General features: G+C 51.2%; 36 protein-coding genes. 28 read left to right on the forward strand and 8 right to left on the reverse strand.

What is annotated here, in order from left to right; translation table 11 throughout:
• The 6 genes from KQI75_RS13065 to KQI75_RS13090 all read left to right on the forward strand — a co-directional run.
• The coding region (locus KQI75_RS13065; RefSeq protein ID WP_216471278.1) for an ATP-binding cassette domain-containing protein at nucleotides 1–672 on the forward strand (672 nt) is incomplete at its 5' end.
• Nucleotides 665–1,657: an ABC transporter permease gene (locus KQI75_RS13070; RefSeq protein ID WP_216470569.1), complete on the forward strand. Its 993-nt coding sequence runs from the start codon at nucleotides 665–667 to the stop codon at nucleotides 1,655–1,657. The genes KQI75_RS13065 and KQI75_RS13070, both read left to right, overlap by 8 nt.
• Nucleotides 1,658–1,806: 149 nt before the next feature.
• The gene (locus KQI75_RS13075; RefSeq protein WP_216471279.1) at nucleotides 1,807–3,486 is read left to right on the forward strand and encodes a sensor histidine kinase; all 1,680 of its coding nucleotides are present in this window, start codon (nucleotides 1,807–1,809) and stop codon (nucleotides 3,484–3,486) included.
• A gap of 11 nt (nucleotides 3,487–3,497) precedes the next feature.
• A complete protein-coding gene (locus KQI75_RS13080; RefSeq protein ID WP_216471280.1) occupies nucleotides 3,498–4,469 on the forward strand; it encodes a sugar ABC transporter substrate-binding protein in 972 nt (323 codons plus the stop codon).
• A complete protein-coding gene (locus KQI75_RS13085; RefSeq protein WP_216471281.1) occupies nucleotides 4,466–5,947 on the forward strand; it encodes a response regulator transcription factor in 1,482 nt (493 codons plus the stop codon). Before KQI75_RS13080 ends, KQI75_RS13085 begins: the two co-directional genes overlap by 4 nt.
• Before the next feature lie 221 nt (nucleotides 5,948–6,168).
• Nucleotides 6,169–8,226 (forward strand): glycosyltransferase family protein, encoded by a 2,058-nt coding sequence (locus KQI75_RS13090; protein WP_216471282.1) that lies wholly within the window; start codon nucleotides 6,169–6,171, stop codon nucleotides 8,224–8,226.
• A 44-nt stretch (nucleotides 8,227–8,270) separates the two neighbouring features.
• On the opposite strand, the gene KQI75_RS13095 is transcribed toward KQI75_RS13090, so the two are convergent.
• Complete coding sequence (locus KQI75_RS13095; protein WP_216471283.1) at nucleotides 8,271–8,855, reverse strand: sugar O-acetyltransferase; 585 nt, start codon at nucleotides 8,853–8,855, stop codon at nucleotides 8,271–8,273.
• 137 nt (nucleotides 8,856–8,992) lie between these two features.
• On the opposite strand from KQI75_RS13095, the gene KQI75_RS13100 reads away from it, so the two are divergent.
• The 6 genes from KQI75_RS13100 (at nucleotide 8,993) to KQI75_RS13125 (ending at nucleotide 16,734) form a co-directional block, all read left to right on the forward strand.
• The gene (locus tag KQI75_RS13100; RefSeq protein ID WP_246566686.1) at nucleotides 8,993–9,925 is read left to right on the forward strand and encodes a helix-turn-helix domain-containing protein; all 933 of its coding nucleotides are present in this window, start codon (nucleotides 8,993–8,995) and stop codon (nucleotides 9,923–9,925) included.
• Nucleotides 9,926–10,269: 344 nt separating this feature from the next.
• Nucleotides 10,270–12,222 (forward strand): 3D-(3,5/4)-trihydroxycyclohexane-1,2-dione acylhydrolase (decyclizing), encoded by a 1,953-nt coding sequence (iolD, locus tag KQI75_RS13105; protein WP_216471284.1) that lies wholly within the window; start codon nucleotides 10,270–10,272, stop codon nucleotides 12,220–12,222.
• A gap of 224 nt (nucleotides 12,223–12,446) precedes the next feature.
• Nucleotides 12,447–13,238, forward strand: a complete 792-nt coding sequence (locus KQI75_RS13110) for a 5-deoxy-glucuronate isomerase (RefSeq protein WP_216471285.1) — start codon at nucleotides 12,447–12,449, stop codon at nucleotides 13,236–13,238.
• A 16-nt stretch (nucleotides 13,239–13,254) separates the two neighbouring features.
• Nucleotides 13,255–14,376: a 4-hydroxybutyrate dehydrogenase gene (locus tag KQI75_RS13115; RefSeq protein ID WP_216471286.1), complete on the forward strand. Its 1,122-nt coding sequence runs from the start codon at nucleotides 13,255–13,257 to the stop codon at nucleotides 14,374–14,376.
• A 395-nt stretch (nucleotides 14,377–14,771) separates the two neighbouring features.
• Nucleotides 14,772–15,671: a myo-inosose-2 dehydratase gene (iolE, locus tag KQI75_RS13120; protein ID WP_216471287.1), complete on the forward strand. Its 900-nt coding sequence runs from the start codon at nucleotides 14,772–14,774 to the stop codon at nucleotides 15,669–15,671.
• Nucleotides 15,672–15,714: 43 nt separating this feature from the next.
• Nucleotides 15,715–16,734: a Gfo/Idh/MocA family oxidoreductase gene (locus KQI75_RS13125; RefSeq protein WP_216471288.1), complete on the forward strand. Its 1,020-nt coding sequence runs from the start codon at nucleotides 15,715–15,717 to the stop codon at nucleotides 16,732–16,734.
• 152 nt (nucleotides 16,735–16,886) lie between these two features.
• Here KQI75_RS13125 and KQI75_RS13130 read toward each other — a convergent pair whose 3' ends face one another.
• Nucleotides 16,887–17,567 carry an HAD family hydrolase gene (locus tag KQI75_RS13130; RefSeq protein WP_216471289.1) on the reverse strand — a complete coding sequence of 227 codons (681 nt, stop codon included), beginning with the start codon at nucleotides 17,565–17,567 and terminating at the stop codon, nucleotides 16,887–16,889.
• A 239-nt stretch (nucleotides 17,568–17,806) separates the two neighbouring features.
• On the opposite strand from KQI75_RS13130, the gene KQI75_RS13135 reads away from it, so the two are divergent.
• From KQI75_RS13135 to KQI75_RS13145, 3 genes are all read left to right on the forward strand, one after another.
• Nucleotides 17,807–20,464, forward strand: a complete 2,658-nt coding sequence (locus tag KQI75_RS13135) for a heavy metal translocating P-type ATPase (RefSeq protein WP_216471290.1) — start codon at nucleotides 17,807–17,809, stop codon at nucleotides 20,462–20,464.
• 136 nt (nucleotides 20,465–20,600) lie between these two features.
• Nucleotides 20,601–21,308: an AzlC family ABC transporter permease gene (locus KQI75_RS13140; RefSeq protein ID WP_216471291.1), complete on the forward strand. Its 708-nt coding sequence runs from the start codon at nucleotides 20,601–20,603 to the stop codon at nucleotides 21,306–21,308.
• Nucleotides 21,305–21,637, forward strand: coding sequence for a branched-chain amino acid transporter permease (locus tag KQI75_RS13145; RefSeq protein WP_216471292.1), 333 nt, complete (start codon nucleotides 21,305–21,307; stop codon nucleotides 21,635–21,637). The genes KQI75_RS13140 and KQI75_RS13145 overlap by 4 nt, the downstream gene beginning before the upstream one ends.
• A gap of 55 nt (nucleotides 21,638–21,692) precedes the next feature.
• On the opposite strand, the gene KQI75_RS13150 is transcribed toward KQI75_RS13145, so the two are convergent.
• Genes KQI75_RS13150 through KQI75_RS13160 form a run of 3 tightly spaced genes read right to left on the reverse strand, consistent with a single transcriptional unit; the run spans nucleotide 21,693 to nucleotide 23,902 of the window.
• Entirely contained in the window at nucleotides 21,693–21,866 is a 174-nt protein-coding gene (locus KQI75_RS13150) for a DUF6472 family protein (RefSeq protein WP_216471293.1), read from the reverse strand.
• Between the two features lie 14 nt (nucleotides 21,867–21,880).
• The gene (locus tag KQI75_RS13155; protein ID WP_216471294.1) at nucleotides 21,881–22,918 is read right to left on the reverse strand and encodes a bifunctional glycosyltransferase family 2/GtrA family protein; all 1,038 of its coding nucleotides are present in this window, start codon (nucleotides 22,916–22,918) and stop codon (nucleotides 21,881–21,883) included.
• A 21-nt stretch (nucleotides 22,919–22,939) separates the two neighbouring features.
• The gene (locus KQI75_RS13160) at nucleotides 22,940–23,902 is read right to left on the reverse strand and encodes an RluA family pseudouridine synthase (protein ID WP_216471295.1); all 963 of its coding nucleotides are present in this window, start codon (nucleotides 23,900–23,902) and stop codon (nucleotides 22,940–22,942) included.
• A 316-nt stretch (nucleotides 23,903–24,218) separates the two neighbouring features.
• On the opposite strand from KQI75_RS13160, the gene KQI75_RS13165 reads away from it, so the two are divergent.
• From KQI75_RS13165 to KQI75_RS13185, 5 genes are all read left to right on the forward strand, one after another.
• On the forward strand, nucleotides 24,219–24,722 hold the full coding sequence (locus KQI75_RS13165; RefSeq protein ID WP_216471296.1) for a YceD family protein: 504 nt from the start codon (nucleotides 24,219–24,221) through the stop codon (nucleotides 24,720–24,722).
• Nucleotides 24,723–24,781: 59 nt separating this feature from the next.
• The gene (gene rpmF, locus KQI75_RS13170; protein ID WP_216471297.1) at nucleotides 24,782–24,964 is read left to right on the forward strand and encodes a 50S ribosomal protein L32; all 183 of its coding nucleotides are present in this window, start codon (nucleotides 24,782–24,784) and stop codon (nucleotides 24,962–24,964) included.
• Between the two features lie 210 nt (nucleotides 24,965–25,174).
• Nucleotides 25,175–26,503: a ribosome biogenesis GTPase Der gene (der, locus tag KQI75_RS13175; RefSeq protein ID WP_216471298.1), complete on the forward strand. Its 1,329-nt coding sequence runs from the start codon at nucleotides 25,175–25,177 to the stop codon at nucleotides 26,501–26,503.
• 4 nt (nucleotides 26,504–26,507) lie between these two features.
• Complete coding sequence (gene plsY, locus KQI75_RS13180) at nucleotides 26,508–27,131, forward strand: glycerol-3-phosphate 1-O-acyltransferase PlsY (protein ID WP_216471299.1); 624 nt, start codon at nucleotides 26,508–26,510, stop codon at nucleotides 27,129–27,131.
• 36 nt (nucleotides 27,132–27,167) lie between these two features.
• Complete coding sequence (locus KQI75_RS13185; RefSeq protein ID WP_216471300.1) at nucleotides 27,168–28,175, forward strand: NAD(P)H-dependent glycerol-3-phosphate dehydrogenase; 1,008 nt, start codon at nucleotides 27,168–27,170, stop codon at nucleotides 28,173–28,175.
• Nucleotides 28,176–28,296: 121 nt separating this feature from the next.
• Here KQI75_RS13185 and rpmB read toward each other — a convergent pair whose 3' ends face one another.
• The gene (rpmB, locus tag KQI75_RS13190; protein WP_216471301.1) at nucleotides 28,297–28,485 is read right to left on the reverse strand and encodes a 50S ribosomal protein L28; all 189 of its coding nucleotides are present in this window, start codon (nucleotides 28,483–28,485) and stop codon (nucleotides 28,297–28,299) included.
• Between the two features lie 208 nt (nucleotides 28,486–28,693).
• Between rpmB and hprK the strand changes: the two genes are divergently transcribed.
• The gene (gene hprK / locus KQI75_RS13195; protein ID WP_216471302.1) at nucleotides 28,694–29,638 is read left to right on the forward strand and encodes an HPr(Ser) kinase/phosphatase; all 945 of its coding nucleotides are present in this window, start codon (nucleotides 28,694–28,696) and stop codon (nucleotides 29,636–29,638) included.
• Between the two features lie 90 nt (nucleotides 29,639–29,728).
• Here hprK and KQI75_RS13200 read toward each other — a convergent pair whose 3' ends face one another.
• Nucleotides 29,729–30,436, reverse strand: a complete 708-nt coding sequence (locus tag KQI75_RS13200) for a metallophosphoesterase (protein WP_216471303.1) — start codon at nucleotides 30,434–30,436, stop codon at nucleotides 29,729–29,731.
• Between the two features lie 205 nt (nucleotides 30,437–30,641).
• On the opposite strand from KQI75_RS13200, the gene murB reads away from it, so the two are divergent.
• From murB to ymfI, 7 genes are all read left to right on the forward strand, one after another.
• Nucleotides 30,642–31,550: a UDP-N-acetylmuramate dehydrogenase gene (gene murB / locus KQI75_RS13205; protein ID WP_216471304.1), complete on the forward strand. Its 909-nt coding sequence runs from the start codon at nucleotides 30,642–30,644 to the stop codon at nucleotides 31,548–31,550.
• A gap of 35 nt (nucleotides 31,551–31,585) precedes the next feature.
• The gene (gene rapZ, locus KQI75_RS13210; protein WP_216471305.1) at nucleotides 31,586–32,449 is read left to right on the forward strand and encodes an RNase adapter RapZ; all 864 of its coding nucleotides are present in this window, start codon (nucleotides 31,586–31,588) and stop codon (nucleotides 32,447–32,449) included.
• Between the two features lie 3 nt (nucleotides 32,450–32,452).
• Nucleotides 32,453–33,586: a gluconeogenesis factor YvcK family protein gene (locus KQI75_RS13215; protein WP_216471306.1), complete on the forward strand. Its 1,134-nt coding sequence runs from the start codon at nucleotides 32,453–32,455 to the stop codon at nucleotides 33,584–33,586.
• Between the two features lie 12 nt (nucleotides 33,587–33,598).
• Nucleotides 33,599–34,513, forward strand: a complete 915-nt coding sequence (gene whiA / locus KQI75_RS13220) for a DNA-binding protein WhiA (RefSeq protein ID WP_216471307.1) — start codon at nucleotides 33,599–33,601, stop codon at nucleotides 34,511–34,513.
• Nucleotides 34,510–38,055 (forward strand): DNA polymerase III subunit alpha, encoded by a 3,546-nt coding sequence (locus KQI75_RS13225; RefSeq protein WP_216471308.1) that lies wholly within the window; start codon nucleotides 34,510–34,512, stop codon nucleotides 38,053–38,055. The genes whiA and KQI75_RS13225 overlap by 4 nt, the downstream gene beginning before the upstream one ends.
• 147 nt (nucleotides 38,056–38,202) lie before the next feature.
• The gene (gene pfkA / locus KQI75_RS13230; protein WP_216471309.1) at nucleotides 38,203–39,177 is read left to right on the forward strand and encodes a 6-phosphofructokinase; all 975 of its coding nucleotides are present in this window, start codon (nucleotides 38,203–38,205) and stop codon (nucleotides 39,175–39,177) included.
• Between the two features lie 75 nt (nucleotides 39,178–39,252).
• A complete protein-coding gene (ymfI, locus tag KQI75_RS13235) occupies nucleotides 39,253–39,987 on the forward strand; it encodes an elongation factor P 5-aminopentanone reductase (protein ID WP_216471310.1) in 735 nt (244 codons plus the stop codon).
• Between the two features lie 56 nt (nucleotides 39,988–40,043).
• On the opposite strand, the gene metA is transcribed toward ymfI, so the two are convergent.
• Nucleotides 40,044–40,967 (reverse strand): homoserine O-acetyltransferase MetA, encoded by a 924-nt coding sequence (gene metA / locus KQI75_RS13240; RefSeq protein WP_216471311.1) that lies wholly within the window; start codon nucleotides 40,965–40,967, stop codon nucleotides 40,044–40,046.
• Nucleotides 40,968–41,429: the final 462 nt, after the last annotated feature.

Here is a 41,429-nt window from a genome sequence, read left to right on the forward strand (position 1 = left end):
AACGGTCAGGTGCTCGGCTTCGCCGGATTGGTCGGCGCGGGACGTACCGAAACCATGCGCGCCATCTTTGGCGCAGATCCGCTGGACAGCGGCAAGATTTTCATTCACGGCAAAGAAGTGAAAATTAAAACGCCGCGTCATGCAATTCAGAACGGCATTGCGTTCCTGACGGAGGATCGAAAGGGTCAGGGTCTGGTGCTGCAGGAGAGCATTCGGAACAATGTCATTCTTGCCAACATGAAGGGCTTTACAAGCGGATTGTTCCTCAACGATAAGAAAATCAGCGAGGCAACCGAAGCCAACATTCGAGATTTGCGCATCAAGACACCGTCTGCGGACGAAATCGTCGGACAGCTTTCCGGCGGCAACCAGCAGAAGGTGGTTATTGGCAAATGGGTCAATACCGATGCAGACATCTTTATCTTTGACGAGCCGACGAGAGGCATTGACGTTGGCGCAAAGATTGAAGTGTATAACGTTATGAACCGTCTCGTCAAAGAAGGAAAATGCGTTATTATGATTTCGTCGGAAATGCCGGAAATCTTGGGTATGTCAGACCGCGTAATTGTCATGCGCGGCGGCAGAGTCATGGCGACGGTAGACCGTGACAGCAAGCATTTTAATCAGGAAAGTCTCATGAAAGCAGCATGGGGAGGTACTTTAGATGACTAAGACAAAGAAAAAATCCAATGGCAATTCGTTCCTTGGTACACTGGCGGCGCTGATTATTCTGTGTGTGGTATTAACCATTGTCAGTGATAAGTTTTTGACGTATAATAACTTAATGTCAGTTTTAAAGCAGACGACGTTTACCGCGCTGCTGTCCACCGGTATGCTTCTGTGCTTGATTACCGCAGGTATTGATTTGTCGGTTGGCGCCAACGCAACGTTCTGTGCTTGTATCTGCGGCATGCTCGTCAAGGGCGGCATGACCAACTCGCTCGTCCTCATCGTCATTGCGATTGTAGCCGGCACCCTGATCGGTCTGATTAACGGCTTGCTGCTGACACGTCTGCACCTGCCGCATCCGTTCGTATCCACCTTGGGCATGAAGAACTTCCTGTGGGGCGCATCGCTTCTGGTTGTATCCTCGCAGATGGTATCCGGTTTTCCGGACGGTGTCATGGCACTGGGTTCTGCGACAATTGGCGGTTTCCCAGTCAGCTTTATCATTGTTGTAGTTATTTACGTCATCATGCACATTCTGCTGACCCGCACTTCTCTGGGTCGCTCCATCTACTGTGCAGGCGGCAACATGGAAGCTACTCGCCTGTCCGGTATCAATGCACCGAACGTTCTGACATTCTGCTATGCGCTGTCCGGCTTCATGGCAGCTCTGGCAGGCATCGTATCCATCGGCCGTTCCGGTATCTGCAACGGCGCCAATGCCATTCAGCCGTATGATACCGATGCAATCGCAGCGTGTGTTATCGGCGGCGCATCGTTCATGGGCGGCAAGGGCACGATGATCGGCACCATGATTGGCGCTCTGATTATCGCAACCCTGCGCAACGGCTTCACCCTGCTGTCTATCGACTCCGCAGTACAGAACATGGTACTCGGTCTCGTTATCATCGGCGCAGTTCTCCTTGATGTCACCCGTGAGTCTATGGCTGTTAAGGCTCGCCGCAAGGAAGCTGCAGCTAAGGCGAAGTAATTCTAGGTACAATCTATCTCTCATTCTTCTTATTTGATAGAGGTTCGTGGCATGTGCCGCGAACCTCTACTTGCTTTCCCAAATAAGGGCTGTATGATATAATAACATGCATAGGATAGAGATTACGGACAGAGAAAGGTGGGAAAATCATGAATCTCAGCTTTCGGGCGAAGATCAGTTTGACGATTATTACTGTGTCCATGGCAATTACCTGTGTGCTGTCCATGGTTTTTTATCAGCAGTCTGCGCAGACCGTGCAGGAGAATTACACGCAAGCGCAGATGCAGCAGCTTACCGCGTGTGCCAAGTTGTTTGATAATACCATGTTGGATGCGTATAGCGCCTGCATGTATGCAGTCAATGATGAATCCCTGCTGGAAAGCATTCAAGAGCAGGACATCGACAAGATCAGTGAGCAGTTAGACGTTTATCGGAACAAAAATCGGAACATAGACAGTATCAGCTGTTATTTGCCGAGCAGGCAAATTCTGCTCAAAGTCAATACCAACGGTTTGACGGAATTTCAGGTGACAGACGAAATCGCCCAGACCCTGCAGCAGCTGCTGCAGGAAAACAGCGGCAACAAATTATCTCCGGTATATGCCAGAGATGCGACATCTGTCACACAGGATAATTTGTTTTTTTATTCCAGAAAAGCGATAGCGTTTGGCGGGGAGGAGCTGGCGCAAATCAGCGTTGGCGTCAATGAACGAGAAATCTTTTTCCGCTGCCTGCAAAATGAAAGCAGTCAGGATACGGAACGATTCATTTTAGATGGTGACCGAATTTTATCTGCGGCGGATATTTACAGCTTGAATACACAGATTACATGGCCGGACAGCGGCGTGCTCGTGACAGACGTTGCGATGCCGACAACAGAGTATCACATTGTGTCCATTGCGGAACGGTCGCAAATAACAGAGCCGCTGCGCATCGTGCGCAATCGCATCCTGCTGATAGCAGGTTTCCTTAATGCGGCATTTGCTGTTTTAATCTTTTTTGTTGTCCGGTATCTGATGAAGCCGATGGAGGAACTGCGCAGCAGTATGCAGCAGGTCAGCGGCGGCAATCTCAAGGTTCGCGCACCGGTTTATCAAAACGATGAGATCGGACAATTGTCGCAGGGGTTTAACAGCATGATTGCGCAAATCGAAGGCTTAATCGAAGAACTGGTCACGGAAAAAATGCTTAAGAAGGAAGCGGAAATTGAAGCACTGCAATACCAGATTACACCGCATTTTATGTATAATACGTTGAATTCTATTAAATACGAGGCGATTTTGCAGGGGGCACCCAATACTGCAGAGCTGTTGGAAGCATTTATTGAGCTGCTGCAGCTCAGCGCCAGTGACCGCGGCGCATTTATTACCGTCAAGCAGGAAATGCATATGGTACAGAATTATGTCAAGCTCCAGCAGTTCCGCTATGCAGATTGTTTTCAAGTGACATTTGATATGCAGCCGGAAGCAGAGACTTGCTATGTGCCGCGGCTTCTCATTCAGCCGCTGGTAGAAAATGCTATTTTGCATGGCATTGACCACCGAAAACGAGATAATCAGATTGCAATTTCCGTGCTGTGTGATAACGGTGCGCTGGCTATCAAAGTGGAGGATCACGGCGAAGGCATGACGCCGGAAGAAATTCAAAAGCTGCTGGATGGACAAAGAAAAAGCAAATTCAGCGGCATTGGCGTCAGCAATATTCGTGAGCGTCTGCGCTTGTATTATGGGGGAAAGGCAGAGCTGCGATTTTATTCGGAAAAAGGGAACGGAACGACAGCGGTGATTTTGCTTCCCATTTCATATGATGCGGAAGAGTATACGATATGAGGTGGCAAAATATGAAAAAAAGACTGGTTTGTATCTGCTTGATGCTATGCGTTTTCTTGACAGGATGCATGCCGCAGCAAAATAACACAACGGCGGAAAACCGCAGACGGGTCGTTGTCATTTTAAAGGCGATGGATTCCATCCATTGGATGGAGGTGGCAGATGGTCTGCGGCAGGCAGCAAATGACAAAAACATTTCGCTGACCATCTTGTATCCGAAGCAGGAAAGCGATGCCGATACACAATTGGATATGATACAGGACGCCATAGATTCTGCGCCGGATGCACTGGCTGTGGCGCCGTGTGACGCTGTGGCGGCGCAGGAATACATGGTGCACGCGAGGGAACAGGGTATCAAAACCGTTTATCTGGACGAAGAAGTCAATGCACCGATTGGGATGCCGTATATTGGTTCGGATAATACCTTGGTTGGAGAAATCGCGGCGGAAACGCTGCGGACGCAGATGCCGACGAAATCCGAAGCAAAAATTGCTGTGATTGCGGGAAACAAGGAGCAGACGACCCACAATCGCCGCGTGGAAGGCTTTGAAAAGTATATTTCCAATCATACGGATTTTGAAGTGGTAGACGTTTGCCGTGTGGACAACAGCAGCAGTGCCGGCGCACAGCGGGAGATGAAACGTGTTATGGAGACATATTCGGACTTGGACGCGGTCTTTTGCACCAATGCGATGATGACCATCGGTGCGCTGCAGCAGAAAAAGCGCAATCATTGGGACAATCTTCGGTTGGTCGGTGTAGATACGCAAAGTGATGCCTTGACTGCCGTGCAGGACGGCGATATTTTAGCGATGATTAGCCAAAACGGATATGATATTGGATATCGAACCATCGAAACGCTGGTAGATGCGATGAACGGAGAGACCGTGGCGGAACACACTTATGTAGAAAACCGCGTGATTATTCAAACAAATGTCAAGAGCTTTTTATCAGAATACTACAAAGAGGGAAGAGAGACATGATTAAAATTTTGCTGGTAGATGATGATTTTCTGGTTCGCACATTTTTATCTCGTCTGACAAACTGGAATGCGCATGGCTACTCTGTGGTCGGTGCAGCGCAGGATGGAGAACAGGCACTGGAAATGACGCAGGAATATCAGCCTGATATCATCATCACAGATATTAGTATGCCGGTTATGGACGGCATTACTTTGATTCGCCGGCTGAAAAAGGAGAGCAATCCGGCGAAAATTGTGGTTCTCAGCTGTCATGATGATTTTGAATATGTACGGGAAGCCATGAAGCTTGGGGCGGATGAATATGTTCTCAAAAACTTGTTGACGGAACAAAGCATGCTCAAATTACTGGGCGAGCTGGAAAAAGATGTAGTACAGCCGCTGGGACAGTATGATCCGGAACAAGAACGGGCGGAGATTGTACAGCAGCTCAAAGGAGAACGGCAACCGGATGAGCAAAGCGCATTCCGCATCCGAGCGGTGCTCGCCGTTCGCGTCAAAGACTATGATAAGCGCGTGACAATTCTTCCGATGGAGCAGCAGGAGCGTTTTCGGGCGTCTTTTCTGCAGGTTTGTCAGGACAGCGCTCGGCACAACAATTTAATTCGCAGCGTGCATGTGCGGCGGGAGCTGTATGCCGTGGTGTTTGATTTCCGCAAGGGAGAGAGCCGTGCCGAGCGGCAGGAAGCACTGTCACAAGCGGCAGCGACGTTGGCGCACAATACAGACCGGTATTTGGCGGCAGAAGTCCGCATCGGCGTCAGTGATACACCGGATTTTGGCATGCAGCCGTCCGCCTGCTGGGAGAGTGCCTTGGATGCTTTGGAAGCGACTTTTTATGAGCCGCAGGCGATTTGTTATGCATGGCAGTGCCGGCCATCTCACAATGTCATTCCGGAAGAAGCACGCGCCTTTTGCGAGAATATTGCGGCGTATATGGAGCGGCGCGACGGCAATGCCATTCGGGCATCCTATGCACAGGCGCTGGAAGCATTTGCATCGCAGCACACACAATCGCATTTGGTGCGGGAATGGATGATGCAGGCACAGCGCAGTGCAGGACTTTCGGCACAGGAAGCACCGCAGCATTTTTCCGAACTGGAAGGACGAGAGCAGGAATTCTTGGCATTTTGTGAAGAATTGCTGCCGGATTTGTCTCAATACAGCGAACCGGTGGCACAGACCATCCGGTTTATACAGAAGAACTACGGAGAAAATATATCGCTCAATGATGCGTCAGAGGCTGTACATCTGAATGCGGCATATCTCAGCTTTGTTTTTCACAAAGAGACAGAAATTACATTCTCGGAATACCTGACCGCATGCCGCATCAACCGTGCAAAAGAATTGCTGCTGCAGACGGATGAAAAGGTGAAGGAAATCGGCAGACAGGCAGGGTATCGGGACAATCGGCATTTTTGTAAAATGTTCAAGCGCGTGACAGGCATGACCCCGCAGGAATATCGCAAGCTTAATGTATAATACTGGAAGTGTATTTGTGCAGGTACTATAAACAGCCAAGGTATTTTTGCCATGGCTGTTTCTCTTTTGCAAAAATTAAGAAACGTTAAGAAAAAATCTCGCAGAAATACATGATTTCCTGATTCGTTTGGTGCTATAATGAGAAAGCAAAAATAAGCCAAAGGAGTTATGGATAGTATGGATTGGAAGAAAAATCGTCCCTGCAATATGCGGGGGGGCGTGTGAATACGATCAAAAACCGCCTGTACCAAGCATTGACGGCAATTTGTGTGCTCTGTCTGCTGTGGTGCGGATACAGTACATGGCGGCGCGCGATGAAAAATTTTCCCGATGCAGTCTGTCCCAAGGGCGGAAAGTCGCTGCTGATACTCGGCGGTGTCCTTTTGCTGGTGGGAACGTGGCAGTTTTTATTTGCGCGGATTGACCGCATGAGCCGCCGAGAGCGCGCGGTCTGTGCTGCGGCGCTGTTTGCGGTGATGATTGCTGTTTATGCCGGCATGATTTCGGTTTTGCACATTGTTCCGCGCAATGACAGCCATTCGATGTTGGATCAAGCCCTGTACATGGCGCGCACAGGCACAAACAGCATTCATCCGGACAGTGCATATTTGACCTACTTTTCAAAGTACGGCAATAATTATCTGCTGACGCTGTTTTTCGTTCAGTTTTTCCGCGGAATGGATGCGCTCGGCGCGACGGATTTGTATCAAACCGTGTATATGCTCAACGCCGTGTGTCTGATTATCGGCTGTATCTTTTCCTGCCTGATTGCGCGCCGCATCCGCAATGGCGCAGCCGCAGTCAAGGTGTTGGTGCTGTTTGTCTGCAATCCGGTCTTTTATATTATGACGTTCTGGGTGTATTCCAATACGCTGAGCATCCCGTTTGCCATGCTGCTGTTTTATCTCGGCGTGTGCTTGTATCAGACGGAAAATCGAAAACGAAAACTGCTGTTCGGCTGTATTGGCGCATTTGTTGCCGTCATAGGCTATCAGATTCGCCCGACAGCAGTATTTCCGGTGCTGGCGTTTTTGGTCGGCTGGTTCTTTTATATCCTGCCGAAGCTGCGGGAGAAAACATGGCATGTGCGGGAGCTTGTGCCGCGTGCGGCGGCGCTTGTGCTGCTGCTTGCCATTGCAGCGGGCACACAGATGACCGTGTCGAATCGCTGCCAGCAGGCATTTGGCTCAATTTCTCATGCGAATTATCCGCTGACGCACTGGCTCATGATGGGTTCTCACGGCAAGGGCGTATATAATGAAGCGGATGACAAATTTACCCTGACGCTGCCGGATGATAAAAAAGGTCTGGTGACCAAGGCGAAAACCATCGAACACTATCAGCGTTTGGGCGCAAAGGGAACAGCGAAGCTGTGGCTCAAAAAGATGGCAATTACATGGGGAGACGGCTGGTTTCAAATGAGCCGCCGACTCAATCAGATGGAGGGATACAGCTGGACATATCAGCATTTGATTGGCGGAAAAAGCTTTGCAATCAAGTATTACAGCCAGTGCTTTTGGCTGTCTGTGCTGCTGCTGACTATATGCAATCTGATGCGCCAGTTCGGCCGCCGCACGGTCTTGACGTATGATTTTCTGCTTATGACGGTTATTCTGGGCGGTGTTGTATTTTATCTGTTTTGGGAGGTCAAATCGGCGTATGCGATTTCGTTTTTGCCGTTTTTCTTCCTGCTGGCAGGCGGACACACGCTTCCGATGCCGGAGGAAAGGCATCGCAAGACGGCGGCGCGCATCGGGTTGTGTGCCGTTTGGGCGGCGGTGCTGATCGGCGCCGGCAATGTCCAGCGCGTGGCAGCGCTGCGCTCGCAGACGCCCAAATATGTGATTCGGAGTTATGGCAGTACGTGGGTCGAGCCAGTGCATCTGTTTGATGGGGAGACCATGACGCAGACCTTTTATCCCAATCATTCGTTTGACACAATTCGGCTAAAAATCCGCACGCAGGCGGGAGCGGCAGATGCTTCCCAAGAGGTTGCGAATTTTACGGTGCAGCTGCGCAATGCGGCGGGACAGGTGGTTTATGAGACATCTGTGACACCGAATGATATTGAGGATCAAAGCCGCGTTTGTTTGGACACTGGTGTGCAGCCGGCGGATAAAAACGGATACACGCTGTCCATCACCAAACATGCAGGTTCCAAACAGGATATGAGTTTGTGGACGAGCACGGGCATGAGCTTGGATTCGTATACCGGAACGATGACGGTCGGCAATACGGAAAAACAGACGGATCTCTATATGAGCGTCTATCGCAAATAGCAAAAGAGCAGCCTGCGGGCTGCTCTTTCTATATCTTAAAACAATTATATTGGCTTTGCGATATGGTCTTGCTCGGTGAGTGGGCGAATGACGCGGCAAGGATTGCCGTATGCCAGCACACCGGCGGGAATGTCTTTGGTGACAACGCTTCCGGCACCAATGACGCTGCCGCTTCCGATGGTCACACCGGGGAGAATCGTGACATCACCGCCGAGCCAAACGTTATCACCCAATGTGATTGGCTTCGCGCACTCCAATCCCTGATTGCGCTCATCCGGAAGCAGAGGATGAATGGCGGTATACATGCCGCAGTTCGGACCGATAAAACAATGCGAACCGATGGTAATCGGCGCGCAGTCCATGAGATAGGCACCATGGTTGAAAAATGACCCTTCACCGATGATGCAGTGATACCCGTAGTCTGTGTAAAACGGCGGAAGAATCACAACATCCTTGCCCAATTTTGGCAACAGCTGAGAGAGAATCTCCTGCTGCTGTTCTTTTTGGTTGGGTGCAGTCGCATTAAACTGAAAGCACAGCGTATCTGCGTGTTCTCGTTCCTGCAAAATACTGGGGTCATAATTGGCATCATACCAGAGGCCAAGATCGCGTTTTTCCTGTTCGGTCATAGAGACTCTCCTTTGTGTGGGATACCTCAAGTATAGCATAGTTTGGGCAAAAAAGACAAAAATCTGATAGGCAATTTTCTCGTGTATCTGCTATAATAAGCACATATGAGAGAATAGAAACGGGAGAGGAGTATACTATGGCAGAACATCAGGCAATGAATGTGCAGTGTTTTGTAAAGAAGGACTTTCAGTCAGTATTTACTGGAAAAAATAACCCGAAGTTATTATATGTTAGCGACATTCGACCGGATACCAGCGCACATCCGCGCGTTATGCATGCGCACGAGGATTTTGTGGAGCTGATTTTAATTTGCAGCGGAAGCAGCGAGTATCTCATTCATGATAAAAAGTACAAGGTACAGCAGGGCGATTTGCTCATTTATAATCCGGGCGTGGTGCACGATGAAATTTCCGGTTCGGATAATCTGGTGGGCAGCTACTGTATTGCCGTTGGAAATTTACACATGCCGGAGCTCAAGGAGTATGCGCTGATTCCGCAAGACGCAGGCTTTGTATTTCCGACAGGAGAGCATTTTGAACCGCTCAAGACGCTGTTTGAAATGATGTTCCGGAGCTTATCGTCGGGAGAAATCAATGCAGAGGCGTTTTGCCACTCGCTGATGCACGCGGTACTTGTCAAGGCACTGACGGTTGTCGGTGTCAAGGCGTCGAACAACGAGGAGACTGAAGTAGAAGAACCGTCTATTTTGGGTCAGCGCATCAAAGAATACATTGATAAGAACTATACAGAGCCGATCACGCTGCAAAGCATGGGAGAAGCGCTCAATATCAGCCCGTATTATCTGTCGCATGTATTTAAAGAGATGAGTGGATATTCGCCGATGCAGTATTTGCTGCGCCGCCGCATTGGAGAAGCGCAGACACTTCTCATTTCGACGGATTTACCGGTCACGACAATTGCCGGTATGGTAGGCTATGACACACAGAGCTATTTTAATCTGCAGTTTTCCAAAAACGTCGGCATGCCGCCGAAGAAATACCGGCAAAATTATCTTGTCGAGACACGTCAGCCGGAAAAGAAGCGCAGAAAGAAGAAAAAAGAATCGTAAATCCTCCCGCCGGAGAGCAGAAAAATCTGCCCTCCGGCTTTTTTCATGCGCGAGAAAAACAGGCAATCGCAGGATATTAGAAAAAGCAGTGCTATGCATGACGCGGGGGCTTGCGAGGGGGAACAGCAAGAATTTGAAAGTTTGCGCGAAAGGCGGGGGAGCACGGAGCAAAAACACAGCAAGGATATAAAAAATCGAAAAAATACTGACAAAATTGTGAAAAAACAAAAGGCTTAAAGTTTGTTTTTCGTGAAAATAGTATACTGAGTACAACAAAAACAAGGAACCGCAAAACAAAAATTGTGGATATAAGACGAATGTTTATGTATGAGGAGGAAACAATTATGAGCAAGACAAAGATGACAGTAGGTCAGGCAGTCGTAAAGTTCCTGAACCAGCAGTACATCGAATTTGACGGCGTAGAGCAGCCGTTCGTAGACGGCATTTTCACCATCTTTGGACACGGCATGGTAGTTGGTCTGGGACAGGCGCTGGATGAAGACCCGGGTCGTCTGCGTGTATATCAGGGCAGAAACGAGCAGGGCATGGCACATGCTGCTATCTCTTATGCGAAGCAGCACAACCGCCGCAAGATCATCGCTTGCTCTTCTTCCATCGGCCCTGGCGCAGCAAACATGGTAACCGCAGCGCTGACCGCATCCATCAACCACATTCCGCTGCTGCTGTTCCCGTCTGACTCTTTTGCAACCCGTCAGCCGGATCCGGTACTGCAGCAGATGGAAGTTTCTCACGACCTGAGCATCACCGCGTCCGATTGCTTCAAGCCGGTTTCCAAGTACTGGGATCGCATTTCCCGTCCGGAACAGCTGATGCCGGCACTGATTAACGCATTCCGCGTACTGACCGACACCGCTGACTGCGGTGCTGTCTGCATCAGCCTGCCGCAGGACGTACAGGGCGAGAGCTTTGAGTATCCGGATTACTTCTTCCAGAAGCGTGTACATCACATCTCCCGCCGCGGCGCAGATGCATATGAAGTAGAGAAGGCTGTAGAGCTGATTAAGTCCGCAAAGAAGCCGATCTTGATTTCCGGCGGCGGCGTTCGTTACTCCGAGGCAGGCGAAACTGTTATGAAGTTCGCTAGCGAGTTCAACATCCCAGTATCTCAGACACAGGCTGGTCATTCCGCTCTGCCGGACAGCTTTGAACTGAGTGTAGGCGGCATCGGTGTTACCGGTGGTCTGGCAGCAAATGCACTGTGCAAGGATGCAGATCTGGTTATCGGTGTTGGCACCCGTTTCAATGACTTCGTTACCGGTTCTAAGTGGGTTCTGTTCCGCAATCCGGACATCAAGATTCTGGCAATCAACACTTCTGAGTTCCACGCGGAGAAGCTGGATGCAACCCGTTGCGTAGGCGATGCCAAGGTGACGCTGGAGCAGATCTATGATGCACTGAAGGCTGACGGCTACAAGTCCGGCTATACCAACGAGATTCAGGAAATCCGTGAGGTATGGGAGAAGGAGCGTCTGAGCGTTCTCGGCGTACAGTATCATGGCGAAGGCTTCGGCGAAGGCAAGTTTGTACCGTGCGTACCGAGCTGGACCGAGAAGATCATGAACGACTTTGTTAACGACATCGGCGGCACCATCACCGAGTCCAATGCAGTTGGTATCCTGCGCGAAGAGATTGATGACGATGCAATCGTTGTTGCAGCTGCAGGTTCTCTGCCGGCTGACCTCGAGAGACTGTGGGTAACCGATGCAAAGGACACCTACAACATGGAATACGGCGCATCCTGCATGGGCTATGAAATTGCTGGTGCACTCGGCTCCAAGCTGGCAGCACCGGAGCAGGAAGTTTATGCTCTGGTTGGCGACGGTTCCTTTATGATGCTGAACTCTGAGATTCCGACTGCTATTCAGGAGAATGCAAAGATCACTGTTGTTGTATTCGATAATACTGCATTCGGCTGCATCAACAACCTCCAGATGGGCAACGGCGTTGGTTCTCTGGCAACTGAAATGCGTCATCGTAACGAAGAGACCGGCAAGCTGGACGGTAAGTACTGCTACACCGATTTCGGCAAGGTTGGCGAAGGCTACGGCATGAAGGCATTCTATGCTAAGACTCCGGAAGAATTTCGCAAGGCTGTACAGGATGCAAAGAAGGAAACCGGCTCTTGCATCATTGATGCAAAGGTTCTGCCGAAGACCATGGCAGAGGGCTATGAGTCCTGGTGGCATATCGGCGTAGCTTCTACCTCTAAGTCTGAGAAGGTTCAGGAAGCACGCAAGCGTCTGGATCAGTACATCAGCGAAGCGAGAATGTATTGAGTTAATACGGCTGTAATGACACACCACATCTCTAGTTTCCTAACAAGACATTCGTAACTCTGTGCACTCATGCATTCTCCGCATGTATATACCTTTTCTCACAGCTTTTGCAGCGCGGCGGGGGCCGCGCTGCAAAGGAATGCACAGCGAAACTGGGAGCATTAACCGATACTTAATGATATTTTTATTTTGATAAAGCGCATACCGACAAAGGAGCGATCGACATGAAATACACAGCAAAAGCCCCATTTGACAAGGGCTATAATAAGATGGTTTCCGCAGTAGACAATCCGGAAATGATGGGCATGGAGTTCGGCGTTGTCAAGATGACAGCAGGCGACATCATGAATTTTGACTATGCACAGGAAGTTGTTTACGATCTGATGAGCGGCACAGTCACCTTCGCTTGGGAAGGCAAGACCGAGACCGTAACCCGTAAGGACTGCTTCCATGAGGGCGCAATTCTGCTGCACGTTCCGCAGAACACCGCTGTCACCATCACTTGCGGCGCAGACGCAGAAATCGCAGTGGCACGCACCGAAAACAAGCGCAGCTTTGCTTCCCGCCTCATGCGTCCGGAGGACTGCCTGAGCGCAAACGAGGAGCGCGGCGCAGGTCAGATGAACGAGTGTTCCACCCGTCTGGTTCGTACTTTCTTTGATCGCTCCAACTGCCCGGAGACCAATTTCTTCATCGGCGAAGTAGTGCACTTCCCAGGCAAGTGGTCTTCTTACCCGCCGCATCAGCATGTAGAGCCGGAGCTGTATTACTACAAGTTCCTGCCGGAAAACGGCTATGGTCTGGCTGAGTACGGCGATGACGCATTTAAGGTAAAGAACAATGATCTGACCGGTATGCCGGAGAATGTTACCCATTCTCAGTGCGCAGCACCGGGCTATGCAGAGTACTATCTGTGGTGCATCCGTCTGCAGGACGACAAGAACATTGTGACCACGGTTGTGCCGGAATACGAGTGGGTAACCGCAGCAGACGCAAAGTATTTCCCAGAGATTTAAGGCAGGAGGCATAAACATGAAAGCATTTCAGTTAATTCCTGCAATTGCAGAATATGCAGATTTTAAGACTTATGCGCAAGAAGCTGGTCTGGGTGCAGAAGATCTCATTCTGACCAATGAATATATTTACGAGCCGACAATTTCCGCACTGGATCTGGGCTGCCATACCCTGTTTCAGGAAAAGTACGGCATGGGCGAGCCGACCGACGTGATGGTAGATGCCATCCTCGACGAACTGCGCGATAAGGACTATAACCGCATTATCGCTGTCGGCGGCGGCACCATTATCGACATTGCCAAGGTGCTGGCTGTTGCTTCCAAGGAAGATAAGGTAGACGATCTGTACGACCGCATGGCAGACCTGCACAAGGTTCATGAGCTGGTTATCGTTCCGACTACCTGCGGCACCGGTTCTGAAGTAACCAATATTTCCATCATCAACCGCACCACCAAGGGCGTCAAGCAGGGTATTGTCTCTCCGGCTATGTTTGCCAACGAGGCGGCACTGATTCCGGGTATGCTCGCAAGTCTGCCGTATGGCGTCTTTGCGACATCTTCAATTGATGCCATGATTCATGCTGTGGAGTCCTTCCTCAGCCCGAATGCGTGCGCAATCAGCGAGCTGTTCTCCAAGAGCGCGCTGCACCTGATTCTGAGCGGCTGGCGTGCTGCTGTAGATAACGGCGACCGCGATGCTTGGAAGAAGTATGCGGCTCGATTCCTGCGTGCCTCTAACTTTGCCGGCATTGCATTTGGCCATGCAGGCTGTGCAGCAGTGCACGCACTGAGCTACCCGCTCGGCGGCGCACATCATGTTCCGCACGGTCAGTCCAATCAGCTGATGTTTGCCGATGTTATGCGCAAATATCAGGAGAAGAAGCCGGTTGGCAAGCTCAACAAGCTGGAAGAAATTCTGGCAGCAGAGCTGGATACTGAGCCGGTATTCGCACTGGAGGAGCTGTACAAGCTCATGAACGCTGTGCTGGAAAAGAAGCAGCTGCGTGAAGTTGGCGTAACGGCGGATGAGCTGCCGGTATATGCCAAGACGGTGCTGGAGACCCAGCAGCGTTTGCTCAACAACAATTATGTAGAACTGACGGAAGAAGATATTTTGAGCATTTATACCAATGCATTCTAAATCTTGGGCCGTTTGTATCAAATATCTGGAACATATGATAGGGAGAATACAGACACAGAATTGCCGCTGTGTCTGTATTTTTTTGTGCGGAAACCGTGCGCAGCAGCGCCCTGAAAAAATGGCTCAAAATCAAGCTATCGCAGGATGTTTGAAATTTTCGGTTTTGCCGCATCCGGCGCATGCGCAAGATCTTGAAAGTTTTTCGGAGAAATACCGAAAATTCCCTCTCTAGGCGTACAGAATTTCAATAAAAATGATTTTTTTTAGAAAAGCTGTAAAAAACAAGAAGTTAAAAGCGGGAGAAAGCTGTGCATGATATACTAAAGTCACAAAAAGGAAAGACAAAATACCGAAACAACAAGCAGACGCAAAAGTCAAGGAAAGGACGAGAACATATGTTAGACCCGAAAAAGGTTCGCATCGGCATTGCACCGATCGCGTGGACAGAAGACGATATGCCGGAGATGGGCGCAGAGAACAGCTTTCTGCAGACCATCAGCGAAATTGCACTGACCGGCTACGTTGGCACCGAAATTGGCTGCCAATTCCCGAGAGATCCGGCTATCCTGAATAAGGAGCTTGGCCGCAGAGATCTGTCTGTAATCACTGCTTGGATCAGCACCTATTTGAATGAGCAGCCGCTGTGGTGGAACGAGCGTGCATTTGTCGATCACATGAATTTCCTCAAGGCATGCGGCACCAATATCATCAACACCTCTGACCAGAGCTTCTCGATTCAGCACCAGTGGAATACGCCGCTGTCTCAGAAGAAGGTTCTGAACGACGATGAGTTTGAGACACTGGCAAAGGGACTTGATCATCTGGGCAAGATCGCATATGACAACGGCATGCAGATTGTATACCATCATCATATGACAACAACCGTTCAGAAAACCAACGAAATCGATCATCTGATGCAGCTGACCGACCCGAAGTATGTCAGCCTGATTTATGATACCGGCCATCTGACCTTCTCCGGCGAAGATCCGATTGAGATTCTCAAGAAGTATCATGACCGCATCAAGCACGTACATCTGAAGAACGTCCGCAAGGCAGCTATGGACAAGTGCTATGCAGAGAACAAGAGCTTCCTGCGCTCCATTCCGGAAGGCGTATTCACCGTGCCGGGCGATCCGGAAGGCTGCGTAGACTTCCCAACCGTATTCAAGCTGCTGGATGAGTACAACTACGAAGGCTGGCTGGTTGTAGAGGCTGAACAGGATCCGGCCATTGCAAATCCGCTGGAGTATGCAAAGATGGCTCGTGCATATGTAAATAAGTACACTGGGCTCTAATTTGGTAAAGAGTAAAAGAGTTAGATTTTAGGAGGAAACACACATGAAAAAGCTGAAGATCGGTATCATTGGTATTGGTCGTCTGGGCTATGAGCACGCTTGCAACATCGCAAACCGCGTTCCGGGTTCTGAGCTGGTTGCAATCAGCGATAAGAACATCGCTCGCGCAAAGGAAGTTGCAGAAGAACTGGGCGTATCCGCTGTTTATGAGAATCCGGCAGACCTGTGCAACGACCCGAATGTAGAAGCTGTTGCCATCGTTACCAACACCAACTCTCATGTTGACATGATTGAGCTGGCTATGAACGCCGGCAAGCACGTATTCTGCGAAAAGCCGCTGGCTGAGACCGTAGAGAAGTGCAAGAAGGCTGAGAAGATTGTAGAAGCTCATCCGGAGCTTATCTTCATGCTGGGCTTCATGCGCCGTTACGACCATTCCTATGCCATTGCAAAGGAAAAGATCAACCGCGGCGACATCGGCGACATCGTTCTGGTTCGCTGCTACTCGCAGGATCCGATCGCTATCATCAAGGGCACACTGGAATACGCACCGCGTTCCGGCGGTCAGTTCATCGACATGTCCATCCATGATATCGACCTGATTCGCTGGCTGACCGAGTCTGAGCCGAAGAAGCTGTGGGCAATCGGCGGCTGCTATGAGTTCAAGCAGTACAAGGATTGGGATGACGGCGATAACGTATCCTGCCTGATTCAAAACGAGAACGAGACCATGGCATTCTTCTACGCAGGCCGTGCAGCAGCACATGGTTCCGCAGTTGAGACCGAAATCGTTGGTACCCGCGGTACTCTTCGCATCTCCGCCGTTCCGACCGACTCCCTGCTGGAAGTTATGAGCGAACATGGCGTTTGCCGTGAGTGCTATCAGGACTTTGTAACCCGTTGGCACGATGCATATGTAAAGGAAATGGAAGTATTCTGCGACAACGTTGCAACCGGTACACCGGCAAACCCGAACGTATACGATGGCACCAAGTCCACCAACATTGCGTTCCGCTGCAAGGAGTCCTTCCTGAAGAACGAGCTGCTCACTCTGTCCGAGTAATCACAAGCAATTTTATTCATCCATTTATTTCTCACTATATAATATAGTTTCTGCTACACTCTCTCAACGGCAGAAACGATCACCACCTATTTCTCCAAACGAAAAGCCGCAGGTCAATCCTGCGGCTTTTTCGTGTGCATATGTAAGAAAAATTATAAAACTTCTGTCAGGCTGTGCAGCTCTTTGTACGGAAAATCAACGCGCGGCGCCTGCTGGCGGGTGGTGTTGAGCCAGAAGGGCAGCAGACCGGCGGCGTGTGCGCCGATAATATCCCGCTCAAAGCTGTCACCGATGTATAATGCTTCCTGCGGCTTGATTTGCAGCTTATGCAGACAGTCGAGAAAGATTTTGGGATTTGGCTTTTCCACGCCGGCTTCCTCGCTGGTCACCATGGCATCTAAGACACCGGCAAACCCCAGCGCCGCGATTTTTCGATGCTGGATGTGTGCGGTCATATCGGTTACGATGGCAGTTTGGACATGACGGCGATGCAGGCGGTTGAGCAGCTCAATCGCACCGTCTCTGGGCTTCATGATGCGAAGCAGCGTTCCCCAATACGTTTCGTACAGCTCCAGCGGCGTGACGATAGAGGGGAGACCGAGCAGCTCCAGCATACGCTGACAAATAATAATGCGGTTGTGGCAGGCTGCGACGTGCGGCAGCTCACGTTTGAGCTGCTTGTCCGCTTCTTGGTACGCAATAAGAAAGCGGCGGGCGGGTACGTCAAAACGGGATTCGCCGTATTCTGCAAGTGCGGCGAGTGCCTGCCGATGCACGGTGGAAAAATCATATAGTGTATTATCTAAATCAAAAAGCACAGCTTTAATAGCCATGAATGTCACCTCACACATTGTATAACGGTATTTATTATACCACAAATTATCGAGACGCAACTAGGTATTTGGAAAAGTTTCAAAAACTTTTCTACGTTTGGATGCGGAAAAATGTGCGGGTCTATTGACATACAGGGAAAGCATGCTATAATAAGAACATAGAAAACATATGAACAAGTATTCATATGTTCAGATTTAAAAACTGCGTATTCTGTTGGATAGGTGCAGGAGGGATTTGCATGGCAAATAAAGTCTATATTATGGAAAATCTTGGCTGTGCACACTGTGCAGGCAAGATTGAGGCGGAGGTTCGCAAGCTGCCGCAGGTGCAGGAGGCTGTCATGGTATTTGAGACCAAGCAGCTGCGTGTCAAGACAGAGCAGCCGGAAGGTCTGGAACAGACGATTGAAACAATCGCGCAGTCTTATGAACCGGATGTCACGGTGCACGACCGAGACGGGGGCAAGTCCGGCGGACATCACCATCATGACCATGAGCATGAACACGAACATCATCACCATCACGACCACGATGCCGACTGCTGCTGCGGGCACGACCATGAGCACGAACATCATCACCATCATGACCACGATGCCGACTGCTGCTGCGGGCACGACCATGAGCACGAACATCATCACCATCACGACCATGATGCCGATTGCTGCTGCGGGCACGACCATGAGCACGAACATCATCACCATCACGACCATGATGCCGATTGCTGCTGCGGACATGACCATGAACACGAACATCACCACCATCATGAAGAACAAGAACCGCCGCTGCAGCGTTCTGCAACGACCGGCGGCACGACAAAAATTTACCGCTTGGAAAATTTGGATTGCGCGAACTGCGGAGCAAAGATTGAAAGCCGCATCAATGCAATGGATGGCGTATCCGACGCCGTGCTGACATTTGCAACGATGCAGCTGCGTGTGACGGCACCGGATCACAATGGTCTGGCAGAAAAAATGATGCAGACCGCACGGGCAGTAGAACCGGATATTGCCATCATTTCGCCGGAAGAAGCGAAAAAGGCGCCGAAGAAGGAAGAAAGCAATAAAAAAGCGATTGCGCAATTGATTCTTGGCGCCGTATGCATGGCACTGGGTCTGGCATTGAGTCATTTCGGCGCACCGATGCCCGCCTACTTGGCAGCTTATCTGATTGGCTATGTCATTTTGGGCAGAGAAGTCGTTTGGACGGCAGTTCGCAACTTGACGAGCGGTCATGTGTTTGACGAAAACTTCCTGATGTCTGTGGCAACCATCGGCGCCTTTTTGGTCGGTGATTTTGCAGAGGCTGTCGGCGTTATGCTGTTTTTCCAGATCGGCGAGCTGTTTGAACACATTGCCGTGGAAAAAAGCCGCAGCCAGATTATGGACGCTGTGGATATGCGTCCGGAAACCGTACAGTGGGAGCATGACGGCAAGATTGAAACCATTCCGGCGGAAGAAGCAGAAGTCGAAGACATTCTGGTGGTTCGCCCAGGCGACCGCATCCCGCTGGACGGCGTTGTTGTGGAGGGCGAGAGCTTTTTGGATACGTCCGCTGTCACCGGAGAGCCGGTTCCGGTTCGCGTGCAAAAGGGCGATGAATTGGTCAGCGGCTGTGTCAATACGTCCGGTTTGCTGCGGATGCAGGTAACCAAGCCGCTGTCCGAGTCCATGGTGACACGGATTCTGGATGCCGTTGAAAATGCAGCGGCGAGCAAGCCGAAAATTGACCGCTTTATCACAAAATTCGCACGTGTCTATACGCCGATTGTCGTAGCGATTGCCGTTTTGACCGCGGTGATTCCGTCCTTGGTCACGGGAAACTGGATGCACTGGATTTACACTGCGCTGACGTTCTTGGTTATCAGCTGCCCGTGTGCACTGGTGCTCAGCGTTCCGCTGGCATATTTTGCAGGTATTGGTACGGCGTCTAAGAGCAATATTTTGTTCAAGGGCGGTATTTCGCTGGAAGCACTGGCGGATGTCAAGGCGGTGGCACTGGATAAAACCGGCACCATCACCAAGGGTACGTTTACCGTAACCGCTCTGGAACCGGCAGAGGGACTGAACGAACAGGAGCTGCTTCAGCTGGCAGCTGCTTGTGAGACATCCTCAACGCATCCGATTGGCGTCAGCATTGTGACGGAGGCCGGAGAACGCGGGCTGGACGTTCCGCAGCCGCATGACATCAAGGAAGTTGCCGGTCATGGCATTTGCGCCGTTGTCGATGGCGCGCAGCTGCTGTGCGGCGGCAAAAAGCTCATGGACAGCTATCATGTCGAGCTGCCGCAGCTTTCTGCAGTCGGCGGCGCAACGGTTGTTTATCTGGCGCGTGACGGCAAGTTTGCCGGCCGTATCTGCATCTCGGATACCATCAAGGAAGATGCGGTTGCTGCTCTGGCAAAGATGAAGCAGCAGGGCGTGGTATCTGCCATGCTGACCGGCGATGCGCAGGAGAGCGCAGCGGCAATCGCAGCAGAGGCCGGTGTACAGGATATTCATGCACAACTGCTGCCGCAGGACAAGGTCAGCTGTTTGCAGAACATTCGAGAAAAATACGGTCCGGTTATGTTTGTCGGTGACGGCATCAATGACGCACCGGTACTGGCTGGCGCGGATGTCGGCGCGGCAATGGGAACCGGTGCAGATGCGGCGATTGAAGCGGCAGATGTTGTGTTTATGACCGGTGAGCTGTCTGCGATTCCAAAGGCAATTGCGCTGGCGAAAAAGACCGCACGCATTGCGAAGCAAAACATTGTCTTTGCATTGGTCATCAAGATTGCCGTTATGATTCTTGGCCTGCTGGGCATCGCGTCCATGTGGCTGGCCGTCTTTGCGGATACCGGCGTTGCCATTCTGTGCGTCCTCAATTCCATTCGCACGCTGTACAGCAAACAATAATAGACTTTTTCAGACCGTCGAGCGCACGCTCGGCGGTCTTTGTCTGTCCGGAAGAAAGCATATTGCCGAATATACGCGAAGATGCTATACTGATACATACCATTTTTATACTACTAATTTGATAGGAGATGAAAACATGCAGGGGACATCAAAACAGATACGCCGTGCATTTCGATATGCATTTCCGCACACGATTCCGATTTTTGCGGGCTTTTGGTTTCTCGGCATCACATACGGCGTGTATATGAACGTGTCCGGTTTCAGCTTTGTCTATCCAATGCTGATGAGCATGACGATTTTTACCGGTTCGATGGAATTTGTCACAGTCAATATGCTGCTCAGCGGTTTTCATCCGCTGCAGGCGTTTGTCATGGCAATTTTAGTCGGTGCGCGGCATCTGTTTTATGGCATTTCCATGCTGGATAAATTTCGCGGTATGGGCTGGAAAAAATTCTTTTTGATTTATGGCATGTGCGATGAGACATTTTCCATCAATTATTCTGCAGAAATTCCGGAGAATGTTGACCGCGGATGGTTTATGTTCTTTGTGACGGTTCTCAATTATTCGTACTGGGTGACAGGCGCAACATTCGGCGGTTTGTTCGGCTCGCTGATTCACTTCAACACGCAGGGATTGGATTTTGCCATGACAGCTATGTTTGTCGTTATTTTTATGGAGCAGTGGATGAAAGACAAAAAACATACGAGTCAGTTTGTCGGTTTGGGTGCATCGGTATTGTGTCTGGTAATATTTGGCGCAGACAGCTTTATGGTGCCGACCATGTTTGTGATTTTATTCTTTTTGACGGTTCTCCGCGAAAAAAGAGAGGAGGAGCGGGCATGACGGTTTCTCAGCAGATTATCACCATTGCCATTATTGTCGTGGGCACGGAATTGACACGCTTTTTGCCATTTCTGATTTTTTCGGCGGGAAAACCGACGCCGAACTACATCCAGTACCTTGGAAAGGTGCTGCCTGCGGCTGTATTTGGCATGATTGTCATCTATTGCCTGCGCAATGTCAGCATTTTTACCGGAAGTCACGGCATTCCGGAGCTGCTTGCCATTGCAGTGACCGCTGGTCTGCATCTGTGGAGGCGGCAAATACTGCTGTCTATCGCAGGCGGAACGATTTGCTATATGATTTTGGTGCAGATGGTGTTTGCTGCATAAAAATAATCCGCCAGCTGAGAATATTTCTCAACTGGCGGATTTGTCATATTTAGCTTTAATTCTGATGGCGGACAATGCTGTATTCATCGCCGCTGCGGTAATACGGGCAGTTGTCAAACGTATCTTGAATAAACAAGCGCATTTCGTCCTCGTCCAAGTCCTGCTGACAGACGGAGTAGCCAAATTCTTCATCGTATTCAAAATACATGCAGTCATCGCATTTGCTCATGGTAAGTCATCTCCTTATTTGCGGAATACCCAGTTGTGCTGGATGAAATAGCTGATACAGAACAAAATGGTATCAACGAGAATTTTAATCAGCGTCAACGGGAGCGGCAGGAAGGACAGCAGCCAAACGGCACTGCCGCTCACCAACATTTGACACAAAAACAGAATCAGATACCGGATTCCCTGCGCGTGCCAAGAATCTCGGGTGCTGGAAAAGCTCCAATGCCGGTTGAGCAGGAAGTTGTATATGCCGGAACACACCCGTGCGCCAAAGGTTGCAGTTAAAATCGCCTGCGCCGTCCGAGACGGCAGCAAAAGCGCGAACAGAGAAAACAATAAAATGTCAATGAAAAAACTACTCAGAGAAACGATGGCAAAGCGCAGCGGCGCAGCATAAATGCGGGCGGAATCGCGTAGCGGGCGAAAATGAGAGACAGAATTGTTATCCTCATATACCGTCTCGATGGGAATGTATCGGAGCGGGATGTGCTGCTGCGCGGCGGAAAATAACAGGTTCATCTCGTACTCGTACCGGCTGCCGGAAACCGACAGAGCAAAATCAAACAGTGCGGCGGGAATGCCGCGCAGACCGGTCTGTGTGTCCGGACAGCTGACACCTGCAGAAAGACGGAAAAACAGCGAGGAGAAGCGATTTCCGAATCGGCTGCGAAATGGGACATGGCTGCCGGAAAAATCGCGTGTGCCGAGGATAAGGCCGCTTGCTGTCGTTTCCAGAGCGTGCGCCACGCGGAGAATATCGTTGACGCGATGCTGACCGTCGCCGTCTGCGGTGACAACGCCGGCAAGATTCGGAAAATGCTCGCGTGCGGCACGCAGTCCGGTGCGCAGTGCCTCGCCTTTTCCGCGATTGCGGTCGTGATGCACAACAATACAGCCAAGAGAAGCGCAGAGGTCAAAAATCGGCTGCGTGCGCGCAGCACTGCCGTCATCAATGACAACGAGCTGCGTCACGCCGCGCTGGCGCAGCGCAGAGACCAGCGTGCCAAGGCGCTCGTTCGGATCGAGAGAGGGAATGAGAACGGCGATATTCAATTCTCTCACCTCCTGTGCGGATTAGTCCTCAAACAACGAGACAAATTCTACGCGCGGCGCAGTGAATACCTTGTGGTTGAGATAGCCGAGCGAACCGGCATCTGTTGTGAAATCAAAGCGCAGCTTGTAGGAACAAAGTGCCTGCGACTTGCGGTGATATTTGCGGTTCATGTCATTTTTTCCGTATTTGCTGTCACCGAGCAGCGGATGCCCCATGTGGGAAAACTGCGCGCGCAGCTGATGGGTGCGGCCGGTAATCAAATCGCACTCGACCAGAGATAACTCCGGCGTTTCTTTTAATACGCGGTACTGGGTGATTGCCGTGCGTGCACCGGCAACCGGATGGTCGTGCACCGAAACGCGGTGTTCGCTCTCGTGGCGCAGAATATAGTTCTTGATGCGTCCGTCGCGCGGGCGGACGTGGCCGCAGGCAACACATAAATAGCTCTTGTGCAGCTCGCGGTCTCGAATTTTCTGATTCATGACGCGCAATGCTTCTGCGGTCTTGGCGGCAATCACAATGCCGGAGGTGCCGCGGTCAATGCGGTTGCACAGAGACGGCGTAAACGATGCCTCTTTGTTTGGGTCCCAGCGGCCGTACTGATATAAATATGCTTGGATGCGGGCGATGAGTGTATCGCTGGTGCCGCTGTCATCGGCGTGTACGACAAGTCCGGCAGGCTTGTTGACGAGAAGAATGTGCTGATCTTCGTAGATGACATCGATGTTCGGCTTGGCGTGCAGGTACGATTCCTCCTCGCTGTGCTTTTTCGGCTTTCCGAAAAACTCATCATTGATGTACAGCTGTAGAATATCGCCCTGCTGCAACCGATAGGCGAAGTCTGTGCGCTTGCCGTTGACTTTGATGCGCTTGATGCGGATGTACTTGTGCATCATGCCGCCGGGCAGCAGGGGGACGGCTTTTTCTAAAAATTTATTCAAGCGTTGGCCGCTGTCATTTTTGCTGATGGTGAACTGTTTCACGAAATTCCTCCTATTTTGTCGTTGCTTTTGCTTTTAGTTTAACCGTACCGGCGCGGAAAAGCAATGGTTTTTGTGCAATCTCCGCTGTTTCGTTGCAGGAAAGGCGGGATGGGACAGCGGATGTCTGTGCATGTTTGACAAAAAAACGAAATCTGCCGCTTTTTTGGGAAAAAATCGGCAGAATGGGCTGAAATTTTCTAAAATTTGTGCTATAATGAATAAACCTTTGGAAATGTGGGAAGAAAGCAGAGTTTTCTGTTGACAAACGCAGCTTCTATGAGGTATACTAATAATTGACCGTCAAGCGAGGAATGCTATGAAACTCGATTTGAAACGCATCTCGGTGACCGACGGAGCGGTAATCCCGTTCTCCTACGACGCCGACCTGACAAAAGAGGAAATGAACGGAGAATATCCGTTCCGTACACCGGTTCATATCGAAGGAGAGGTTCGGAATCATCTGGGCGTGCTCCGATTACAGGCATCAGCCAGCGCACTGTATGAAACGCAATGCGCCCGCTGTCTGACTCCCGTCAAAAAGGACGTTACGGCACAGTGCTCGTATGTTCTGGTACAGGAAGTACAGGAAGATGACCGCGACGATATGTACCTGATAGACGGGCAGAGCATTGAGCTGGACGACATTATCATTCCTGCACTGCTGCTCGAGGTCGACTTTGCATATTATTGCAAGCCGGACTGCAAGGGACTGTGTCCCAAATGCGGCAAGAACCTGAATGAAGGTCCGTGCGGTTGCAGCACAAGGGAAATCGACAGCCGGCTGGCTGTTCTTCAGAAGCTCCTGGATAAGGACGACTGAGGAATGTAACGATTCATCAAAAAAGAACTTTTAGGATAGACAGAGGAGGTGTTACCGAAATGGCAGTACCAAAGAGAAAGACTTCTAAGGCAAGACGTGATACCAGACGAAACAACGTATGGAAGCTGAGCGCGCCGGGACTGGTGAAGTGCCCGAAGTGCGGCGAGATGAAGCTCCCGCATCAGGTTTGTAAGGCTTGCGGCTCCTACAATGGCCGTGAGTACCTGAAGGTTTCCGAGTAATTTCGGAGCACCGATGCAGATGAAAGAAAGAATAGAGAAGGCGGCCGTAGCTTCCTTCTCTATTTTTTTGTCATGAGAGTTGACGGAACAGCGCAGAAATGCGATAATCGTATTAGAGAACCAATAAAAATCAACAGAATAAAGCATTCTGTGAAAAAGTCATATTCCGCGCGTCCGAGCGGCGTGCGGCAGACGGAAAGGAGTATTACAATGGCAAAACCAGTTGTAGCGATTGTCGGTCGTCCGAACGTCGGCAAGTCGCAGCTGTTTAATCGCTTTGCCGGTAAGCGCCTCTCGATTGTAGAGGACACGCCGGGTATCACCCGTGACCGGCTGTATGCGGACTCCGAATGGCGCGGCCGCGCCTTTCAGGTCATTGATACCGGCGGTATTGAGCCGAGCACGGACAGCGAAATTTTGAAGTTCATGCGCATCCAGGCGGAAGCGGCCATTCAGGCGGCAGATGTCATTATTTTGATGACGGATCTGCACAGCGGTGTGACCGCAACCGATGAGGAGGTAGCAGCGATGCTGCGCCGCTCGCGCAAGCCGGTTGTGCTCGCAGTCAATAAGTGCGATCGCCCGGGTGCAGAACCGCCGGAATTTTATGAATTTTACAATATGGGTCTGGGCGATCCGTTTGCGATCTCCGCCCTGCATGGCTACGGCACCGGTGACCTGCTGGATGCCTGCTATGAGTATTTCCCGGAGGAGGGCGAGGAGGAGCCAGACAGCGAGTACATCAAGGTTGCGCTGATCGGCAAGCCGAATGTCGGCAAATCCTCGCTCGTCAATCAGATTCTTGGCGAGGAGCGCGTGATTGTCAGCAATATTGCAGGTACGACCCGCGACAGCGTAGACTCAAAGTTTGAAAACAGCAAGGGCAAGTATATGCTCATCGACACGGCGGGCATCCGCAAGCGCTCAAGGGTAGATGAGCGCGTGGAGAAGTTTAGTGTCATGCGTTCGCTGATGGCGGTCGAGCGCGCAGATGTCTGCGTGATTATGATTGACGCCGTGGAAGGCGTGACCGAGCAGGACACCAAAATTGCCGGTGAGGCACACAATGCAGGCAAAGCATGCATCATTGTTGTCAATAAGTGGGATTTAATCGAGAAGGACGGCAAAACCATGGATCAGTATACCGAGCGCGTGCGCATCGGTCTGTCCTATATGCCGTATGCACCGGTTCTGTTCCTGTCTGCAAAGACGGGCGCGCGTGTGCACAAGCTGTTTGACTGCATCAACGATGTGTATGAACAGAACGGCAGACGTATTCCGACCGGTCAGCTCAACACGCTGCTCGCGGAGGCGACAGCGCGTGTACAGCCGCCGACGGACAAGGGACGCCGCCTGAAGATTTATTACATGACGCAGTCGGGTGTTCGTCCGCCTACGTTTGTCTGCTTCTGCAACGACGCGCAGCTGTTCCATTTTTCCTATCAGCGCTATCTGGAAAATCAGATCCGCGATGTGTATGGACTCAAGGGAACGCCGATTCGCATGATTGTGCGTGAGCGCGGCGGCAAGGAGGAATAACCGGGTGAGTACACCGATAATTATTCTGATCTTGATCGCAGTGGGATACCTGCTGGGCAGCATGAACTCGGCGCTCGTCGTGTCCAAGCTGCTGATGGGCTATGACATTCGCACCAAAGGCAGCGGCAATGCAGGTCTCACCAACTCTCTGCGCGTCATGGGCGCGAAACCGACGCTGTTTGTGCTCGTCGGAGACATTGCGAAAGGTGTCATTGCCTGTCTGATCGGCAGTCATCTGATGGGCGCGCTCGGCGTGCTCATCGCAGGTAGCGCGGCCATCGCCGGACATATGTTTCCGCTGTATTTTGGATTTAAGGGCGGAAAGGGCATTTTGGTCGGCGCGACGATGATTGCGGTGTTTGATTGGCGCGTATTCTGCGTGGCCATCGCTGCATTTATTGTTTTGGTTGCGATTACCAAGTGGGTGTCGCTCGGCTCGATTGTGGGAAGCTGTCTGGTGCCGGTTATGACCCTGTATTTCCATTGGGGAGAGGATATGCTGCTGCCGATGATGATAATTTTGGTTGCGATGGTCACGGCAGTTGTTTATATGCACCGGAGCAATATTGTCCGCATTGCACACGGAGAGGAAAATAAGTTTTCATTGCACAGCAAAAAGGAACACTGACTGCTGTACACAGATCATATCGAGGAGCATGAGATTATGAAAGTTTTTGTAGTCGGCTGCGGCGGATGGGGCATGGCTCTGTCGATTCTGCTGCATGAAAATGGGCATACGGTAACATCATGGACCTGTTTTGAAGAGGAGTGCAAGCTGCTGCGTGAACAGCGCGGCAATGAAAAGCTGCTTCCGGGCATCAAGCTGCCGGAAGAAATTGAAATCACGACTGATTTAAACGGTGCAGCGGCGGCAGATCTTGTGCTGATGGCGGTTCCGTCCTTTGCTGTGCATTCGACGGCGCAGCAGCTGTCGGGCGTTATTCAGGCAGGCATTCCGATTGTCAATGTCGGAAAGGGACTGGATCGGGACAATGGCTATTGCCGCTTCTCGGAGACCATCACACGGGCAACCAACGGAAAGAATCCGGTGGTTGCATTGACGGGCCCGACCCATGCGGAGGAAGTGTCGCGCGGGATTCTGACGTGCATTCTGGCGGCATCTGCATCGAGAGAGGCAGCTACGCTGGTGCAGCAGGCGTTTATGAATGACCGGTTCCGCGTGTATATCTCTCCGGATATTATCGGCGCGGAGCTGGGCGGATGCTTTAAGAATATCATCGCGCTGGCGGCAGGTATCTGTGACGGCGTCGGTTTGGGAGATAATTCCAAGGCGGCTCTCATGACGCGCGGATTGACGGAGATTGCGCGTCTGGGCACGGCGCTGGGCGGCAGAAGCGAGACGTTTGCCGGTCTGTCCGGTATGGGTGATCTGATTGTCACTTGTACGTCGATGCATTCGAGAAATCGCCGCGCCGGCATTAAGATTGGTCAGGGCATGGATGTGCAGCAGGCCATGAAGGAAATCGGCGCTGTCGTAGAAGGCTATTATGCGACGGAGGCAGGCTATATGCTCGCGCAGAAGGTAGGCATTGAAATGCCGATTACCACGGCGATGTATGAGCTGCTGTATGAAAACAAGCCGGTACAGGAGTGCATCAAGCACCTGATGAATCGTCCGCGCAAGAGCGAAATCGAAGAAATCTGGAAGTAAGCGAAAAAAGAAAACGGCGAGAATCGCGAAATGCGAGCCTCGCCGTTTTTTGTGTGCGAAAAATGAGCATGAAAAAAGCCCTCTATTTTCATAGAGAGCTTTATCAACCGTTTTATATCAATTAGATTGCACGAGTAACCTTGCCGGAGCGGAGGCACCGAGAGCAAACATTGATATGGCACGGAGTGCCAGCAACGACAGCCTTAACGCGACGAACGTTCGGCTTCCAAGTACGGTTGGAACGTCTGTGAGAATGGGAAACCTTGATACCGAAGGTTACGCCCTTGCCGCAAACTTCACACTTTGCCATCTTTCCTGCACCTCCTTATCTTTATCATTTGAGTAACGGATATTATAATAGCATACGTTTCGCAAAATTGCAAGGGTTATAGACAAAAAAATCCGGAGAGACAGAAAAAAGTCTGTGCTGGCTTGCATGTAATTGGTCAATCCGTTATAATAAAAGCAATATTGTTACTGTTCATACAGGAAAATCAAAAACAAGGGGGCTGCTAGTCATGCAACTGAAAGAATTCAGCGTTACGCTGGGGCAGTTAATCACAGAATTCCAGTTTGAATTGATTTATGGACCGGAAGGATTTGAAAAAATAGAAATCACAACCGATGATGTCAATCGTCCGGGTTTGCAGCTTGCCGGTTTCTTTGATTATTTTGAGCCGCAGCGCCTGCAGATTATGGGCAAAGCGGAAAATGCGTATGTAGAACAGTTTGACGAGGAAAAACGCACAGATATTTTTGAGAAGCTATGTGCAACCGGCATTCCGGCCGTCATTGTCACAAGAAACATTGAAGTATTTCCGGAGCTGATCGAAGCCGCGAAGAAGTATGATGTCGCCGTGCTCCGCACCAATGAATTTACGTCCTCCGTGACCAGTGCGCTGGTGGCATCGCTGAAGGTATCCCTTGCGCCGCGTATCACGCTGCACGGCGTATTGGTCGAGCTGTACGGCGAAGGCATCCTGATTTTGGGCGACAGCGGCGTCGGCAAGAGCGAGACCGCCATCGAGCTGGTCAAGCGCGGTCATCGTCTGATCGCCGATGATGCGGTTGAAATCAAGCGTGTATCCGACCGAACGCTGGTCGGCTGTGCGCCGGAGATTATCCGTCACTTTATCGAGCTGCGCGGCATTGGTATTGTCGATGTGCGCCGTATCTTTGGTATGGGCGCGATTAAAGAAACCGAACGTGTCGATATGATTATCAATCTGGAGCAGTGGGTAGAGGGCAAGATGTATGACCGCCTTGGCATGGACAACCAGTACACGGATATTTTGGGTCTGCGCATTCCGTCGCTGACGATTCCGGTGCGTCCGGGCCGAAATCTTGCGGTTATCATTGAAGTTGCTGCCATGAACCATCGTCATAAGTCGATGGGCTATAATGCGGCAAAGGAGCTCAATGAGCGCATGATGAAGTCTATGGGCATTCAGAACAACACTTGAGTGCATGAGAAGCAAATAAAAATCCGTTCGGCATAGGTGCTGTAAGCACCGCCGAACGGATTTTTCTGTTTTAGATATCAGACTTAGATATCAGACGTAAAATTCTTCAAAGTCATCCAGACGCAGACAGCCGACACGGCCGCCGATGTCCTTGTGTGCGGCGCCGCAGTCAATGTAAATAATGCCGCCGTCATCGAGAATATGACCGGCCTTGCCGCCGCGCAGCAGATAGGTCGGCGTGTGTCCGACGATTACCGTGCGGTCGGAGAAATACTCCATGCCGGGTGTCGGGTTTGCGTTGAGAAAATCTGCCGGAGAGTACTCATCCAATGGCTGCTCCGGATCAAATCCGGTAATGCCGCTGTGCGTTAGAACAAACGAAACGCCGTCCGCCTCAGCCTCCTCGTACAGCGTCATCTCGCCGATGTAGTCGAGGATGGCTTCTCTGTCTTCCTCATCCAATGCGAGGTACTGCATGAGGGTGCGCTGTCCGCCGTCCGCTGCCCACTTGGCAAGCTGCGCGCGGGCATCGTCGGTCAGATAATCCATGAAATTGTCCGCGGTTGCCTCCGGCGGGAGCGTCTGGACGCTGCGGACGAAGGACAATTCGTGATTGCCCAGTGTCGGAAATACATTCGGGCGCTCCATCATGTCGTGCAGCAGACCAATCGGATCCGGACCGAGATCAACGCAGTCTCCCAGAACAAACATGGTGTCCTGATCGGAAAAATGAATGGTGTCCAATAAAGTCTGCCAGTCCTCCAAACAACCGTGCAGATCGCTTACTGTATAAATCATAAACGAAAACCTCCGAAACATTGCAAAAAATTCAGGTGTGTTTCTATTGTATGCGACTGCGAACAGAAAAACAAGAGGCGGATTGGAAAATCTGAAAAAATGTGCGGTTTATGTTCCGATTTTGCGCTGTGCATGATATAATAAAAACGTATGAAAATCATGGAGAAATCATGTGTTTCGAGATTGAAGGAATGAAGTGTTTTTTATGATAGAAGAATTCAAGAAAAAACTCGAATGTCCGGCGGATGAGCTGGCATTCTATACCAAAGAGCCGATGAATCGACATACCTCGTTTCGCATCGGCGGACCGGCAGACCTGTTGGTTATGCCGAAAACCGAGCGTGCCGTCTGCTGCGCTGTAAAGGCGGCAAAGCAGGCGGGACTGCCGCTGACTGTTTTGGGAAACGGTTCCAATGTGCTGGTGCGCGATGAAGGCATTCGCGGCGTCGTGCTGTGCATTGGCACGGAATACGGCGCGGTACACGTGGAGGGAACCGCAATGCAGGCACAGACCGGCGCACTGCTGTCGGTGCTCGCCAATGAAGCGCTGAAAAACAGCCTGACTGGTTTGGAATTTGCGGGCGGTATCCCGGGCTCTCTGGGCGGTGCGCTGTTTATGGACGCCGGTGCGTACGGCGGACAGATGGCGGATGTCGTGGTGTCCTCGCGCTATTATGACGCAGAGACCGATACCATCGGCACGCTGACCGGAAAACAGCACGCCTTCGGCTACCGCACGAGTGCGTACAAAGACCATCCGCAGTGGGTGGCACTGTCCGCCGATATGCAGCTGAAAATTGGCGATCCGGCGGAAATCAAAGCGAAGATGGACGACTTTTCCCAGCGCAGACGCGATAAGCAGCCGCTCAATTATCCGAGTGCAGGCAGCACATTCAAGCGTCCGGAGGGATATTTTGCCGGCAAGCTGATTCAGGACGCCGGACTGATGGGATATACCGTCGGCGGAGCACAAGTGTCGGAAAAACATGCCGGCTTTGTCATCAATCGCGGCGGCGCGACCTGTGCGGACGTTCTCGCGCTGATTGACCATGTGCGAGAGGAAGTGCGGCGTCAGTTCGGCGTAGAACTGGAGCCGGAGGTCAGATTGCTGTAAAAAACGACAAATCAAGTAGAAAGGACTGCAAGAGCATGAATTTTTATATCATTTCCGGTATGTCCGGATCAGGAAAATCGAGAGCAATGGCAACTCTGGAAGATCTGGGTTATTACTGCGTGGACAATATGCCGGTAGCGCTGATTCCGGCGTTTGCCGAAATTTGTATGGCGGCGACCGGCGGAAAATATGAGCGCGTCGCGCTGGCTGTTGATGTGCGCGCCGGAAAGGATATTGCGCACTTGCAGGCCGCCTGCGATCAAATCAAGAACATCGGATGTGAATACAAGATTATCTATCTGGAAACCTCTACGCCGATTTTAATCAATCGGTACAAGGCGACGCGCCGCAAGCATCCGCTGATGGTGGACGGCGTGACGATGGTAGACGCCATTGAGCGCGAGAGGGAACTGCTGTCCTCTGTGCGGATGCGGGCGGACTTTGTTGTAGATACCACGCGCTTGGAGGTTTCTCAGCTGCGTGAGACCATTATTTCTCTGGTTACGGGGAGAAAAGAAGGCGGACTGCTGCGCGTCAACGTCGTTTCGTTCGGCTTTAAGTACGGCATTCCGGCGGATGCAGATTTGGTGTTTGATGTGCGGTTTTTACCGAATCCGTATTATGAAATCAGTCTGCGCGAAAAGAATGGTCAGGATCCCGGCGTCAGAAACTATGTATTCTGCGACGGCACGGCGGATCGCTATTTGGATTATCTGTTCCCGCTGCTTGATTTCTTGATTCCGCAGTATACCAAAGAGGGCAAAGCTGTGCTGACCATCGGCATCGGCTGCACCGGCGGACGCCATCGCTCGGTAGCCATTGCCGAGGCGGTCAATCAGCACCTGTTGGACAACAAGGTGATGACCACAGCAACCCACAGAGATAGTCAGAAGGGGTAAAAAATGGCAAGACCATTTTATCAAAAGCTGTATCTTCGCGCGCTGCGCACCGCGAGAAAATGCGGTCTGCGCAAGCGGCAAAATCAGCAGAGCGTTCGTTCCGCGCGCAGTTTGGGTCCGAGAATCGTCGTCATTGGCGGCGGCACAGGACTGTCCACGATGCTGCGCGGACTCAAAACATATACGGAAAATATCACAGCAATTGTATCGGTGTCTGACGACGGCGGCGGCAGCGGCGTGCTGCGCGAGGATCTGGGCATGCTGCCGCCGGGAGATATTCGCAACTGCATCACGGCGCTTGCCAATACCGAGCCGACCATGATGGAGCTGATGAACTATCGCTTTCCGGAGGGAATCAATAAGGGACAATCGTTTGGCAATCTGTTTCTCGCTGCTCTCAACGGCATCACCGGCTCGTTTGAAGAAGCGGTGACGCGCATGAACGAGGTACTTGCCGTCACAGGCAAGGTGCTTCCCGTGACCAATGCCAATGTGGATTTGGTGGCGGATTTCGAAAATGGCGCCAGCGTTGTGGGCGAGTCCAAGATTGCCGCGAAGAAAAAGCAGCAAAACTGCCGCATTCATCAGGTGCGGCTGGAACCGCAAAAGCCGAAGGCACTGCCGCATGCCATTGACGCGATTTTGTCGGCAGACATGATTATTCTCGGTCCGGGCAGCCTGTATACCAGCATCATTCCAAATTTGTTGGTGGATGGCATTGTGCAGGCGCTGGAAAAGAGCAAGGCGCCGAAAATTTATGTGCTCAATATCATGACGCAGGATGGAGAGACCGAAGGCTACACGGCGTTTGACCATCTGCATGCGCTGCTGCAGCACAGTGCGCCGCATTTGGTAGACGCGTGTATTTATAATACCGCACCAGTGCCGGACCCGATTCAGGCGCGGTATAAAACCGAGGATGCAGAGCCGGTGGAGATGGATATGCAGCGATTCCGCGAGGCGGGCGTGGAGATGTACGGATTTCCGCTCATCGCGGGCGGCAGCCAGCTGGCGCGGCATGATCCGGCTTTGCTGGCGCAGGCGGTTGTCAATGTATTTGGCCGCTGTTGTGTGCGCGAAGGCATTTACGGCGCCTATGACGTGCTGGCGCGGGAGACCGAACCGGGAAAGATTTAAGGAGGATTGCGCATGTCGTTTTCGGCGCAGACAAAAACAGAATTGTGCGCAATTCCGGTCAGTCGGGATTGCTGTGCGGTGGCGGAGGCCTATGGGCTGCTGCTGTTTGCGCACACGTTTTCGCATACGGAGATTGCCGTTGTGACGGCGAATGAAGCGCTGGCAAAGCGTGTGCCGCCGTTGCTCACGCGGGCGTTCAGCGCGTCCATCCAGTCACAGGAAAAAGGAGCAGGCGGGCGCGTGACGCTGAAAATTACCGAAGAAAAACAATTGAGACGGATTTTTTCCAAGCTCGGCTATGACTGGCAGTATCACATGACCTATCACCTCAATCGCAATATCATTGAGGATGATTGCTGCCGCGCTGCATTTTTGCGCGGCGTTTTTCTGGCGGCGGGAACGGTCGCAGGACCGGACAAGAAAATCCATCTGGAGTTGGCGACGTCGCACCATGCGCTGTGCCGCGAAGTGATGAGCTTGCTGCTGGATATGAATGTGAATCCCAAATTTGCCATGCGCAAGACGGTCTCGCTGCTGTATTGGAAGGATGAAGCGGGAGCGGAGGACTTTTTGACGCTGATTGGCGCACAGCACGCCGCCATGGAGCTGATGCAGGCAAAAGTGGAAAAACAACTGCGCAATAAAGTCAACCGCCGCGTCAATTGCGAAACGGCGAATCTAATCAAGGCATCCAATGCGGCGGCGGAGCAAATTGCCGTCATTCATCAGGCACTGAACAAGGGCGGATGGGAAATCTTTCCGGATGCCATGCATGCGACCATTCGCCTGCGGCTGGAGCATCCGGAAATGAGCCTGACGGAATTGGCCGCCCAATCACAGCCGCCGCTGTCCAAACCGGGCATGAGTCATCGCCTCAAACGCATTGTGGCGATGGCAAAGGCGGCAGTACAGGAGGAACACACATGAGCTTTGCACATTTACATGTACATACCGAATTCAGTCTGCTGGACGGCGCGTGCCGCATCGGCAATATGATGGAGCATGTGAAGGAGCTCGGACAGGACGCCATTGCCATTACCGATCACGGTGTGATGTATGGCGTCATTGATTTTTACCGCGCGGCAAAAGCGGCAGGCATCAAGCCGGTGATCGGCTGTGAGGTGTATGTGGCGCGTCGGACGCGGTTTGACAAAGATCACACGCTGGACAGCAATCCCTATCACTTGATTTTGCTGTGCAAAAACGAAGAAGGCTATCGCAATCTCATTCACATGGTCAGCTTGTCTTTTGCAGAGGGCTTTTATAACAAACCGCGCATTGATTGGCAGCTGCTTGAACAGTATCATGAAGGTTTGATTGCCATGTCCGCCTGCTTGGCAGGTGAAGTGGCTTCCAAGATTTTGCAGCAAAACTATGAAGGGGCAAAGCAGACGGCTTTGGCATACCGTGCGCTGTTTGGTGAGGATTATTATCTGGAAATTCAGGATCATCATCTGACAGAGGATGATGATGTGTGCCGCGGCGTCATGCGCATTGCGGAGGAGACCGGCATCCCGCTTGTAGCGACCAACGATGCGCACTATACGCGCAAAGAGGACGCACATATGCAGGATGTCCTCATGTGCATTCAGACCGGAAAAACCGTCGATGATATTGATCGCATGCGGTTTGAAACCGAGGAGTTTTATCTAAAATCCGAGGAGGAAATGGCGGCGCTGTTTCCAAAGCATCCCGAAGCGATTTCCAACACGATGGAAATTGTGGACAAGTGCAATCTGGATTTTACGTTCGGACAATATCACTTGCCGTCATTTGACGTGCCGGAGGGATACACCGCGGAGGAATATCTGCACAAGCTGTGCATGGAAGGCTTTGACCGCCGCTATGATCCAAATGACACGGAAAAGCGCGAGCGTTTGCAGTATGAGCTGGATATGATTCAGCGCATGGGCTTTGTCGATTATTTCTTGATTGTATGGGATTTTATTCACTATGCCAAGACACATGGCATTCCGGTCGGTCCGGGCAGAGGCTCGGCGGCAGGCTCTATGGTTGCCTACTGTTTGGATATTACCACGCTTGACCCGATTCAGTATTCGCTGTATTTTGAACGCTTCTTGAATCCGGAACGCGTCAGCATGCCGGATATCGACGTGGATTTTTGCTATGAACGCCGGCAGGAAGTGATTGATTACGTGACGCGCAAGTATGGCGCGGATCATGTCGCACAGATTGTGACGTTCGGCACGATGGCGGCGCGCAACGCGATTCGAGATGTCGGCCGCGCCCTCAATATCCCGTATGGTGACGTCGATGTGGTGGCAAAACTGATTCCGACCGAGCTGCATATTACCATTGACAAGGCTCTCGCGGCGTCCGAACAGCTGCGGCAGATGTATGAGAGCAATGAAACCATTCATAAGCTCATCGACACGGCACGCAGTTTGGAGGGAATGCCGCGTCACGCGTCCACGCACGCGGCCGGCGTTGTCATCACGAATGAACCGGTCGATCATTATGTGCCGCTCGCCGCCAATGACGGCAATATGGTCACGCAGTTCATCATGACGACGCTGGAAGAGCTGGGCTTGCTCAAGATGGACTTTTTGGGTCTGCGAAATCTCACCGTGCTGTCTGATGCGGAAAAGATGGTGCAGCGCGAGCATCCGGATTTTCATCTGGACGATATTTCTCTGAATGACGATGCGACGTATGCCATGCTGGCACAGGGCAAGACCGCCGGTGTGTTTCAGCTTGAAAGTGCGGGCATTACCAATGTTGTGACCGGACTCAAGCCGCATTCCATTGAAGATATTACCGCAGTTGTGGCGCTGTACCGCCCGGGTCCGATGCAGTCGATTCCGCGCTATATTGCGTGCAAGCATGACCCGTCACAGGTAAAATACAAGCATCCGTTGTTAAAAGATATTCTGGATGTCACGTATGGCTGTATGGTCTATCAGGAACAGGTTATGGAAGTTTTCCGCGTGCTGGCGGGATATTCGCTTGGCAAGGCGGATATGGTGCGCCGCGCGATGTCCAAGAAAAAGATGAAGGAGCTGGCAAAAGAACGCACCAACTTCATCTACGGCAACGAGGAATTGGGCATTGACGGCGCCATCAAGCGCGGCGTTGAGGAACAGACGGCGGAGTCTATTTTTGATGAGATTATGGACTTTGCCAATTATGCGTTTAATAAAGCACATGCTGTTTGCTATGCGGTGGTATCGTATCAGACGGCGTATATGAAATGCCATTATCCGCAGGAATATATGGCGGCCCTGCTGACCAGCGTGCTGGACGCATCGCCAAAGGTGTCGGAGTATATCGGTGCGGCGCGCGGTATGGGAATCCGTGTGCTGCCGCCGGATGTCAATACGTCCTGTGAGGGCTTCACGGTTTCCGATGGCAATATCCGGTTTGGTTTGGCGGCAATTCGCAATGTCGGACGCGGATTCCTCAAAGAGATGGAGGAAGAACGCGCGCACAACGGTGCGTTTGCATCGTTTGAGGATTTTTGCGACCGCATGTATCCAAAGGAACTCAATCGCCGTGCGCTGGAAGGATTGGTGAAATCCGGTGCATTTGATTCGCTGGGATACCGCAGAAGCCAGCTGCTGCAGATATATGACGCGGTGCTCAACGATGTTGCCAGCGCGACAAAGAAAAATATTGCCGGACAAATAGATTTGTTTGGCCTGGGCGAAGAGGAGAAAAAAGAGAACATTCATATCCCGAACGTGCCGGAGCTGCCCAAGCGGGACTTGCTCTCGATGGAGAAAGAAACCACGGGACTGTATCTGTCCGGTCATCCGCTGGATGATTACAGAGATCTCATTGCAAGGGCGGATTGCGCAACGGTTCGTGCGATTACAGAAGATTTGTCGAGCGATCGGCAGCGTGTCGAACCGCCCAAGTATCGCGATGGGATGCACGTGGTTCTCGCGGCAGTTATCACAGCGGTGCGCATGAAAACAACCAAAAACAACAGCATGATGGCGTATGTCACAGCGGAAGATTTGACGGGCTCTGTAGAGTTGATTGCGTTTTCTTCTGTGCTCCAGCAGGCGGGCGATTGGCTGCGTGAAGATAAAGCAGTGTGGATTGCCGGACGCATTGATGCGCGAGAGGATGAAGCACCGAAGATCTTGCCGTCTGCGGTGTACCCGCTGGAAGAGCAGTATTTGGAGCGTGCGCGGGAAGCCTTGCAGGAACGTGGCTCTTCCAGACGCAGAGAAGCTCCGAGGCAGGCACCACGGCAGGGAAGTGCAGCGCCCGGCAGCTGTCGGCATAAATTATATCTGCGCATCAGCAGCATGGATGACCCGAAATTGCCGGAAGTCAAGGCTTTGCTCGGTCAATATCGCGGCGATTTGCCGGTGTATTTGTTCTGTGCGGATACGCGAAAGACGCTGCGAGCAGCCCCATCCATGTGGGTGTACAACAATTTACTTTTCCTAGACAAATTAAGGTTTATTCTTGGTGAAGAAAATGTTATAATGAAGTGAAGATCCGATGGAGAATGGGAAACATCCGGATCTGTGAAATGGAAACATACATGCATACATCATTTCATTTTATCAAGCTGAAAAACTCTTTGCGCTGAAATACGGGAAGGCATTCGGGGCAAAGAGCAGGATCGGAGGAAACACATCATGGCAAAGCAGATCAAAAGAATTGGCGTTCTGACGAGTGGCGGCGACGCACCGGGCATGAATGCAGTTGTCCGTGCGGTTGTTCGTACGACGGCAGCGTATGGCATTTCCTGCCTCGGCATTCGCCGCGGATACCGAGGACTGATTAACGGCGACATTGTTGAGTTGGGTGCGCGAAGCGTTGACGGCATCATCTCGAAGGGCGGTACCATGCTGTATACCGCACGTTGTCTGGAAATGCTGACGGAAGAAGGCCTGCAGCAGGCTGCAGACAATGCGCAGTACATGGGACTGGACGGTCTGATTGTATGCGGCGGTGACGGCAGCTTCCGCGGTGCACAGGCACTGTCCCGCAAGGGCATTCCGGCGATTGGCGTGCCGGGCACCATTGATAACGATATTGTATGCTCGGATTATACCATTGGCTTTGATTCTGCCTGCAATACAGCCATTCAGGCAGTGGATAAGCTGCGCGATACCATGCAGTCTCATGAACGCTGTTCTGTTGTAGAAGTAATGGGACGCCGTGCAGGTCATCTGGCGCTGGATGTCGGTGTTGCCTGCGGTGCAACAGCCATTTTGCTGCCGGAGCGCGAGCTGGACTTTGAGGAATCTATTGTCAAGAAGATGCGTGCCAATCGTATTCGCGGCAGAAAGCATCATATTATCATTGTGGCAGAGGGTGTCGGCAATGCACAGGACGTTGCGGATAGAATTCACACGGCAACCGGCATTGACGCGCGTGTGACCATTCTGGGTCATGTACAGCGCGGCGGCTCTCCAACGGTTCGCGACCGCGTTATGGCGAGCCGCATGGGATATCATGCTGTCAAGATTCTTGTGGAAGGAAAGTCCAACCGCGTTGTTTGCGCACGCAACAATGAAATTACAGATTATGACATTGAGGAAGGTCTGAACATGAGCAAGGATCTGAATCAGGAGCTGTATGAGGTTGCACAGACGATTTCGATCTGAGTTTTTCCGTACATAGATACCATCGAAGAGGGACGGATTCTCCGCCCCTCTTTTTGTTTGAGAAAGGGATACAACATGCAAAAATCAGTGATTATTACCGGCGCAACGCGCGGCATTGGACGCGCGTGTGCGCTGAAATTTGCGCAGATGGGCTGGTGCGTAACCGGCAGCTATGCAAAATCGCAGCAGGCAGCACAGCAATTGGAACAGGAAATCGCGAATATGGGAGGTTCCTGCCAGTGTATTCCGGCGGATTTGCGCGATTCCGATGCGGTACAGCGCATGGTTAAGCTGGCGCAGATGGCATATGGCACACCGGATGCCGTTGTGTGCAACGCGGGCATTGCGCAGCAAAAGCTGTTTTCGGATATTACAGAGCGCGATTGGGACGATATGTTTGACGTAAATACCAAGGGGGTATATCGTGTTGTGCACGCCGCCTTGCCGATGCTGCTGTCGCAGCAGAAAGGAAGCATTGTCACAGTATCTTCGATTTGGGGACAAACGGGCGGCTCGTGTGAAGTACATTATTCGGCATCCAAAGCGGCGGTGATTGGCATGACAAAAGCACTTGCCAAGGAGCTCGGATTGTCCGGCGTCCGCGTCAACTGTGTGGCGCCGGGTGTCATTGATACTGATATGAACCGCATGCACGGCGAAGAAGTGATGCAGGAGCTTGCAGAGGAAACCCCGCTCGGAAAAAATGGCGCGCCGGAAGATGTCGCAGAAGCAATTTATTGGCTGGCATCGGAACAGTCACGATTCGTGACGGGACAAGTACTGGGAGTCAACGGCGGATTTTATATCTGAGCAAACAAAAAACGCTGAGAAGCCGTTGCCTTCTCAGCGTTTTTTTGCATATAAACTTAGATTAACGAGTTCAACTCGTATGGGGTCGACTGGTACACATAGTAATTCAGCCAGTTTGTAAACAGCAGTGTGGAGTGCGAACGCCACGACAGACGTGGCTCGTTGTGCGGATCGTCTCCGTCAAAGTAATTTTCCGGAATGTCAGGATGAATACCCTTGTGCAAATCGCGGAAATATTCCTTTGCCAACGTCTCCTTGTCGTATTCACTGTGGCCGGTGACAAATAATTGACGGCCGTTTTTTGCAGCAATCAGATACGGACCGGCTTCATAAGACTCTGCGAGCAAAATCAAATTGTGGTTGCACAAAATATCTTCCGAAAGAACCGTGGTGTAGCGGGAATGCGGTGCTTTGAATACATCGTCAAAGCCGCGCAGCAAGCTTTCGTTGGTGCGGTTCGGCATAATGTGATGCTTGTAGATACCGGCAAGCTTTTTCGGAAGCAGATGCTTTTGAATACCATAATGATAATATAAGCCGGCTTGTGCGCCCCAACAAATATGCAGTGTAGAATGTACATGGGTTTTTGTCCATTCCATAATCTCAACCAGCTCCGGCCAGTAATCGACTTCTTCAAAATCCATTTTTTCGACTGGAGCACCGGTGATGATAAAGCCGTCATAATACTGGTCTTTAATATCATCAAAGGTCTGGTAAAATTTGAGCAGATGATCTTCCGGTGTGTTCGTCGATTTATGGGTTGCTGTCTGAATCAAGTCGATCTCAATCTGGATCGGCGTGTTGGAAAGACAGCGGAGAATCTGTGTTTCCGTAACGATTTTGGTCGGCATGAGATTGAGGATCGCAATGCGGAGCGGGCGGATATGCTGGGTGGTCGCGCGATGGTGCGTCATGACAAAGATGTTTTCGCTTTCCAGCACCGCGCAGGCAGGTAAACTGTTTTCTACGATAATAGGCATAGAAATCCTCCTTTTGCAGTCTAGTTTTGAACCACATTATAGCACAAGGAAGTGCACAGGTCAAAATATTTTAGAAAATTGGAAAAAAGTGTTGACAGATGCGGAATGGCATGGTATTATATTCAGGCACTCGATGAGAGCGCGAACGTCAAATGAATGAAAAGCAATGATCGGAAGAAAAAAGTGCTTGACAGGATGGCGAAAACGTGCTAAACTGATTGAGTTGCAGCCGAGAAATCGGTTGAAACACATCGAAATATGTTTGAAAAAAGAAATGAAAAAAGTTCTTGACAAACCTCTGAAAATGATGTAAAATAAACAAGCTGCTCGATTGAGTGGCAAAAAACATTGTACCTTGTAAATTAAACAACGTAACTTGAACGAATTACAAACCTGAAATTCTTTTGAAGTTTATACTCAGAAAGAGAACCGGGCGCTGTAAAACCGGTATAGAAATAACAG

This window comes from Butyricicoccus intestinisimiae (assembly GCF_018918345.1).
Classification (GTDB): domain Bacteria; phylum Bacillota; class Clostridia; order Oscillospirales; family Butyricicoccaceae; genus Butyricicoccus_A; species Butyricicoccus_A intestinisimiae.

Excerpts from the sequence above, each read along its gene's own strand:
- KQI75_RS13085 (WP_216471281.1), top strand. The coding sequence starts at position 4,466 with ATGATTAAAATTTTGCTGGTAGATGATGATTTTCTGGTTCGCACATTT.
- iolE (WP_216471287.1), top strand. The coding sequence starts at position 14,772 with ATGTTAGACCCGAAAAAGGTTCGCATCGGCATTGCACCGATCGCGTGG.
- murB (WP_216471304.1), top strand. The coding sequence starts at position 30,642 with ATGATAGAAGAATTCAAGAAAAAACTCGAATGTCCGGCGGATGAGCTG.
- der (WP_216471298.1), top strand. The coding sequence starts at position 25,175 with ATGGCAAAACCAGTTGTAGCGATTGTCGGTCGTCCGAACGTCGGCAAG.
- pfkA (WP_216471309.1), top strand. The coding sequence starts at position 38,203 with ATGGCAAAGCAGATCAAAAGAATTGGCGTTCTGACGAGTGGCGGCGAC.
- KQI75_RS13130 (WP_216471289.1), bottom strand. The coding sequence starts at position 17,567 with ATGGCTATTAAAGCTGTGCTTTTTGATTTAGATAATACACTATATGAT.
- KQI75_RS13075 (WP_216471279.1), top strand. The coding sequence starts at position 1,807 with ATGAATCTCAGCTTTCGGGCGAAGATCAGTTTGACGATTATTACTGTG.
- KQI75_RS13095 (WP_216471283.1), bottom strand. The coding sequence starts at position 8,855 with ATGACCGAACAGGAAAAACGCGATCTTGGCCTCTGGTATGATGCCAAT.
- KQI75_RS13125 (WP_216471288.1), top strand. The coding sequence starts at position 15,715 with ATGAAAAAGCTGAAGATCGGTATCATTGGTATTGGTCGTCTGGGCTAT.
- KQI75_RS13080 (WP_216471280.1), top strand. The coding sequence starts at position 3,498 with ATGAAAAAAAGACTGGTTTGTATCTGCTTGATGCTATGCGTTTTCTTG.
- KQI75_RS13140 (WP_216471291.1), top strand. The coding sequence starts at position 20,601 with ATGCAGGGGACATCAAAACAGATACGCCGTGCATTTCGATATGCATTT.
- KQI75_RS13150 (WP_216471293.1), bottom strand. The coding sequence starts at position 21,866 with ATGAGCAAATGCGATGACTGCATGTATTTTGAATACGATGAAGAATTT.
- KQI75_RS13110 (WP_216471285.1), top strand. The coding sequence starts at position 12,447 with ATGAAATACACAGCAAAAGCCCCATTTGACAAGGGCTATAATAAGATG.
- KQI75_RS13100 (WP_246566686.1), top strand. The coding sequence starts at position 8,993 with ATGGCAGAACATCAGGCAATGAATGTGCAGTGTTTTGTAAAGAAGGAC.
- KQI75_RS13215 (WP_216471306.1), top strand. The coding sequence starts at position 32,453 with ATGGCAAGACCATTTTATCAAAAGCTGTATCTTCGCGCGCTGCGCACC.
- metA (WP_216471311.1), bottom strand. The coding sequence starts at position 40,967 with ATGCCTATTATCGTAGAAAACAGTTTACCTGCCTGCGCGGTGCTGGAA.
- rapZ (WP_216471305.1), top strand. The coding sequence starts at position 31,586 with ATGAATTTTTATATCATTTCCGGTATGTCCGGATCAGGAAAATCGAGA.
- KQI75_RS13200 (WP_216471303.1), bottom strand. The coding sequence starts at position 30,436 with ATGATTTATACAGTAAGCGATCTGCACGGTTGTTTGGAGGACTGGCAG.
- KQI75_RS13115 (WP_216471286.1), top strand. The coding sequence starts at position 13,255 with ATGAAAGCATTTCAGTTAATTCCTGCAATTGCAGAATATGCAGATTTT.
- rpmB (WP_216471301.1), bottom strand. The coding sequence starts at position 28,485 with ATGGCAAAGTGTGAAGTTTGCGGCAAGGGCGTAACCTTCGGTATCAAG.
- KQI75_RS13070 (WP_216470569.1), top strand. The coding sequence starts at position 665 with ATGACTAAGACAAAGAAAAAATCCAATGGCAATTCGTTCCTTGGTACA.
- hprK (WP_216471302.1), top strand. The coding sequence starts at position 28,694 with ATGCAACTGAAAGAATTCAGCGTTACGCTGGGGCAGTTAATCACAGAA.
- KQI75_RS13165 (WP_216471296.1), top strand. The coding sequence starts at position 24,219 with ATGAAACTCGATTTGAAACGCATCTCGGTGACCGACGGAGCGGTAATC.
- whiA (WP_216471307.1), top strand. The coding sequence starts at position 33,599 with ATGTCGTTTTCGGCGCAGACAAAAACAGAATTGTGCGCAATTCCGGTC.
- KQI75_RS13135 (WP_216471290.1), top strand. The coding sequence starts at position 17,807 with ATGGCAAATAAAGTCTATATTATGGAAAATCTTGGCTGTGCACACTGT.
- KQI75_RS13185 (WP_216471300.1), top strand. The coding sequence starts at position 27,168 with ATGAAAGTTTTTGTAGTCGGCTGCGGCGGATGGGGCATGGCTCTGTCG.
- rpmF (WP_216471297.1), top strand. The coding sequence starts at position 24,782 with ATGGCAGTACCAAAGAGAAAGACTTCTAAGGCAAGACGTGATACCAGA.
- KQI75_RS13225 (WP_216471308.1), top strand. The coding sequence starts at position 34,510 with ATGAGCTTTGCACATTTACATGTACATACCGAATTCAGTCTGCTGGAC.
- KQI75_RS13145 (WP_216471292.1), top strand. The coding sequence starts at position 21,305 with ATGACGGTTTCTCAGCAGATTATCACCATTGCCATTATTGTCGTGGGC.
- ymfI (WP_216471310.1), top strand. The coding sequence starts at position 39,253 with ATGCAAAAATCAGTGATTATTACCGGCGCAACGCGCGGCATTGGACGC.
- iolD (WP_216471284.1), top strand. The coding sequence starts at position 10,270 with ATGAGCAAGACAAAGATGACAGTAGGTCAGGCAGTCGTAAAGTTCCTG.